This is a genomic window from Streptomyces sp. NPDC001599 (assembly GCF_042893535.1).
Classification (GTDB): Bacteria; Actinomycetota; Actinomycetes; order Streptomycetales; family Streptomycetaceae; genus Streptomyces.
This window is the reverse complement of record NZ_JBIAVA010000003.1, coordinates 1-56665: the sequence shown is the minus strand read 5'-3', so window position 1 is coordinate 56665 and position 56665 is coordinate 1. Positions and strand designations below refer to the sequence as shown.

Genomic DNA, 56665 nt, shown 5'->3' with positions numbered 1-56665 from the left:
AGAACCTGATCCACCTGGAGACAGGTGACCACTTCCCCCAGTCCCCCGCCGAGCAGCTGCGCCGGGCAATCCTGGCCGTATTCGAGTCCTGGAACGGCGAACGCGCCCGGCTGTACCGGCGCCGCGAGCACATCGCCGACGACCTGGGTACCGCCGTCAACGTCCAGCGCATGGTCTTCGGCAACCTCGGGGCCGACTCCGGCAGTGGCGTCGCCTTCACCCGCGACCCGGCCACCGGTCGCTCCGGCCTGTACGGCGACTACCTGCCCGACGCGCAGGGCGAGGACGTCGTCGCCGGCATCCGCAACACCGTGCCGCTGGCCGAGCTGAAGCGCCTGGACGCCAGGTCCTACGACGGGCTGCGCACGCACATGCGCACCCTGGAACGCCACTACCGAGATCTGTGCGACATCGAGTTCACCATCGAACGCGGCACCCTGTGGATGCTCCAGACCCGGGTCGGCAAGCGCACCGCCGAGGCCGCCTTCGTTCTCGCCGCCGAGCTGGCCGACGAAGGACTCATCACCCCGGACGAGGCGCTGGCCCGGGTGAGCGGCGAGGGCCTGGCCCGGCTGATGTTCCCACGCTTCGACGCCTCCGCGACCGGTACCGCACTCGCCCACGGCGTCCCTGCCTCTCCCGGCGCGGCGGCCGGGACCGTGGTCTTCGACTCCGCCCAGGCGGTGCGCCGCGCCGCGGATGGCGAGAAGGTGGTCCTGGTCCGTCAGGAGACCACCCCGGACGACCTGCCCGGCATGATCGCCGCTCAGGCGGTCCTCACCAGCCGGGGTGGCAAGACCAGCCACGCGGCCGTGGTCGCCCGCGGCATGGGCAAGGTCTGCGTGTGCGGCGCCGAGGAGCTCACCGTGGACACCGAGGCCCGGCGCTTCACCGCCGCGGACGGCACCGTGGTCGAGGAGGGCACCGTCGTCTCGGTGGACGGCTCCGCCGGAGCGGTGTACGCCGGTTCGGTGCCGTTGGTGGACTCGGCGGTGATCCGGTATCTGGAGGACGGCCGGGGCGGCGGTGGCTCGCAGGGCGTGGACGTGGTCGACGCGGTGGCCCGGGCGCTGGCCCGCGCCGACACCGTGCGGCGGCTGGAGGTGCGGGCCAACGCCGACACCCCGGAGGACGCCGTCCGGGCCCGCCGGTTCGGAGCGCAGGGCATCGGCCTGTGCCGCACCGAGCACATGTTCCTCGGTGACCGCCGCAAGCTGGTCGAGCAGATGATCCTGGCCGGCACGGACGCCGAGCGCGACCGGGCCCTGGCGGACCTCCTGCCGCTGCAGCGGCGGGACTTCGTCGGCATCCTGGAGGCCATGGACGGTCTGCCGGTCACCATCCGGCTGCTGGACCCGCCCCTGCACGAATTTCTGCCCGACCACACCGAACTGGCGGTGCGGATCGCCACCGCTCAGGCCCGTGGCGAGGAGCCGGATGCGCACGACGTCGCACTGCTCGGCGCGGTGAACCGCATGCACGAGGAGAACCCGATGCTCGGGCTGCGCGGCGTACGCCTGGGCCTGGTCGTGCCCGGCCTGGTCGCCATGCAGGTCCGGGCGATCGGTGAGGCCGTGACCGAGCGCCTGTCGGCCGGTGGCGCACCCCAGGCGGAGATCATGGTCCCGCTCGTCGGTGACGTCCGTGAACTACGCCTCGTGTGCGCGGAGGTCCAGCGGGTGCTGGCCGAGATCTCACGGGCGGCCGGAGTCGTCCTCGACTGCCCGGTCGGCACCATGATCGAGTTGCCCAGGGCCGCCCTGACGGCGGGCCGGATCGCCGAGGAAGCCGAGTTCTTCTCCTTCGGCACCAATGACCTGACCCAGACGACCTGGGGCTTCTCCCGCGACGACGTCGAGGCGGAATTCTTCTCCGCCTACCTGGACAAGGGCGTCTTCTCCACCTCCCCCTTCGAGGCGCTCGACCGCGAGGGGGTCGGCCGACTGGTGAACATCGCGGTCGCCGAGGGCCGCGCCACCCGCCCGGACCTCAAGATCGGGGTGTGCGGTGAGCACGGCGGCGACCCCGACTCGGTGCACTTCTTCCACACCGCCGGACTGGACTACGTCTCCTGCTCGCCGTTCCGGGTGCCGGTGGCGCGGCTGGAGGCGGGGCGGGCGGCGCTGGAGGAGACCGAGGGGAGCGACAGCAGGTGAACCGCGGGCGGGGCCGCTCGGCCCTCGTGCCAGGGACCGGCCGCTCCGCCCTCCAGGGCCGGTCGCCCCTGGGACGGGAGCGACCGGCGCAGCAGGCTTGAGGCGACGCAGAACGATCACAGGGAGTGGAACACATGACCGCCAAGGACATCGATGCCCGTGAGACCGCCGCCGTGCTGGTCCGCGCCGACGGCGAGGTGGACGAGGAGTCTCTCGCCTACCTCCACGAGAAGGTCGCCGCCGCTCTGGACCGGCCCGGCCTGCCGCCCGTGAACGGTGAGGTGCGCGTACGGCGGGCATCGGCCCACCACGTCGAACTGCCCTGGTCCGCCCGCACCGACATCCGGGTCGGCAGCGACTTCGTCGTCGTCCACGCGCGCGAGGCGAGCGCCCGCGAACTCGCCGACCGGCTCCACGACCGGCTGCGCTCCGCCGCCGAACGCGTCACCCACCGAAGCGACACCACCCGCCGGACGGCCGCCCCGCCCCCGTGGCGCGGCGGCCCGCAGAAGTAGGCGCCACACGGCGCCCGCCCGACCTGGCGGGGAGCCGGAGCCGAACCGGGCTCCGGCTCTCCCCGCCCGCGCTCGTGAAGGAGATCCGCCGTGACCGCTCACATCGTCGGCGAGGTAATGACCACGGACGTCGTCCACGCCCGCCGGACGACACCGTTCAAAGAGGTCGTCCGGTTGCTCGACCACCACCGGATCAGCGGACTGCCGGTGGTCGACGCCGACGACAAGGTCCTCGGCGTCCTGTCCGGCAGCGACCTCGTACGCAACCAGGCGCACCGGGACGGCCCCGCTCCGCCGCCGTCCGTGACGGCGGGCGATGTGATGTCGAGCCCCGCCATCACCGTGCACCCCGAGCAGACCGTGCCGGACGCCGCCCGGCTCATGGAGCGCCGCGGCGTCGAGCGACTGCCCGTGGTCGACGAGGCCGACCGCCTCATCGGCATCGCCACCCGCCGTGACCTGCTACGGGTCTTCCTGCGCGCGGACGACGACATCCGCCGCCAGGTGACCGAGGAGATCGTCGTGACCGCGATGGGGCTGCCGTCCGACGCGGTCCGCGTCGCTGTCCGCGACGGCGTCGTCACCCTCGACGGCCGGGTGGAAGCGCGTAGCCAGGTGCCGGAACTCGTGCACGCCGTCTGGCGGCTCGACGGCGTGGTCGGCGTGGTGAACGGCCTGGGCTTCCGCATCGACGACCGCGAGTCGCCCACCCCGTCCCACCGGACCGGGAGTCCGTGACCTCAGCGGCCGGCGCCGACGTGCGGCGGGCCGGGCGGGCCGGCCGTGCCGGGGCCGACGGTCCCTGCCCCGCCGGGCCGGACGGACGCGAGAGGGGCCCTTCGGCGCCTGCCACGGCACCGGGACCCGTCGGAGAGTGGAGCCAGGGAGGGGCGCCGGTCCCCCGCGGTGTCCCTCCCGTCCCGAGCCGCCGCATGAACACGGCGGTCCCTGACAACGGAGGCACACCACCATGACCCGACAGGACGTGCGGACCAAGGACCGCGTCGGGATCGACGCCCCGTCCGACACCGCGGTCGCCGTAGACCGTCTGGTCACGGCCGGCCTCAAGGCTCTCGCCGACTACGAGGCCCTCTCCCAGGAACAGGTCGACCACATCGTCAAGAAGGCGTCGGTCGCCGCCCTGGACCAGCACACCGCCCTGGCCCGCCTGGCGGTCGAGGAGACGGGGCGCGGGGTCTTCGAGGACAAGGCCGCCAAGAACATGTTCGCGTGCGAGCACGTCACACACAGCATGGGTCACACGAAGACCGTCGGGGTCATCGGCCGGGACGACATCGAGGACATGGTGGAGATCGCCGAACCGGTGGGCGTGGTGGCCGCGGTCACCCCCGTCACCAACCCGACCTCGACCACGGTCTTCAAGGCGCTGATGGCGCTGAAGACCCGCAACCCGGTGATCTTCGCGTTCCACCCGTCCGCCCAGCGGTGCAGCTCCGAAGCGGCCCGCGTCGTGCGGGACGCGGCCATTGCCGCCGGAGCGCCGGAGCACTGCATGCAGTGGATCGAGGCCCCGTCCGTCGAGGCCACCCGCACGCTCATGCATCACCCGGGCGTCTCGCTGATCCTCGCCACCGGCGGCAACGCCATGGTCAAGGCCGCCTACTCGGCCGGCAAGCCGGCCCTCGGGGTCGGTGCCGGCAACGTCCCGGCCTACGTCCACCGCAGCGCCAAGCTGCGCCGGGCAGTCAACGACCTCGTGCTGTCCAAGTCGTTCGACAACGGCATGATCTGCGCCTCCGAGCAGGCCGTCATCCTGGACACGGAGATCTACGACGCCGCGATCACCGAGTTCCGCTCCCTGCACGCCCATCTGGCCACCCCTCAGGAGAAGGCGAAGCTGGAGTCGTTCCTCTTTCCCGCCACCGGCGGTTCGGGCGCCGGCTGCGAACCCAAGGTCAACGCGGCCGCCGTCGGGCAGAGCCCGGCGTGGATCGCCGAGCGGGCCGGATTCTCGGTGCCGGCAGACACCTCGGTCATCCTGGTCGAGGCCGAACGGGTCGGCCCGGACGAGCCGCTGACCCGGGAGAAGCTCTGCCCGGTCCTCGCCGTACTGCGCGCCGAGGACGAGCGCCGCGGGTTCGACCTCGCCGCCGACATGGTCGCCTTCCACGGCCAGGGCCACAGCGCCGTCATCCACACCGAGGAGCCTGCCGTGGCGGAGGCGTACGGCATGCGGATGAAGACGGTACGGATCATCGTCAACTCGCCGTCCTCGCAGGGCGCGATCGGCGGCATCTACAACGGTCTGCTGCCCTCGCTCACGCTGGGGTGCGGTTCCTGGGGCAGCACGTCGGTGTCCAACAACGTCTCCGCCGCCCAGCTGCTCAACGTCAAGCGGGTCTCCACCCGCCGCAACAACCTCCAGTGGTTCAAAGTCCCACCGAAGATCTACTTCGAACCGCAGGCCATCCGCTACCTGACCTCCATGCCGGACGTCCACCGCGTCACCATCGTCACCGACGCCACCATGACCCGCCTCGGATTCGTCGACCGGATCAGCCGCGTCCTGCAACGGCGTCGGGAGCCGGTCACCCTCCAGATCATCGGCAACGTCCAGCCCGAACCCAGCATCGACTCCGTCCAGCACGGCGCCGACCTCATGCGGGACTTCCGCCCCGACACGATCATCGCGCTCGGCGGTGGCTCCCCCATGGACGCCGCCAAGGTCATGTGGCTGCTGTACGAGCAGCCCGGCATCGACTTCGCGGACATGCGGCAGAAGTTCTCCGACATCCGCAAGCGCGCCTTCCGCTTCCCCACCCTCGGCAAGCAGGCCCGCCCCCTGGTCTGCGTGCCCACCACCTCCGGCACCGGCGCCGAGGTCACCCCGTTCGCCGTCATCTCCGACCCCGCGACCGGCAAGAAGTACCCGCTCGCCGACTACGCCCTCACCCCCAGCGTCGCGATCATCGGCCCCCTCCTCACGACCGCGTTGCCCCCGGCGCTCGCCGCCGACAGCGGCTTCGACGCCCTCACCCACGCCATCGAGGCGTACGTGTCCGTCTACGCCAACGACTTCACCGACGGCCTCGCCCTGCACGCCATCCGCCTGGTCTTCGGAAACATCGAGGCGGCCGTGAACAACCGTGCCAACGCCGCGGAGGCCCGGGAGAAGATGCACAACGCCGGCACCATCGCGGGCATGGCCTTCGGCAACGCCTTCCTGGGCATCGTCCATGCCATGTCGCACACCCTCGGCGCCACGTTCCACATCGCGCACGGGCGCACCAACGCGGTCCTGCTGCCGCGTGTCATCCGCTACAACGGCACCGTCCCGACGAAGCTGACCGGCTGGCCCAAGTACGAGAACTACCGTGCCCCCGAACGCTTCCAGGACATCGCCCGCGCCCTCGGACTGGCCGCGGCCACTCCTACCGAGGGCGTGGAGTCACTCGCCGCGGCCGTCGAGCGGCTCCGTGACGCCGTCGGCATAGAGCCGACGTTCCAGGCCCTCGGCGTCGACGAGCGCGCCTTCCTCGACGCCCTGCCCCAGCAGGCCCTCAACGCCTACGAGGACCAGTGCGCGCCGGCCAACCCGCGCATGCCGATGCTCGACGACATGCAGGAGCTGATGCGCACGGCGTACCACGGCTGAACAGACCGTGCCGGAGGCCGCCGCGCGGGAGCCTGACAGCTTCCGCGCGGCGGCTTCGCCATGCCCGGCGGGACTGACGTCCCGAGGGGTCGCACGGGCCCCTGCGCATGGGCCATCGGACCCTACTGCCCGGCGAGCACCTGGTCTTGGCTGTCCCTATGACGCACGAGCACGCCCGCACCGGCCCGATCCGCTCCGAGTACACCGTCGGCCACACGACCGTCCTGGAACTGCGTGGAGACCTCGACATCGCCGTGACACCGATCGTCACGGCCCGGCTGGACGCCCTCACCGCATGCCCACACCCCGATCTGGTCGTGGACCTCCGTCCTGTGCCCTTCCTGGACTGCGCCGCGCTGGGAGTGCTGTGCAGGGCACGCGCGCGGATCCGTGAGCGGCACGGCAGGCTGCGTCTCGTCTCCGGCAGCGACCGCTTACGCGACATCGTGCGCCGCACCGGACTGGCGGGCGCCTTCGATGTCTACAGATCGCTGACGGACGCCCTGAGTTTCCAGCCCCGCGACCGACCCGCCGTGCCAGCCTTCGCCGACCGCCCAAGTGGGCGCTTCAGCCGGTCTCGCTGACGGGCGGGCAGTTCTCCGCGGGCGCCCCGCTCGCCCAGGGAGCGGACGCAGCAGGGCCCGGACAGCGGATCCGACGTCCGCGGTCCGGGCCCCTCGGGTTCCCGTCAGCCGTCCCACGTCCAGTCGGCCACCTCGGGCAGATCGACACCGTGCTCGCGGATGTACGCGTGGTGGCGCAGCCGGGCGTCCTCCATCCCCTGACGCACGGCCGCCGCGCGCACCGCGAGGCCGGGGACACGGTCGATGACGTCCATGACCAGCCGGTAGCGGTCCAGGTCGTTGCGGACCACCATGTCGAACGGTGTGGTGGTCGTGCCCATTTCCTTGTAGCCGCGCACGTGCAGGTGCTGGTGGCCTGTGCGGCGGTAGGCCAGTCGGTGGATCAGCCAGGGGTAGCCGTGGTAGGCGAAGACGACCGGCTTGTCGGGGGTGAACAGGCCGTTGTACTCGAAGTCGCTCATTCCGTGGGGATGTTCCTCGCTCGGCAGCAGTCGGGCGATGTCGACGACGTTCACGACCCGGACGGCCAGCTCCGGCAAGTGGTGCCTCAGCAGCTGTGCGGCGGCCAGTACCTCCTGCGTGGGTACGTCGCCCGCGCAGGCGAGCACCACGTCGGGTTCCCGGCTGCCGTCCTCGGTGCCGGCCCAGTCCCAGACGCCGGCGCCGCGCGCACAGTGCACCCGGGCCTCCTCCATGGTCAGCCAGTCGAAGCAGGGCTGTTTGCCGGCGACGATCACGTTGACGTAGTCACGGCTGCGCAGGACGTGGTCGGCGACGGAGAGCAGGGTGTTGGCGTCCGGCGGCAGATAGACCCGTACGGCTTCGGGGCTCTTGTTGAGGATGTGGTCGACGAAGCCGGGGTCCTGGTGGGAGAAGCCGTTGTGGTCCTGGCGCCACACATGGGAGGTGAGCAGGTAGTTGAGGGAGGCGATGGGCGCGCGCCAGGGCAGGCGGCGGGTCACGCGCAGCCACTTGATGTGCTGGTTGACCATCGAGTCGACGATGTGGACGAACGCTTCGTAGCAGGAGAACAGCCCATGCCGGCCGGTGAGAAGGTATCCCTCCAGCCAGCCCTGGCAGGTGTGCTCGGAGAGAATCTCCATCACCCGGCCGTGGCGGTCCAGGTGCTCGTCCACCTCAAGGGTACAGGCCTGCCATGCCTTGCCGCTGGCACCGTAGACGGCCTGGAGGCGGTTGGAAGCGGTCTCGTCGGGACCGACGACACGGAAGTCACGTCGGTCGGCAGTCTCGCGCATGACGTACTCCAGCAGGTCGCCGAGGACGCGAGTGGGTTCGTGCAGGGTCGCGCCCGGCTTGTCCACCGGGACGGCGAACCTCCCCAGAGGTGGCAGCGGGAGTTCGCGCACCAGCAGGCCGCCGTTGGCGTGCGGGCTCGATCCCAGCCTGCGTGCGCCGTCGGGGACGCACGTCAGGACATCCGGGCGAGGTGCCCCGTGCTCGTCGAACAGCTCTTGCAGCCGGTAGGAGAGCAGCCATTCCTCGAGCTGCCGCAGGTGGTCGGGATTGTCCCGGACGGCTGACAGGGGGACCTGGTGAGCTCGCCAGGTCCCTTCCACGGGAAGGCCGTCGACCTCGGCGGGGCCGGTCCAGCCCTTGGGGGTACGCAGAACGATCATCGGCCAGCGGGGCCGCTCCGTCTCCCCTTCCTCGCGGGCGGCGCGCTGAACAGCGGCGATACGGTCCGCGGCGGTGTCCATGGCCTGGGCCATCGCGCGGTGGACCGCGGCCGGCTCGTCTCCGGTGACGTGGATGGGCTCGTGTCCGTATCCCTTGAGGAGTTCGTCGAGTTCGGACTCCGGAAGCCGGGACAGCACGGTGGGATTGGCGATCTTGTAGCCGTTGAGGTGCAGGATCGGCAGGACGGCGCCGTCCTGCACGGGGTCCAGGAACTTGTTGGAGTGCCAGGAGGCGGCCAGCGGCCCCGTCTCCGCCTCACCGTCACCGATGACACAGGTGACCAGCAGGCCGGGGTTGTCGAAGGCGGCGCCGTAGGCGTGAGAGAGGGCGTAGCCGAGTTCCCCGCCCTCGTGGATGGAGCCGGGCGTCTCCGGGGCCACGTGGCTGGGGACGCCTCCGGGGAACGAGAACTGCCGGAACAGCCGGGCCATCCCGGCTGCGTCCCGGGTGATGTCCGGGTAGGTCTCCGTGTACGACCCTTCCAGCCAGGAATTGGCCACCACGGCGGGGCCGCCGTGACCGGGCCCCCAGATGCAGAGGGCTTCCAGCCCCCGGGAGCGGATGAGTCGGTTGAGGTGTGTGTACACGAGGTTGAGGCCGGGTGAAGTGCCCCAGTGACCGAGCAGCCGCGGCTTGACGTGCTCAGCGCGCAGCGGTTCGGTGAGCAGAGGATTGGACATCAGGTAGATCTGGCCGACGGACAGATAGTTCGCTGCACGCCAATGGGCGTCCAGCCTCCTTAATTCCTCGTCCGAGAGCGGACTGGACACCTGTTGCGAATGGGCGTACATCTTGGGTTCCCTTGCGATCGATGGTCGGCTCGACGGAGAGCCCTGCGAGGTCTTTCGTCTCACCCTGCCCCGTTCACCGGGTACCCGACAGGGCCGACCGGACCTTTCCGTACACACCGCTTGCGGCCGCCCGGTGTTCGATCGAGTAGAGGGGAAGGCTCACGCGAACGCCCTCTGATGGAGCCGCAGTCCCTGGAGAGCCCGGACGTGTGGCGCGTGTCCGAGGTGCAGGACCACCTGCGGGAGCTGCCCGGCGGCGAGAGCCCCACTCCGCCACCCACATCAACGCCGTCATCACCGACCCCGCGAAGGCCGCCAGACGCAGCGCCACCCCCGCCGTCAACGCCGGCCCGATCCGCAGCAGACCCAGCATGAGCAGCCAGTCCGCCCGCACGCGGCGTGTCACACGCACCGCGTACAGGCGGGCTGAGGAACGGACAGGGAAAGCTTCCCTCGTTGCCTTCGCAGTCCTGGACAGTCCTTCTCGGTCAGTCGTGTGAGATCACCGCCACCGGAGCGACGGCGTGATGCAGCAGCGCCTGGGTCACCGGACCGATATGAGCGCCTACGGCCGCCCGACGGTTCCGCCTGCCCACCACCACGAGTGCGGCGTCGTAGGAGGCGTCGACCAGGTGGCGCCCGGCACCACCGATCGTGGCCTGCGCGTGAACCTCCACGGCGGGGTACCTGTCCTGCCACGGTCGCAGGACGTCGGACAGTTCGCTCCGTACCTGCTTGACCATGCCGTCGTTCAGATCGGGCATGAGCGCACCGCCGTAGTAGTAGGGCGGCAGCGTCCAGCCGTGAATGATCCGTATGCGTGCGGCGCGCCGTGAAGCCGCGTCGAACGCGTAGGCGATCACCGCGTCATTGGGCTTGTGCAGATCCAGGCCCAGGACGACGTCACGGTGGCCGGAGACGGCGGAGACCTCGCGTGCCGAGGTCTCCGCCGTCGCCTCCTCCTCGCTGTGCTCGGCAGCCCGGACGAGGACGACGGGCCGCTCGCACGAGGCCAGGACGGCATGGGAGACGGAACCGAGCAGGTATCCCGCCGCCTTGCTCAGTCCGCGGGAGCCCAGTACCAGCAGTTCGGCCTCCTCGGCGGCCTTCAGCAGAGCCGGGACGGGCAGACCGGCGATCTCGTCCGTGTCGATCCGCAGCCCGGGGCGGGTCTCGCCGACGCGGGAGCGCGCCTGGGCCAGCAGGTGCTGTGCCGATGCCCGCTGGAGGTCGCTGGGCGGCACCGGTACGCCGAGTCCGGTCGCCGGTGCGAAGGCGGGGGCTTGCCACTCCCACGCGGTCACGAGCCTCAGAGGCAGGTCCCTGAGCTGTGCCTCGTGCGCGGCCCAGTCCGCGGCAGCCAGACTCGCCGGCGAACCGTCCAGTCCGACGGTGATGGTGCGGGTCATGGAAATCCTCCTTCAGTCTGCTTCGAGTCTGGGTCCCGTCAGGCGGCGACAGCAGAGGCCACTGGCCCCCGGCCAGGAGCCAACCGTCCCGGAACCCGACTCTCCGGTGCACCGTCTGCTGCTTGTCATCCGATGGGGAGTTCGGGTCGTACGAACGTCCCCGATGTTCCGTGGACGATGGCGTAGGCGGCATCGAGGGATCCGACAGCGGCCAGGCCACCGGTCCGTTCCACGGACCGGGCAGCGGCCTCGGTCGTTGGGCTTCATCGAATCCTCGGGGAAGGCCCTGTCCCGAAGTTGGGGGGCCACGTAGAGCACGGGCTGCTGGCGAGGCGTGCCGAAGTCGGCGTACACGTTCGGGACGTCGGTGAGGATGAGCAGGGAAACGGCGGTGAAGTCCTTGTCGACGACGGCTTCGACTCCGGTCAGCGCCCCGGTGTCGTGATCGGCCCTGACGGGGACGCCTCCGCCGCCGGCGCAGACGACCAGCCTTCGCCGCTCGGCATGGCGTGGACGGTGTCCGTCTCCACGACGGCCTCCGACGCTGGGGACGGGACGACGCGGCGCCATCCCGTGGTGTCCTCGGCGATGTACCAGCCGCGCTTGCGGGCGAGGACGTGCGCCACCTCCCGCGAATAGACCCGGCGACGAACTTGGTGGGCCGCTCGGAGGCGATCCGTGCTGGGCACCAAGGTGTCCAAGAGCGCAGGGAGTCGGCCAGGCCCTGATAGACGGCGGAGGCCTTCCCGGTCGACCATGGTCAGGACGGTGTCCAGCGCACGTACATCCGTGTGGCTGGAAGCCGGACCGCCGTCTTCTCCGCATAGATCTGCGTCAAGCGCTCGATCGCATCGTCCTGCGTGGTAAAGCCGCCCTCCTCGACCTGCTCCCCCGACCATTGCGGGAACGGATCGTGAACGGGTGCGGGCACCGCGTCGGCCCGGCACGGCCGCGGTCCTTGCAGAACGACCCCTACAGCGAGCGAGCTGACGAACCACGTCACGCACCTTCCAGACGGCGGCCAGGCGTCCGGGCCCAGAGCCCCGCTGCGGCGGCCCCCGGGTCAGCACGGCAGGACACTCCCGCACCCGATACTGACCACTTGCTGACCTGAGCGACCGCATAACGCCTCTGACCAGCGTGAATGTCCAGATACTAGATCTTGGACTTGAACATGGTACGGAACATCGGGGCACTCCCAGAGGTAGGCTCCCTGCCTGCGTTCTCACAGGTCAAGGGCTATCCGGACACCCTACAACGACTCGCATGTCCGGCCGGCTGTCTCCAGGCTCTTCGGGACTCACGCGGAGGGGTACATCGCAGGCAGGCCGCGACGCGGTCGAGTCTCACGTTCCGGGTCCGGCGGCCCGCCGCCCGGAGAAGCCGCGGGCCGCTTCTCCGGGGTGCGGGCGCCGCTCAGGGCGTCGGCTCCAAGGTGCGGCCGGGAAATTCCTCTCGGGTCAGAGAGAGCAACGGGCGGGCCTTCACCGCGGTCTCCTCGAACTCGTCGGCCGCGTCGGACAGGGCGATGACGGCGCCGCCGACTCCGTAGCGGACCCGGTCGGGGGAGGCCACGAGAGTGCGGATGACGATGCTCAGGTCGGCCGCGCCGGAGAGGGAGAAGTAGCCGAGGGCGCCGGAGTAGAGGCCGCGCGGGCCCTGTTCGAGGTCGTCGATGAGCTCCATGGTGCGCAGTTTCGGGGCGCCGGTCATGGAGCCGCCGGGGAAGGCGGCGCGCACGCAGTCGACCGCGCTCGCGTCCTCGCGCAGCCGGGCCCTGACGGTGCTGACCAGTTGGTGGACGGTGCTGTAGCTCTCGATCTGGAAGATCTCGTCGGCGGTGACCGTGCCGGTGCGGGCGGTGCGGGCGAGATCGTTGCGGACGAGGTCCACGATCATGAGGTTCTCCGCACGGTCCTTCTCGCTGCCGCGCAGGTCGGCGACGAGCGATCGGTCCTCGGCCTCGCTGGTGCCGCGCGGCCGGGTGCCCTTGATCGGCCGGGATTCGGCCACACCGTCCGCCGAGATCCTCAGGAAGCGCTCGGGAGACGTGCTGAGCACGGACAGGTCGGGGCCGAAGGAGAGGAGCGCGGCGAAGGGGGCGGGACTGGTGCGGCGCAGTCGCCGGTAGGCCTGCCAGGGGTCGAGCGGTCCGGATGCCGTGATCATGTTGGTGAGGCAGACCTCGTACGTCTCGCCGGCCGCGATCTCCTCGTGGCAGCGGTCGATCAGGGCGAGGTACGCCTCCCGGTCGTGGCGCAGGGTGACATCGGTGAGGGGTGGGGCGTGGTCCGGGGCGGGCGGCAGCAACGGAGGTTCGGCGGCGAGTCGTTGGAGGTGGGCGGCCGTGGTGTCGAGCCATCGGGCGGCCGCCGACTCGTCGTCGTCCTCCGCGAGGGCCAGCAGGTGTGTGGTGCCCATGAGGTGGTCGATGACGATCGCCCGGTCGGCGAAGATCATGGCGGCGTCGGGCTCCTCGGAGCGGTGGGCCCTGCGGCCGCCGCACTCCGCTTTGAGTTCGTAGCCGAGGGCGCCGACCCAGCCGAGGGCGAAGTCGCCGGGGAGCTGCGGGAGTTGCGTGTTCAGGCTCCGCAGGTCGGCGTCGAGCCAGTCGAGGAAGGCGGCCCTCTCGGTGTGGCTCCCCGTGGCGGAGGTGACGGTGACGGTGCCGTTCCAGACATCGGCGGTGGCGACGCGTGCCAGGGGGCCCGAGGCGTCACCCATCATCGTGAACCGGCCGGTGGCGCCGTCCCGGCGGCTGCTGTCGAGCCAGAAGGCGTACGGGCTGGTCCGGAAGAGGCGGTCGTAGACGGCCTCGGCATCCCATTTGGTCTTCAACTGTTTGCTCAGCAACCTCAGTTGCCGCTTGGCGGTGGCCGTTCGGTCCGGGTTCCGGGGCGCCGCGGCAGGGGCCGGGCCGGTGGTCGGGCGTAAGGGAAGGCTGCGGCGGGCGCGGTGCTCGCGGGCCAGGCGGGCGAAGTTGGCGAGGAGGTCGTGGCCGTGGTCGGTGCATATGGACTCCGGGTGGAACTGCACACCCCACAGCGGGCGGTGCCGGTGGCGCAGGCCCATCAGGATGCCGTCGGGGGTCTGTGCCGTGGCCTCCAGCTCGTCGGGAAGGTCGGTCACCGCCAGCGAGTGGTAGCGCACCGCGGCGAAGGGGGCGGTGAGTCCGGCGAACAGGTCGGTGCCGTCGTGCAGGACGGGCGAGAGCCGGCCGTGGTGCGGGGCGGGGGCCCGGCCGACACGGGCGCCGTGCCAGAGCGCGATGGCCTGGTGGCCGAGGCAGACACCGAGCACCGGCAAGCCGCCCCGCTCGACGGCGTCCCGGCAGATGCCGACGTCGCTGCCGCGCGCGGGGGTGCCGGGACCGGGCGAGAGGATCACGCTGTCGTAGGCGTCGAGCAGGCTCGGGTGCCAGGTCGGGTCGTCGTTGCGGATCACCGTGGGTTCGGTGCCCGTGACCTGGGCGACGTAGTGGGCGAGGTTGAAAGTGAACGAGTCGTAGTTGTCGACGATGAGCGTGCGCACGTCTGCTGCTCCACAGGGTTCGGCACGGTGGTCGGGGGCGGCCGTACAAGGGCTCGGTGTCAGATGAGTTCCAGGAGCGTGTACTCGACCCTGTCCGGGCCCTCCTGAACGGTCGACGCGTCGACGACCGCCAGCTCCCGGCCGTCCTCGGCGAGACACCGGCGCAGGTACGCCAGGTTGCCGCGGCTGGAGAAGTGCAGGAGCACCCGGCCGCCTTCGGTCAGCCGGTGGGGCGCTTCGCGCAGGTAGCGAAGGTGCGCCGCGTACCCGGGGTCCACGTAGGCCTGTTCGTGGACGTCCCGGTAGCGGTACGCGGGCGGCGCCATGACGAAGTTGGAGTGCCAGTACACGGTGTCGAAGCGCTCGGCGGCGGGCAGCGCGGTGAACAGGTCGCTGTGGACGGCCCGCACCCGGCCGGAGACACCGTGCCGTACGGCGTTCAGAGCGGTGTTGCGGACCGCGTTGCGGTTGATGTCGGTGGCGACGACGCGGTCGCAGCCGGTCAGTGCCGCGGCGACGCCGATGACGCCGGTGCCGCAGCCGACTTCGAGGAACGCTCCCTGCGTCACCGGCCGTCCACCGGGGGCGAGACCGAGGAGTTCCATGGCGACGCCGGTCGACGGGGAGAACGGAGGGGCGAACACGTCGTCCAGCAGATCCCATTCACGGCCGTGCAGGGTGAACACGTCCGGCCGGTCGGTGCGTCGCCGCGCGGTCCTGCTGCGCGCCAGTGAACGCTCGTAACTGCAGACGCCCTCCAATGGGCACCTCCCCTGGTTCGTGGGGCCCGCGCCGTCCGGCCCCCGCCGCGTCATGTCGCCTGCCATCCTGCTGAGGGTAATGACTTAGCAAAAGGTGGTCTCGTGACACTGTCCCCGGGCCCTTACAGTGCTCACGTCACCACCCGCTGTGTCCGCTCCCTCCCCCACAGAGAAGAAGGCAGATGTCACAGGCCTCGCCCCAGCGACTTCCCACCGTGCTCGACGTCCTGACGACATTGGCGGAACAAGGAACGGCACACCGTCTGGACGGCCTGCTCACCGACGCGCGGGAGCGGGGCGCTTCCCCGCGGCAGTTGCACGAGCTGGAGCAGGCCACGGCGCTGGCGGCGGCGCTGATCGACCGGGGCACCGAGTCGCAGGACCGCGAGGCGACGCTGGTCTCGCTCGTCGACGCCTCACGGGACCTGGCCGAGGCGATGGCGGACAGCGTGCAGGGCACGCTGCGCACCGCGACGCAGCGGGCCCGCCGCCTGCTCCGGGCCGATCTGGCCTATCTCGCGCTGCACGAAGCGGTCGAGGGGCCGCTGACCGTGGTGGCCTCCGAGGGGGACGCGACGGCGCTCAACATCGGCCTGCGCATCACCAGCTCGTCCGGGCTCGGCCGGGCGGCGCTCGACAAGGGGGCACCGTTCTCGACGTCCGACTATCTGGCGGACCGGTCCATCGAGCACACCGACGAGATCGACCAGGTGGTGCGCGCGGAGGGGATCCGTGCCGTGGTCGCCGTCCCGTTCCGGGGGCCGGGCGGAGTGTCGGGCGCCCTGTACGGCGCCCATCGGCAGGTGCGCCGCTTCACTCCGCTGGAGATCGATTCGCTGTCCACGCTGGCCTCGCTCGCGGCGGCGACGATCGGTACGGCGCGGCGTGTCGAGTCGCTCGGCGCGCGGCGGGACGAACTCGAAAGGGACTGCGCCCAGGCCTGGGGCATCGTCGGCACGCACCGGCGGATGGAAGCGGCCTACGACCATCTGCTGACCCTGGTGCACGACGGCAGCCCACTGGACGCCATCGTCGAGGTGGCCGCCACCGCGCTCGAAGGTGCGCTCGCGGTGCGCGACCTGGGCGGCGAGCAGCTCGCCGCCCACGGCGAGCTGCCCCCGTACACGGAGGAGACGCTCACCCAGCGGGGCTTCGACGCGCTGGCGGCGGGCGAGCCGGTGCCGCTGGACGACGGCGCGTGGATCGCGCCGGTCACCGGCGGCGGCGACCCCCTGGGGACGGTGCTGTTCCTGCCGGACACCCCCCACACCGGGCAGCGCGGGCCCCGCCCGTTACGGGTGGCGGTGCGGGCGATCGCGCTGTCGCTGCTGCGGGAGCGCAGCACCGCGCTTGCCGAGGGCCGCACACGCGACGACCTGTTCGAGGCGCTGCTCGCGCCGGAGTCCTCGGCGCTGCCGTGGTGGCAACTGGAGGAGCAGGCGACCCGGCTCGGCATCACCCCCGAGACCCCTTACGTCGTGGTCATCGCCCGCCCCGAGGGCGGCTCACTGCAACGGGCGGCCGTCTGGGCGACGTCGTACGCGCACCGCAAGCGCGGCCTGAAGAGCGTGCGGGAGAAGAGTCTCGCACTGCTCCTGCCCGGCGACGACGCGGCGGCCGCCGCGCGGGCCGCGCACAAGGAGCTGTCACCGCTGCTGGGCGTGCCGGTGACTCTGGGCGCCGCGGGGCCGCAGACCGGACTGCCGGACGTGGCAAGGCTCTTCGCCGACGCCCAGCGCTGCCTGACGGCGCTGACCGAGCTGGGCGGCGTCGGGAGCGTGGCCACCCCGCAGGAACTCGGCTTCCTGGGCGTGCTGTTGGCGGACGTACTCAGCGTCCCCTCCTATGTGGAAGGGATCCTCGGCCCGGTGCTGGCCCACGACGAGCAGCGCTTCACGGAGTTCGCCCGCACCCTGGAGGTCTACTTCGCCTCCGGGTCGAGCCCCAGGCGGGCCGCCCGCGTCCTGCACATACACCCGAACACCGTCGCGCGCCGGCTCGACCGGATCACCGAACTGCTCGGCGACGGCTGGCAGTCGCCGGAACGCACGCTGGAGATCCAGCTGGCGCTCCGCCTGCACCGGACCCGGGGCACTCTGCTGGGCCGGGCGTCGCGACCGTCCGGGCGTCAGGGCCTGTGAGCGCGGCCCGGTCTCAGGCGGACAGCGAAAGCTCGTAGCCGAGGTCGGTGGCGGGTGCGGGCTCCGGCGTCGACCAGGCGTGCGCGACGGAGGCCAGCGTCATGTGCCGGTGCCAGCCCGGGAAGGAGCGGCCCTCGAAGTCGCGCAGGCCGACGCGGTCGCCGAGGCTCTCCCCGTCGTGCGCGACCCGCGCGGCGAGTTTCGTCATCCCGAGCAGGGCGCCCGCGCTCGCTCCGGGCACCCTGGCCAGCCACAGTGCGCCCGGCGGGCGGCGGATGTCGTCCCACTCGCCGAGCAGCACGAGCGGCCGGTGGCCGCAGGCCGACCGCCCCGCCCGTACCGGGATCGCGGCCACCAGGGAGGTACGCCGACCCGGCCGGCCGGCCGGGTCGGGCCAGTGCGCCGGGCGGCCCAGGCCGCGCACCGCCTGCAGGAGCCTGCCCGCGGGCAACGGTCCCGCCCCGGCGCCCGGCAGCGCGGGGTCGGCGGCGGTCAGCGGGGTCCGGTCGGTGATCCGGGCCAGGAAGGGCACGTCGGCGCGGACGAGCGTCGCGGTGACGGCTTCGGGCCGCGCGGCGACGTGGTCGAGGACCACCGGCCGCCGGGTGCCCGTCCGCGCGGGCAGGCCGACGGCCAGGGCGACCGCGCACTCGTCGAGGTCCTCGAAGACGGCCGCGGGCGGGATGTCCGCGCGGGCCCGGCGCCGCGCGTCGTCCAGCCAGCTCGCCGGCAGGTGGAGGCGCCAGTCGACGGGAGCGGTGCGGCCCTCGGCGGCGTACCAGAGGCCGAGGGCGAGCTGGCCGTGGATGGAGTGGCCGAGGCCGGGGACGTAGAGGCGGTCCACGCCCACGGAGTGGGTGCCGGCCTTGGGGATCGGCAGGGCCCGCACGGCCCACACATGGTGCGGGACGCGGTCGGTGAGCGTGTCGGCGAGGGCCTCGCGCACCGGGCGCCAGCCCCACGTGGAGCTGGTGATGAAGTGGTGCAGGCTCTGTTCGGTGGCGCCGTCCCCGGCGCCCTGCAAGGAGGCGGACATGTTCCGCACCGACTTGCGTCCTTCGGTGGCGAGCAGTCCGCGCAGGTACAGCTCCGCCTTGGTGCGCTGGTCACGGCGGCGCAGGGAAGCGAAGAGCCTGGTGGACGGTCCGGGGCCGACGGATTCGATCACGACGCTCCTACTCACGGTGAGATCGGGGCGCGGCCGGAGGGCCGCCCTCCTCCACCGTCGGCGCAAGGGCCGCCGAGCGGGAGGGACGCCGACCACCTACTTCGGGTCCCGGCACGTGGTCCCGGCCACCGCGGGCGGCGGTGACCTGCGACGACGTGCTCCGTGCCGCGCGACCTGACACAGTCCGCACGATCCCCGCGGCGTCCTGCCGATGGGCTCTTACGGTGAGGGGATGGATCCCGTTCCACCCCGGCCGCCGTCCAAGGAGCTCACCATGGGCGAGTTGTCGGCCCGCAGTGGCGTGCCGCCGTCGGCGCTGCGCTTCTACGAGTCCGAGGGGCTGATCCACAGCCGTCGTACGAGCGGCAACCAGCGCCGGTACCGCAGGGACACCCTGCGCCGGGTCGCCGTCATCCGGACCGCGCAGGCCGTCGGGCTCTCGCTGACCGCGATCGGGGAGGCGTTCGCGGCGCTGCCCGAGCGGCGCACGCCCACCCGCGCGGACTGGGCTCGGCTCGCCGCGTCGTGGCAGCCCGAACTCGACTCCCGGATCCGTCAACTTCAGGCGCTGCGGCAGAGGTTGACGGAGTGCATCGGGTGCGGCTGCCTCTCTCTCGAACACTGCGCGCTGTCCAACCCGCACGACGTGCTCAGCCGGCAGGGCCCGGGGGCCCGGCGGCTGCCGTGACGGGCCTCAGCCCGCTGCCGCGCGCACCTCGTCGGTGAGGCGGGCCAGGTCCACGGAGTACTCCGTGGCTGCTCGCGCGGACGCCGGGGTGCGTACGGCCGTCACGAACGCGGTGACGGCGGCCGCGCACTGGTCGGCGGCGGGCAGGTCGACGCGGCGCGCGGTCGCGTCCCGCTCCAGCGTCACCTCCGGACGGTGGTCGGCGGGCGGGGTGAACGCCCGGTCCACCCGGACCGTGCCGTGTGCCCCGCGCAGTGTGTAGCGCGACGCGTAGGCGTGGTCCATGCCGAAGGAGAGGTGGGCGCGCACGCCGTCGGCCGGGCGGTGCAGGACCACCGAGCCTTCGACGTCCACGCCGGCCGGGCCGTGCCGCAGGGTGGCCGCGGCCACCTCCAGACCGGTCCCCAGAAAGTACTGGGCCGTCCGGAGGGGGTAGACGCCCACGTCGAGGAGGGCGCCGCCGCCCAGGTCCGGGCGGTGGCGGATGTCCTGCGCGGGGCGTGGGGGGATGGCGAACTCGGCGGACATCCGGCGCAGCGGACCGATGTCGTCCCTGACCAGTTCCCGTACCCGGGCGTGCTGGGGATGGTGGACGAACAGGAAGTTCTCCACCAGCGCCAGCCCTTTCTCCTCGGCCCGGCGCACCGCGGCGCGGGTGAGCTCGCCGCTGGTGGTCAGGGGCTTCTCGGCGAGCACGTGCCGTCCGGTGTCCAGGGCGCGCCCCACCCAGGGGGCGTGCAGCGCGTTCGGCAGCGGGACGTACACGGCGTCCAGTTCCACGGTGGCGAGCAGTCGCTCGTACCCGTCCACCGGGACGCCGCCGAAGCGTGCGGCCGTCGCGCGCGCCGTCTCCGGGCGGCGGCTGGCGACGGCCGCCACCTCGATGTCCGGGTGCTGCGCCAGGGCCGGCAGCATCCGGCGGAGGGCGAACTCGGCGCAGCCCAGTACGCCCAGGCGGACCGGCGCCCGCCCGCTCGGCCCCGTCATGCGACGAAGCCCAGGCAGGTGAGCAGGTTGCGGGCTTCCACATTGAGCAGACCGCCGTACTGGTTGACCTCGGCGAGCCGGCCGCAGGCCGTCCAGTGGAAGCCGTCGACCTCCGTGACGGTCGGGTCGTCGGTGACGTCGACCGCGAGGTAGCGGTTGCGGGCGTGGTGGAAACGGCCGCCCTCCTCGGAGTGGACCACGTCGAACAGCACCCGGTCGCGGGGCGCGTCGAGGACGGTGTCGAGGTAGCGGGGGCGGCGTACGCCCGGCTGGTGCGCGTGGTTCGCGGGGTTGCACTGCACGGTGGGCGCGATCTCCAGGCAGTCCGGTGTGCCGGCCTCGGCCCTGGCTTGGACGAGGACGTGGGCGACACCGTCGACGTGACGGACGAGGAAGGCGATGACACCCTCGCCGCGCGGTGCCAGCATCGGCTGGGACCAGCCGGTCACCTCCCGGTTGCCGGCCCGCACGTCGACGCCGACGATCCGGAAGTACCGGTCGTGGTCGTGGCGCAGTTCGCCGTCGGTCAGCCGCCAGCCCTCGGTCTTGGCGAGGGGCAGGGACCGGCGTTCGGTGCGGTCCGCGGTCTTGTGGTGGGTCAGCCAGTTGAGCAGCTCCGGCAGGGGGCGCGGAGCCGGTCCGCGGAAGCGTCCGGCGCCGGGCAGCAGCGCGGGCGGCAGATGCGACAGGACGGTGCGGGTGTCCATGTTGACCAGGTCGTGGACGGTGAGGAGCCGGCCGATCTGGTCGATGCTGAGCCAGCAGAAGTCCTCGAGCACCGGGATGTCCTCGTCGATCTGCACGATGATGTTCCGGTTGCGTTTGGCGAGGAACCAGGAGCCCTGTTCGCTCTGCAGCGCGTCGGCGAGCGGCCGGCCGCGGCCGCGGGTGATGAACAGCTCCAGGTAGGGCACGGCCCGTCCCCGGTGCACGCGGGTGTAGTTGCTGCGGGTGGCCTGCACGGTGGGGGACAACTGGAGGGTGTTGATGTTGCCCGGTTCCATCTTGGCCTGGAGCAGGCAGTGCGGAACGCCGTGGAACTCCTTGACGAGGATGCCGAGGACCCCGTGTTCCGGCTGGTCGATGACCGGTTGCTGCCAGTGGCTCACCTCGCGCTGGGAGCCGGTGACCTCCAGCCCGTGCACGGTGAAGAAGCCGCCGCTGTCGTGACGCAGATCGCCGGTGACCGGGTCGAGGGACCACCCGTCGAGCCGGTCCAGCGGGGCGGGGGTCACCCGGTACTCGCCCTTCTCGTGCCGTTCCGCGAGCCACCGGTGGAATTCCGCCAGGTCCGTGAACACCGCAGCACACTCCTTGGATGCCGGTCGTGAACCGGTCGCGGTGAGGCCGCCGCGACCGTCCCCGCCAGGCTCGCCCACCGTCCTAGAGACCTGCTGGGGAGGATCTGAGCCGCTCGCGCGGACCTGACGAAGTGCCGGAGCAGCGCTGGACCTCAACCCAACTTGACCTTTTACGTTCATCGCTGTCCACGTCACGTAGGGGAAGGAAAGCCGATGAGCACAGCCGACACGAAGTCATCTCCCCCGGGGTCGAGTCCCGTCATGACGCTCGTCGTCGTGCTGCTGGGTGTACTCGTCGTCCCCATGTCCATCTCCGGGGCCGCGGTGGCGCTCCCCGACATCGGCAAGGACCTGGACACCTCCGGTGCCCCCCTCATGTGGGTGGTGAACGTCTACAACCTGCTGTTCGCGGCGGTCACGCTGGTCGCGGGCTCCCTGTCCGACCTGTTCGGGCGCCGCCGGGTCTTCGTCATCGGTGGCGGCCTGTTCGCCCTGGGGTCCCTGGTCAGCGCGCTGGCGCCGCACATCCTGCTGCTCGACCTGTCCCGCGCGGTCGCGGGTGTCGGCGCGGCCGGCGTACTGGCCAGCTCGGGCGCCATCCTCGCCACCACGTTCGACGGGGCGGCCCGCACCCGGGCGTTCGCCGCGATGGGCACGGTCGTCGGCATCGGCATCGCGTTCGGCCCGACGCTCTCGGGCTGGCTGGTGGGCAGCCTCGGCTGGCGCGCCGGCTTCCTCTTCTACGTGGTGGTCCTGGTCTTCGTGCTGCTCGGCTCGGTCCGGATCGCGGAGTCGCGGGCCGGTGAGCGGCCGCGGGTCGACGTCCCCGGTGTCGTCACGTTCGTCCTGGGGCTCGCCCTCGTGATGATCGGGCTGGTGCAGGGGCCGGAGAGCGGCTGGGGCAACCCGCTGATCGTGGTGGCCCTGCTGCTCGGCGTCGCCCTGCTCGTCGCCTTCGCCCTGGTGGAGCGGCGCAGCGACCACCCGGTCCTCGATCTGACGCTGGTCAGGAACCGCCGGTACACGGCCTGGTGCGTGAGCACCCTGATCACCTCGATCGGCTTCGTCGGCACGCTGACGTTCCTGCCGACCTACTTCCAGGGCGCGAGCGACGCCTCGGCGACCAGCGCCGGCGTGACCATGCTGCTGATGACCGTGCCCGTGCTGATCGCCCCGCAGGTCGGCGGCTGGCTCCTCACCCGGGGCTTCCCGCCGCGCGTCCTGATGACGCTCGCGCTGCTGCTGATCGCGGCGGGCAGCGCGTGGCTGACCGTCCTGAAGCCCGGGATCGGCGCGGGCACCCTGTTCGGGCCGCTGGTCGTGATCGGCATCGGCATGGGCATCTCCTTCGGGATCACCGACGGCCAGGCCATGAGTCAGGTCGAACCCGAGCGGGCCGGCATGGCCGCGGGATTCCTCAACACCATCCGCGGTGGTGCCGAGGCGCTGGTCCTCGCCGTCTTCGGCTCGCTCCTGGTCAGCCTGATCCAGAGCCGGGTCGGCTCGGCCCGCCTGGCCAAGGAGATCTCGTCCGGAAACCTTCCGGACGGGCCCGAGCACGCCGTTCTGGCCGACCACTTCACCAGCGCCTGGCACACCGCCCTGTGGTGGGTGGCCGGGGTCTGCGCCCTGGGCGCGGTCCTGGTGTTCGCCATGCTCGCGGGTTCCTCCGCGCCGCGGGCAAAGGGCTCCGCCCCGCAGCCCGAGCAGAGCCCCGAGGCCGAGAACCAGCACGTCTGAGACCGGCGGGCGGGCCCGGTGCAATCCCCCGACACCGGGCCCGCCCGTCTCCCCTTGCCCCGTCACCAGCCAGCTCGGAGGCCACGCATGTACGTGATAGCCAACCGGATCACCGTCACCGGATCGACGGAGGACTACGAGGACATCTACCGCCGCGGCGGCGAGTTCATGGAGCGCCAGCCCGGTCTGATCCGCCATGAGTTGGTGCGTTCGCTGCGCTCGCCCGACGTCTACTTCAGCCTCGCCTCCTGGACCGACCGCGAGTCGTTCGAGCGGTGCGCGGCGCAGCCCGTCTTCCAGGAGATCTTCGGCGCCACCAAGGGCATGGTCGACATCGACCACCACCGCTGCGCGGTGATCAGCATCGGCGAGGCGTCGTCCACCGCGCGGTGACGCTCGGCGCACACCCCCTCAGCGGGCACACCGCAGGCCCTCCCGGACCTCCCGGACCTCCCGGACCTCCCGACACCTCTTGGAGACCCAGAACCTCATGGTCAAGACAGGCATCTCGTACTCGTCCCTGGCCGCGCGGGACGGCTCGCTCCCCGCGCCGCAGGACGTGGCCCGGCGCGCCGAACAGGCCGGGCTCGACTCGCTGTGGGCCAGCGACCATCTCGCCACGGGCGCGCCGTTCCTGGAGAGCACCGTGGCCCTAGCGGCAGCGGCGGGGGCGACCGATCGACTTGAAGTCGGCTTCGGCGTACTGCAGTTGGCGCTGCGCAGGCTGTCGTGGACGGCCAAGCAGCTCGGCACCCTGCACGCGCTCGCACCCGGGCGGCTGCACCTCGGTGTCGGGCTCGGCGGCGTCCCGGCGCAGGAGTGGCAGGCCGCGGGTGTGCCGGTGGCGGAGCGGGCCCGGCGCACCGACGAGGCGCTTCGGGCCCTGCCCTCGCTGCTCGCGGGGCGCCCGACCGATCTGCCGGACCTGCCCGGGGCGAAGGTGACGCTGGCCCCGGCAGTGCCCACCCCGCCGGTGTGGATCGGCGGCGGTTCGCCCGCCGCGCTGCGCCGCGCCGCGGCACTCGGTGACGGCTGGCTGCCGGCCGCCGTCACCCCGAAGACGGTCGCCGAGGGCCTGGACGTCCTGCGGGAGTTGCGCGCGGCGGCGGGGCGGCCGGTGCCCCGCGTCGCGGTCACCGTGTTCGCATCGCTCGACGGTCATCTCGGCGGGCTCGGGCAGCAGGACCTCGTCGATGTCCTGCACGGGCAGTTCGGGTTTCCCCGCGAACTGGCCGACGCGGTCGCGGTGTCGGGACCGCCGCTGCGGATCGCCGAGCGCATCGACGCGTACGGGCAGGCCGGGGCCGAGCACGTGGTGGTCTGCCCGGTCGGCGGCGTCTGGGAGCAACAGGTGGAGCTGCTCGCCGCCGCGCGGGATCAAACGGGCGGAGCCCGGCCGGGCACCTGACACAATATTCCGGGCTTCATTGCGCCCCGAACGATCCTGCCAGAGGGTGGGGAACTCGCAAGGCAGGATCCGGACTGCCTGAATCGTTCAGGGGAAGCAATGGAATTCCGTGTCTTGGGGCCGATATCCGCCGTGGACGATGGGGTCGAATACCTTCCGACGGCACCGAAGCAACGGCATCTTCTGGCCCTTCTTCTGCTCCATGCGAATCTCCCGGTCTCCACCGAGTTGTGCAGTCAGGAATTATGGGAGAACAGTCCCCCGCCCAGTGCGCTGCCCACACTTCAGACGTACATCCTGCAGATACGACGGTCCCTCGCGCAGGCGCCGTCGGTCGGCTCCTTGAAGCGTGCCCGGCAGCGGCTGGCCACGGGGTCGCGCAGCTACCGCGTCGTCACCGAGCCGGACGCCCTCGATCTCGCCCGCTTCACCCGCCTGTTGCAGGAGGGCCGGGTGGCCCAGCGCAACGGCGACGACCGGGCGGTGTCCCGGATCTTCCGCGGCGCGCTGTCCCTGTGGCGGGGTGAGGCCCTGGCCGACGTCACGCCGGGGCCTCATCTGCGCGAGCGGGTGGACAGCCTGACCGAGACCCGGCTCGGCATGATGGAGCAGTGCTTCGAGGCCGAACTCCGGCTCGGCCTGCATCATCAGCTCCTGAGCGAGCTGGGCGCGCTGTCCGCCCGGCATCCGCTCAACGAGAACCTCACCGCCCAGTACATGCTGGCCCTGTACCGCTCCAGCCGGCAGGTGGAGGCACTGGAGGCCTTCCACCGGTTGCGCCGGGTCCTGGACGAGGAGCTCGGCATCGAACCGTGCCTGCGTGTACGCCTGTTGCACGAGGGGATCCTGACCGGCGACCCGCGCCTGGACACCGACCTGGTCGACGGTCTGCAACCGGGCCGTGAGCGCGTCACCGCCCTGCGCCCGGCCCGCCAGTCCCGGTGAGCGGCCGGTCGCACGGTGGGGCGGTACCGGCCCGGCCGGTACCGCCCCACCGTCGTGCCCGTCGCGCCCCGCTCAGCGGGCCGCCCCGGCCAGCGCTTCGACCACCTGCGCCGGAGCGGGCATCGCGGCGATCTCCCGGGCCAGCGCCTGCGACCGCTCCCGGTACGCCGAGTCACCGAGGATCTTCTCGCAGGCGGCCACCACGGCGTCCTGCGAGTCCTCCCCGTCGGGGACCATCAGCGCGGCGCCGAAGTCGACCAGGCGCCGCGAAGGCGGCACGAGCTTGGGCATGTTGGGGATCAGCAGCTGCGGCACCCCGGCGTTCATGGCGGACAGGGCGGTGCCGCCGCCCGCGTGGTGCACCACCAGGTCGCAGGTCGGCGCGACCACGTCGAGCGGCATCCAGCCCGCCCGTACGTGGGGCAGCCCCTCGGCCAGCTCACCCGCCACCTCGTCGGGCACGGCGACGAGCAGCTCCGTGCCCAGCGCGCCGACCTTGCGGGCCAGTTCGCGTACGTAGTCGAAGTACTGGGTGCGGCTGACGCGGCTGCCCGCGGTCACCAGGACCCTGCGCCGTGAGCCCGGCGTGTACATCCACGGCTCGAGAGTGCGCTGCCCGTTGCCCGGGACGTAGCGCATGGGCTGCGCCGCGGGGGCGTCGCCGGGACGCAGGCTCGGCGGGCAGATGTCGATGTACAGGTCGTGGGCGGGGAGCCGGTCCAGGCCGAGGCCGGCGAGTTCGGGGCCGAGCACGCTCTCGGCGGCGCCGTCCACCTCGGCCGGCTCCCCGGTGTCCCAGGCCTGGCGCACCCAGGGGACGCCGAGCTGCCGGGCGGCCAGTGGCGCGGCGAAGCAGAGCATGCCGCCGACCACGAGGTCGGCCCGCCAGGCGCGGCCGAGCTCGACGAGGGCGGGGAGGCTGTCGGCGGCCATGCGGCCGAATCCGCGGCCGATGAACGCGATGTGCTCCAGCGGGTCCTCGGGCCATTCGAGGGCCCTGCCCTGCCGGTCCGTCGTCATGAAGTCGCGGATGGAACGGCCGGTGACCGGGACCCCGGGCAGTCCCGCCCCGGCGACGACCGGCATCATCTCCTCGGTCGACGCCATGAAGGCCTGGTGCCCCGCGTTCCGTGCGGCCGTGGCGAGCGGTGCCAGGCCGAAAATGGTTGCCGGGCTTCCCCCGGCCAGAAAGAGAATGCGCATGGCGTCACCGTAGGAATGCAACCTAGGGAATACCCAGGGAACCTCTGGAGAGCCGGCGACGGCTTCTTCTGGCGGGGCGCTAAGTCTTCTCCAGGTGCCCGCAAGGCCCTTGCGGCATTGTTGACTTCACCGCTGCCCCACCTATTGAGTGAGAGGTCGCAATGAAAGCACTCGTTCTGTCGGGCGGAATGGGAACCCGGCTCCGTCCCCTTACCCACTCGATGGCCAAGCAGTTGGTCCCGGTGGCCAACAAGCCCGTTCTCGTCCACTGCCTGGAGAACATCCGCGACATCGGAGTGACCGAGGTCGGCGTCGTCGTCGGGGATCACGCCGAGGAGATAGCCGGCGAGATCGGGGACGGCTCGGACCTCGGTCTGCGGATCACCTACCTCCGTCAGGAGGCTCCCCTCGGGCTCGGCCACTGTGTGGTGATCGCCCGGGAGTTCCTCGGCGACGAGGACTTCGTCATGTACCTCGGGGACAACGTGCTCGCCGAGGGCATCACCGAGGCGGCCGACGCCTTCGCCACCCGCCGCCCGGCCGCGCAGGTCGTCGTCACCAAGGTCCTCGACCCGCGCCAGTACGGCGTCGCCGAGGTCGGCGAGGACCAGGTGGTGCGGGCGCTGGTGGAGAAGCCCCGCCGTCCGCGCAGCGATCTCGCCGTCATCGGCGTGTACTTCTTCACCGCGCGCATCCATGACGCGGTGCGTGCCGTTCCTCCCAGCGCCCGGGGCGAGTTGGAGATCACGGATGCCATCCAGCATCTCGTCGACCAGGGCCGCACCGTCACCGCCGTCGAGCACTCCGGGTACTGGCAGGACACCGGCAGGGCGGACGGTCTCCTGGAGTGCAACCGTGTGCTGCTCGACCGCGTGGAGACCGCGGTGCGCGGCCAGGTGGACCAGGACAGCGTCCTGGACGGGCCCGTCGTGGTGGAGCACGGCGCCACGGTGGTGCGCTCGCGCCTCACCGGGCCGCTGGTGGTCGGCTCCGGCGCGGTCGTGCAGGACAGCCGGATCGGCCCGCACACCTCGCTCGGCGCCAACTGCACGGTGAACGGCTCCGACGTCGAGGACTCCATCCTGCTGCGGGGCGCGGTCCTCGACGGGGTCGGGCCGGTGCGTGGCTCGCTGCTCGGCCGCGACTCACAGGTCACCTCGCCGCCCGGCACCCGCGCCCACCAGTTCGTCGTCGGCGACGACTGCCGGGCGGTGGTGGCGTGACCCACCGTGTCCTGGTCACCGGCGGTGCCGGATTCATCGGCTCGCACTTCGTCCGCAGCATGCTGGACGGACGGTACGCGGGCTTCGAGGACGCCGAGATCACCGTCCTCGACCTCCTCACCTACGCGGGCAACCCCGCGAATCTGCCGCTCGACCATCCGCGGCTGACCCTGGTGAAAGGGGACATCTGCGACGAGGAGCTGGTGGCGGGGCTGCTGCCCGGCCACCGGGACGTCGTGCACTTCGCCGCGGAGTCGCACGTCGACCGCTCGCTGCTCGGCCCGCGCGCCTTCGTGCGGACCAACGTGCTCGGCACCCAGACGCTGCTCGACGCCGCGCTGCGGGCCGGCGTGGAGACGTTCGTGCACATCTCGACCGACGAGGTCTACGGGTCGATCGAGACGGGCAGCTGGGACGAGGCGGAGCCGCTGCTGCCCAACTCGCCCTACGCCGCCTCCAAGGCCTCCGCCGACCTGCTGGCCCGCTCCTACTGGCGCACGCACGGCCTGGACGTGCGCATCACCCGCTGTTCCAACAACTACGGTCCGCGCCAGCACCCGGAGAAGCTGATCCCGCTCTTCACCACGAACCTGCTCAGCGGACTGGACGTGCCCCTGTACGGCACGGGCCGGCAGAGCCGGGAGTGGCTGCACGTCGACGACCACTGCCGGGCCGTGCACCTGGTGCTCGCCACCGGCCGGGCCGGCGAGATCTACAACGTGGGCGGCGGCGACGAGCTGACGAACCGTGAGATCACCGGGCTGCTGCTGTCGTTGTGCGGTGCCGACGCCTCCCGGATCCGTCCGGTGGCGGACCGCAAGGGCCACGACCTGCGCTACGCCACGGACGACACGAAGATCCGCACGGAGCTCGGATACCGGCCGCTGACGTCCTTCGCGGCCGGGCTGCGGGAGACCGTCGCCTGGTACCGGGCCCACTCCGAGTGGTGGCGTCCGCTGAAGGGCTGAGCGCGTACACCGACGACGAGCGGGCCGCCCCGGGAATCCGGAGCGGCCCGCTCGTCCGTGACGCCTCGCGGACGTGTCATCCGCAGCCGGGAGCGGCGAAGTTCCGCTCGCCGTGCAGCCACTGCACGGCGTCGTACATCTCGTCGGCCGACAGCGACCCCAGCATCGCGTCGCGTTCCCGCGCGGCCCGCCCCTCGGGGTGGTAGAGGCGCTCCCCCATCTCGCGGGCCACCAGCTGGGCCCGCGCCGTGCGTTCCCGGCGTGCGGCGGCGTACTTCTCCAGGAGCTGAGGCACGTCCTCGCAGGCTGCCCCGCCGAGGAGTTCGCCGAGCACCACGGCGTCCTCCAGCGCCTGGCAGGCGCCCTGGGCGGCGTACTGGAGCATCGGATGGGCGGCGTCGCCGAGCAGGGCGACGCGGGCGTCCGTCCAGGTGGTGACCGGATCCCGGTCGCACAGTACCCAGGTGCGCCAGTCCCGGCCGAGTTCCAGCAGGCCGCGCGCGCACGGGCCGAGGGCGGGGAATTCGCCCAGGACCCGCTCCTCGGGCACCGGCACGCCGGCCACCGCCTCCCGTGCCCCGTCGTCGCGAGTGATCGCCATGTTGAGGAACTCGCCCGCGGCGATGGGGTAATGGACGAAGTGCCACTTCGGCCCCGCCCACAGGGCCACGACGTTGCGGCGCAGCTGCGGCGGCACCGCTTCCATGGGCACGACGGAGCGGTAGATGGTGTGCCCCGACACCCGCGGTTCGCCGTCGTCGAGCAGCTGGGCGCGCACGGCGGAGCGGATGCCGTCCGCTCCGATCAGGGCGCGGCCGGTGACGCGTTCCCCGTCGTCCAGGACGGCTGTGACGCTCCCGGCCTCCTGCTCGTAGCGGACCAGACCGCTGTTCACGCGCAGGTCGACACCGGCCTCGCGGCAGGCGTCGAGCAGCGGACGGTGCAGGTCGACGCGGTGCACGACGGCGTACGGGTTCCGGAACCGCCGGATGTAGGCGCCGGTCAGCGGCATCGAGGCGACCGCGGTGTCCGAGGTGCCGTTCATGAAGCGCAGGGCGTCGACGCGCACCGCGCGGGCCCGCACGGCCGTACCGACGCCGAGCCGGTCCAGGGCGTGGAAGGCGTTGGGCCCGAGTTGGATGCCGGCGCCCAGCTCGCCGTACACGTCGCGGCGTTCGAGCACGGTGACCTTGCGTCCCGGGCGGACGGCGGCGAGGGCGGCGGCGAGTCCTCCGATGCCGCCGCCGACCACGATGAGGTCCTTCACGCGACCCGGCCCCTCTCCTCGTGGGCGAGCCCGACCTCGGTGAGGGACGCGTTGGTGTGACGTCCCTCGGTGACCGCCTCCACGTCGAAGACGTGCACCTCGGCCGGCGGGCAGCCGATGATCTCGGCGGCGCGCGCGGGCAGTTCCTGCTCAGCGGCCCGCGCGGACTCCCACAGGAACAGCGCGCCCCAGCGCGCCGTCGGCGCGTCCGACAGCCACACCTTCAAACGCAGCCCCTCCACCTCCGAGAAGCGGGCGACGGCCTCGTCCCGCAGGAACGGGCGCAGGGACGCCGCGTCGTGATGCGAGGACGCGAGGTCCCACCAGGCGACGACGACCTTCACGAGCGGAACACCTCCTTGATCAGCGCGCCCACGATGCGTGGGCCGTCGCGCGTGAGCAGTGACTCGGGGTGGAACTGCAACGAGGCGAAGCCGGGGCCGCGCAGCGCGTGCACGGCGCCGTCGGCCGGGTCCCGGCAGACCTCGACGGCTCCGACGCCGTCGACCTGGGTCTTGTCGTCGTCGCTGTAGGCGGCGAAGGTGTTGTAGAAGCCGACCAGGGCACTCTCGCCGAACAGGTCGACGCGGCGCTGTTCACCCTGGCTCGGGCGCGCCTTGCGGCGCACGTCGAGGCCCAGGAGGGTGCACAGCACCTGGTGGCTGAGGCAGACACCGAGGAACGGCAGCCTGCGGTCGAGGAGTTCGTGGACGGCCGCGCGCAGGTGCGCGATCTTGGGGTGCGCGGTGTCCGTGGGGTCACCCGGGCCGGGCCCCATGACGACGAGGTCGTGCCCGCCGAGCGTGTACGGCTCGTCGTAGCGGCGCACGATCACGGCCATGCCGAGGGCCTTCAGCTGGAGGGCCAGCATCGCGGTGAAGGTGTCCTCCGCGTCGACCACCAGGGCGGTGCGCCCGGCGAGGTCCCCGGGGGCGCCGTCGTCGCCGGATGCCAGCCAGAAGTCGGACACGGCCGTGTTCCTGCGGGCGAGTTCGGCGCGTACGTCGGGATGGTCGGCGAGGGTGCCGCCCGGCGCGGTCAGCGCGTCGAGCAGTCCCGCCGCCTTCGCCCGGGTCTCGGCGACCTCGGCGGCCGGATCGGAGTGCCGTACGAGGGTGGCGCCGACGCCGATCTCGATACGGCCGTCGGCGCCGAGGCGCGCGGCACGGATGAGGATCGCGGAGTCGAGCGCGGTGCCGCCCGTGGCGTCCCGGCCGATGAGTGCCGCCACCCCCGCGTAGTAGCCGCGGCCGTCGGGCTCGTGGCGGGCGATGACGCGGGCCGCGTTCTCCAGCGGGCTGCCGGTGACGGTCGGAGCGAAGAGTGTCTCGCGCAGGATCTCGGGGGCGGGGCGGGTGCACCTGCCCTCGATGAAGTACTCGGTGTGGGCCAGGCGCGCCATCTCCTTCAGGTGCGGTCCGGTGACCCGGCCGCCCGCCTCGCAGATCCGGCTCATCATCTTGAGTTCCTCGTCGACGACCATGTACAGCTCGTCGGTCTCCTTGGTGTCCCGCAGGAACTCCATGACCTCGTCGAGATCCGGTCCGGTCGGCGGGTAGCGGTAGGTGCCGCTGATGGGGTTCATCACGGCGTGGCCCGCGTCGACGCTGATGTGCCGCTCCGGCGAGGCGCCGACCAGGGTGTGCTCCCCGGTGTGCACGAGGAAGGTCCAGTAGGCGCCGGTCTCCTTGCCCAGCAGGCGGCGGAAGAAGCGGAGGGCGGTGTGTGCGTCGGGGTGGTCGACCCGGGCGACGAAGGACCGTTTGACGACGAAGTTCGCGCCCTGCCCGGTGCCGATCTCCTCGTCGACGATCCGCCGGACCGTGTCCGCGTAGGTGGCGTCGTCGGGTTCGAAGCGGCCGTCGACGAGGGTCGCGGCGGTGTGCGGGACCCGGCCGAGGACGTCGGCGAGCGCGACGCGGGCCTGCTCGCGCACGACCAGGGCGGTGAGCGGGGTGCCGTCGTCGGGTGCCGCGTAGCCGCGTTCGGCGAGCTGGCGGTACGGGACGAGGGCGAGGACGTCGTGGTGGGCGGCGCCGGTGCCCGGTGCGGCCCGCGGCGTGAGTTCCGTCAGGTCGGCCAGCTCGGTCAGGCGCACCACGTGGCCGGCCAGCACCTCCACCACGCCGGGTCCGGTGGCTTCGGGGCGGTGCAGCAGGGCGTACGCGTGTTCGCGCCCGGCCAGGATCCGCGCCAGCAGGTCGTCGGTCATCGGGGTGCCTCCGCCCGTTCGGGCTCCCGTTCCGCGGAGCGCAGTTCGGCGGCGAGCTGTCCGGCGGTGCGCACGACGGCACAGCGCCGGGCCGCGTACCGCAGGGCCATGTGGTGCTCCGCCGCACCGAAGTCGGCGACGGCGTCCGCGGCGAGGAAGGGCTGGACGTCGTGGGAGAACGCCTCGCAGGCCGTCATCAGCACGCCCACGTGTGCGTAGACACCGCAGATCACCAGTTGGTCGCGGCGGTTCAGCCTCATCCAATCCAGCAGGCCGGAGTTGACGAAGGCGCTGTAGCGCCACTTGGTGAAGGTGCGGTCGCCCGGCGCGGGCGCCAGGGCGTCGACCACCTGCCGGTCGGTCTCGGACGGGGTCATGCCCGGGCCCCAGAAGTCCGCGAGCAGGCCCCGCTGTTCCGGGGTCATGCCGCCGGGCTGGGCGGTGTACGCGACGGGCATCCCGGCCTGTGCCGCCGTGCGCCGCAGGAGGGCGGCGTGGGCGACGAGCGGAGTGCCGACCGAGCCGGGAAAGGGGCGCAGGAAGTAGCGCTGCATGTCGTGGACGAGGAGTACCGCTCGGCGCGGATCCGGTGTCCAGGTCGCGGTGTTGGCGGGCAGGTCCGCGGGGCCGGGCAGCCGGTAGGACTCGATGGCGGGTATGCCGGGGGCGGTGGGCGCGTTCACGCGGACACCCCCAGGGTGGCGCCGCCGTCGACGGTGAGTGACTGCAGGGTGATGTGCCGGGCGCGGTCGGACAGCAGGTAGACCACGGCGTCGGCGACGTCGGTGGGGTGGGCTATCCGGCCGAGCGGGATGCCCACCCGGTACTCGGCCGGGGTGCCGTCGAGGGTGCCCGCGCGTCCCGAGGCGTCGTGCCACAGGGAGGCGAGCATCGGGGTCTCGGTGGAGCCGGGCGCCACGACGTTGCACCGGATGCCGTGCCGGGCCACTTCGAGGCCGAGACACTTGGTGAACATGGTCGCGGCGGCCTTGGAGGCGGCGTAGGCCGCCATGCCGGTGCGCGCGGTGCCGGCCGCGTTGGACGCGACCGTGACGATCGCCCCGGTCCTGCGGGCGTCGAGCATGCGGCGCACGACGGCCCGGGAGACGAGGAAGACGCCGGTCGTGTTGACCGCGAAGGTCGCCGCCCAGTCCTCCTGGGTCAGCGTGTGGGCACGGCCGGGTGTGAGCACTCCGGCCGCGTTCACCAGGCTCGCCACCGCGCCGACGCTGTTCTCGACGCTGTCGAGCAGTGCCTCCACGTCCGCTTCCCGGGTGACGTCGGCGGTGAAGGCGTGCACGTCGAGGCCGTCGGCGCGTGCCTTGGCCGCGAGCACGTCGGCTCTGGCGCCGGGCCGGTCGACGGCGGCGACCGTCACACCGCTCTCGCCGAGCACGCGGACGATCGCGCTGCCGATGCCGCCGGCCGCTCCGGTGACCAGGGCCGTGGCCCGGGGCAGATCCGTGTTGGGGTTCAACTCGCCTCCCATGTCGGGGTCGGGGGGGGTCAGCCGCGCCAGGCCGCGGCCACCGTCATGGCCTGTGCCGGGTTGAGCCGCGGGTCGCAGAAGCTGGTGTACTTGCCGGCGTCCCGCTGCTCGGGCGCCTCGCGGGAGAGGCACTCGGCGACGTCGTCGGGGGTGGTCTCCAGGTGCAGTCCCGCGGGTGTGCCGCCGGCCTCGCCGACCACCTCGTAGAAGGACTCGACCTCGTGCACGACCGTCTCCACGAACCGGGTCTTCAGTCCGTCGGGGCCGGCGACGGTGTTGCCGTGCATGGGGTCGCACAGCCACAGGACGGGGTGCCCGGCCCGGCGCACGGCGCGGACGAGGCGGGGCAGTCTGGTGCTGACCGCCGCGGCGCCCATGCGGGCGATGAGGGTGAGCCGGCCGGGGTCGTGGTGCGGGTCGAGCCGGTCGCACAGGTCGAGGAGTTCCTCCGGAGTGATGCCGGGACCGACCTTGCAGGCCACGGGGTTGACGATCGCGGCGTGCAGCGCGACGTGTGCGCCGTCCGGCTGGCGGGTGCGCTCGCCGATCCAGGGCCAGTGGGTGGAGGCGAGGTAGGGCGCGCCGCTGTCGTCCGGGCGCAGTTGCGGGAGTTCGTAGTCGAGGACGAGAGCCTCGTGGCTGGTCCACACCGTGGCGTCCACGCCGTCTCCGGGGGTGGGCCGGTGCCAGCCGAGGTGACGCAGCACGCTGTCCGCTGCGTCGTAGCAGGTCAGCAGTCGGCCGGGGTCGGGGCGGCGGAGGTCGGGGTCGGGTTCGGGGCTGTTGACGAGGTGGCCCCGGTAGACGGGCAGGGTACGTCCCACGACCGTCTCGGTCGGCCGGGAGCGGGGCTTGGCGAACTGGCCGGCCATGCGGCCGACGCGCAGGACGGGCCGGTGGGACAGCGACTTGAGGGTGCCGGCCAGCACGTCGAGGAGGGCCGCCTTGCGGGCGACGTCGCCGCGGCCGGACTCCTCGGGGTCCTCCGCGCAGTCCCCGGCCTGCACCACCTGCACGGCTCCCGAGGCGGCCCGCGCCAGCAGGACCCGCAGCCGGTGGACGTCCGGGGCTCGCACCAGGGCGGGGCGGGCAGCGAGTTCGTCCCGTACGCCGGGCAGCGTTTCGTCGTCCTTCCAGTCGGGCTGCTGGGCCGCGGGCAGTCGACTCAGAAGATCGAGATAGTGGTCCACTGAAACCTCCTCCTGGACGGGTCCGTGAATTCTCCGGCGCCCCAAATGACCACGGAAAGAAATATCCACTGACTCCGTCAAGTCCTCCCAGGAGGCGTCGGGTTGGAGCATCCCCGCATGTCATGGGCGGTGGAATGTCCTGCGGAAATCCACCCGTCGGACCGGAACGGGGTCTGTGGCTCTCCTATAGGAGGGCTCCAGAAGCGCATCAAGAATTCCCGAGGAAATCCCTTTTTCCGAGGCGGGGTGCCGGACGGGCCCGTGCGGCCGCGAGGCAGAGCAGCGCGATCAGCGCACTGATCGTCATCCCCAGGAACAGGGGCAGTGCGGTGTGTTCCCCGCCGAGGCCCATGAGCGGGGCGGCGAGGGCACCGAGCAGGCTCTGCGCGGTGCCGAGCACGGCGGATCCGGTGCCGGTCGCCCCGGGCACCGCGCCGACGGCCAGCGTCGTGCCGTTGGCGAAGACGAGGCCGAGTCCGAGGAAGGCGAGGCCGAGCAGGGCGAACGCGGCGGTCCGCCCGAGGCGGCCGGTGGCGGTGAGGGCGAGCGCGACGGCCGCGGCGGCGGTCAGCGCGACGAGTCCGGCCACCAGCAGCCCCCAGGGCGTGAACCGACCCGCCAGTCGGGCACCGAGCGCACTGGACAGGGTCGCGGTCAGGGCGCCCGCGGCGAAGGCCGCCGAGGCCTGACCGACGCTCAGGCCGAGGACGTTCTGGAACAGGAACGGCGACCCCGCGATGTAGCAGAACAGCGCGGCGCTGCCGAACGCGAAGGCGCCCGTGGAGCCCAGATAGCGGCGGTTGCCCAGCACCGAGCGGACCGACCGGACGACGGCGCCGAGGCCGACCGGGGTGCGCAGCCCGAGCGGCAGGGTCTCGGGTACGACCAGGTACGCGGCCGCGAAGGAGGCCAGGGACGCCGCCGTGAGCACCCAGAACACCGACCGCCACCCGGCCGCCGCGGCCACGGCTCCGCCCGCCAGCGGGGCGACGACGGGTGCCACGCCGCCCAGGGCCATGAGGATGCCGAACAGCCGTGCCGCGCGTACGCCTTGCGCGATGTCGGCGACCACGGCGCGCCCGACGACCAGCCCGGCGGCCCCGGCCGCACCGCTCAGCAGCCGCCACACGATCAGCCACTCCAGGGAGGGGGTGACTGCGCACAGCGCCGTGGTGAGGGTGCAGATCCCGGTGCCGACGAGGATCGGGAGACGTCGTCCGTACCGGTCGGACAGCGGCCCGAAGACGAGCTGGCCCAGGGCGAGTCCGGCCATGAAGGCAGTGAGGGTCAGCTGTACGCCGGAGGCGTCCGTGCCCAGGTCACGCGCCATCCGCGGGAACGCGGGCAGGTACATGTCGGTGGCCAGCGGCATCACGAAGGACAGCAGCGCCAGGACGGCGACCAGCAGTGCGGCCGGGGGCCGGGGCCGCCAGGCGGTAAGGCTGTGGGGCGTGGACACGGGCGTCGGGGACGACCGGGGTGTCGGGGGTGTCGGGGGTGTCGATGGGCTCGGCGGCATACGGGCCTCCGTTGACGGGGGAGCCCCGTACGCCACCGGCACTGGGCTCCGGACGGGTGGGAGGTCCGCGTGGAGCCTGGTGGCGCGGGGAGCCGGTGCCCGGACGCGGTGGCGTGCGTACGGCGCGAGGCTCGACCCCGTGAACGTCTCCAGGCGTCTGCCCGGTGGGCGAGCGACCGGGGCACGCGGCACGGAGTCGGGCGGGCGGCACGAGCCGGCCAGGGGCACCCTGCCGCCGCTCCGTGCGCACGGCCGGGGTGTGCGGGCCGGGCGCCGGGGTGCACATGGGTGACCGCCGGCAGGACCTCAGGGCACGGCGGTCGTCGGACCTCCCTGCGCCAGGTCGAGGACTTCCTGCGCCCAGGCGAGATCGTGGGCGTCGGGGCGGGGCGGGCCGCCCGCGTTCGGGTCTCCGGTCCAGCTCATCCGCACGCCAGGGTGGTGGGCGGACCGGCTGCGGCGCTGCTGCACCGGCTGTCGGCGCAGAAGGCGTGGCGCAGGGCGGCGTGCGGCGGGCCCCGGGTTCGACCCTGTGCCGGGGCGTGGGTGCGCAGTGGCACAGTTCGTGTGCGGGGCCGGTGCGGGCTCGGTCACGGGTGTGTCGGCCGTGTTCGTCACAATTCGACGCGCACGCCGTACCGGGTGACCCAGGCATCGAACTCGATGAGCCGCTCCAGGACCGCGCGGGCGCTCCACGGCCCGCCCATCGCGTAGGCGCCGACGGGCCGGTCGAGCAGCCGCCGCACGGCGTCGGGCGTCACCAGGCGCAGCACCGGGGAGTCCCGGGTGAGCAGGTCCTCGACCATGCCGCGCACCGCGATCTCGTAGGTCTCGTCCTGTGTGGAGGGGTAGGGGTTCTTCTTGCGGTCCAGGACGGAGTCGGGGAGGATCCCGCGCATCGCCGAGCGCAGCAGGCTCTTCTCCCGGCCGTCGTGGTTCTTCATCGCCCAGGGGGTGTTGAAGACGTACTCGACGAGCCGGTGGTCGGTGAACGGGACGCGCACCTCCAGGCTGACGGCCATGCTCATCCGGTCCTTGCGGTCGAGCAGGAAGTTCTCCCAGCGGGTGATGTTGAGGTAGCCCACCTCCCGCATCCTGGCCTCGAGCCCGGTCTCCCCCGCCAGCCGCGGCACTTCGGCGAGGGCCTCCACGTACCGGTGTTTGACGTACGCGTCGAGGCCGAGCCGGTCCCACAGGCCCACGTCGCGCAGCGCGCCGATGCCGCCGGCCTTCTCGAAGGGATGGTGCCAGGGGAAGGTGTCGCCCTCGACGGCCTCCGGGTCGTGGAACCACGTGTAGCCGCCGAAGAGTTCGTCGGCGGCCTCCCCGGACAGGGCGACGGTCATCCGCTCCCTCAGCGCACGGCACAGCAGGTACAGCGAGTACTCCATGTCGCCGGTGGACACCGGCAGGTCCTGGGCCCGCAGCACGTCGGCCCGTACCCGCGGGTCGAGCACGTCCTCGCTGTCGAGTTCCACGACGACGTGCTCGGCGCCGACGTGCCGGGCCACCTCGATCGCGAACGGTGTGTCGGGGTCCTCCCACTGCACGTTCGACTCGAAGCGCTCGTCGTGTCCCGTGAAGTCGACGGAGAAGGCGCGCAGGGGCGTGGGATCGCCCTGCGCGGCGAGCGCCCGGGCGGCGAGTGCGGTCACGGCGCTGGAGTCGAGGCCGCCGGAGAGCAGGGTGCCCACGGTGACGTCGGCGACGAGCTGCCGCTCGACGATGTCCTCCAGGAGTTCGCGCACGTGCCGGATCGTCGTGGGCAGGTCGTCGGTGTGCGGGCGCGCGGTCAGCCGCCAGTACTCGCGCTCGGTGAGGCCGCCGGCGTCGAACCGCACGACCGTCGCCGGACGCACTTCGCGCATGCCCCGGAAGACGGCGTGCCCCGGCGTCTTGACGATGCTGAAGATCTCCCGCAGCCCGTCGGCGTCCACGACCGCCTCGGCCTCCGGGTGGCACAGGATCGCCTTGGGCTCGGACCCGAACAGGATGCCGTCGTCCGTCTCGTAGTAGTAGAGCGGTTTGACGCCCATCCGGTCGCGGACCAGGAGCAGTTGCTCGGTGCGCGGGTCCCACAGCGCGAACGCGTACATGCCGTTGAGCCGGGCGGCGAAGTCCTCACCCCACTCCAGGTAGGCGTGCAACAGCACCTCGGTGTCGCTCACCGTACGGAACCGGTGACCGAGCCGCTCCAACTCGGCGCGCAGCTCGCGGAAGTTGTAGATCTCGCCGGTGTAGGCGACGACCGGAGCGTCGGGTACGTCCGGGACCGCGCTCATCGGCTGTGCACCGCCCTCCAGGTCGATGATGCTGAGCCGTTGGTGGCCGAGGAGCGCGTGTTCGGACGCCCACACCCCGTGCGCGTCGGGGCCCCGGCACTCCAAGGTGCGCGTCATCTCCGACGCAATGTCGGTGTGCCACGTCAGATCGCGCCTGAGACTCACCCATCCCGCGAGACCGCACATCGTCGATCGGTTCCTTTCCTTAGGGTCCACGGGCAGCATGTGCGCGCGACGGGACACGGGACCACCGGTCCGTCCCTACCTCGTCAGGTCCCGGTCGCCGGAGCCACGCGCATGGTGCCTGACCTGACGAAGTGGTGCTCGCGCGGGCGTCCGGCGGCCGCCGGCTGCCTAGGGTTGTCCTTCTGACGACGAGGGAGAGGCCACGCGATGAACGCCCGCGACACCACTGGCCGGCACCTCAAGCGGCTGCGTGCCGAGGGGGTCTCCGTCTGGCTGCGCGGCTGCCCGGAGCCCGGCGAGGACGGGGCGTTGGCACGGCTCGCTGCGGACTGGGACCTGAGCGGGGTGACCTGGACCGTCGAGGACGTTCTGGCGGCGGGCGGCGGGACACGGTTCGCGGCACTGCGCGAGCGGGGCCACGATCGCGCTCGGGCCCGCCGCGGGCTGTCCGCGCTGCCCGCCCGGGCGGCCTGCGACGCGCTGCTGCCGCGCTACGAGGCGAGCCGCGGCCGGGTGGGCCTGGTGTCGGCGGACCTTCCTCCCACCGACGCCCCGGAGCAGGAGGGGCTGGCCACGTGGTGGGCGGTGGACCGTCCGAACCTGCTGGTGAAGGTGCCCGGCACGCCCGACCGTCTGGACGCGGTCGCCGCCCTGGTCGCCGCCGGAGTCGGCGTCGACGTCACCCCGGTCTTCAGCGCCGCGCACCACGAGCGGGTCCTCGCGGCGCTGTCCACGGGACTCGAGCGGGCGTGGGAGGCGAACCGTCCGCTGTCGGCCATCAGTACGGCGGTGACGGTGCCGGTCGCCCCGATCGACCGGCTGGTGGACCGGCGGCTGCGGGAGCGGGGGCTGGCCGCCAGGCGCTATCCCATCGGCGAGTCGGCACGGGCGCACGCGCGTCTCGTGTACCACCTCCACGAACAGGTCACGAGCGCCCCTCGCTGGCAGCGGCTCGCCTCCCACGGGGCGCAGTTCCCGCATCTGGTCTGGACGGAGATCGCCCCGGCCGGCCACCCCGCCCACTACGCGGACGGTCTCGTCGGCTGGGGCGTGGTGCACGCGTTCGGCCGCGCCGAACTCGCCTCGATCGGCACCGGCGCCGCCCTCGTCGGCGACGCCCTGTCGGGCCGCCACATCACCGCGCGTCAGGATCTCGAAGCCCTGTACGCGTTCGGCCTCTCCTACGAGGAGTTGGCCGCGGAACTGGAACAGGCGTGGCTGGCGGCCGACGCGCGGCGCTGGCAGCAGGTGTGGGAGGGCACACCGGGGCACCGGTCCGCCTCCTGCCCGGCTTCGTGACGCGGTCGCCCGCACCGAGGTCGCGCCGGACCACGACGACCGGCACGACGACCGGCACGGGGGCCGGGTGGGTGACAGGTCACGACCCGCTGCTGCTGCTCCCCTCCGGCTTCCGGAAACCGGCGGCGGCCGGGGCGCCGGCGAACGGCCGCATCAGGGAGTCGACGGTGTGTGCGACGCCCGACACGAAGACCTGTCCGACGTTGGCGGCGTCCTTGACGTCGGTCAGCGGATCACCGTCGACGACGGCGAGGTCGGCGTACCTGCCGGGTGCGATCCGGCCGAGGTCTTCGTTCAGCGTCTCGCCCGCCAGACTGGTCGCGGTCGTCAGAGCTTCGTACGGCGTGAACCCGTAGGTGACCATGGCACGCAGGTTCATGTGCAGGCTGACTGCCGCGCCTGGAGGTTCGCGCGCCGTGCGGTCTGGTCGGTCCGGCAAGGTAAACGGGGGGGCAACATGAGGGCAGGGCCGATCACGGTCTTCAGGTGTCGCAACGGGTCACGGATCTCGCGCAGTTGGTGGTCAGCGAGCTGGTTGCGGGCCCGATAGTGGTGACCCTGCGCATCACGGGGGAGTCGGTGGAGGTCTCGATGTGGGACTCCGACCCGGTGCTGCCGGTTGCCCGCGCCGCGGATGCCTACCGAGTGGGACAACACGGCATCGAGATCATCATGGCTGTCGCTCGGAGTTTCATGGCGAGCTCGATCGCCGCCCTCGGGCTCGCTCCGCCCGTGCCGATCACGAGAACCGCGGTGGACAGACGGTGTTCGGTGATTGCCATGTTCGTTCCGATCACTTGGGTCGTCTCCCAGTACGACCGGCCGATCGGGCCGTGTGCGACACCGTGACGGGCGAGGGGGCCGCCGTGTGCGGACACGGCGTGCGCGCCGCCGGGGCGCCGACGTAGGCCTCACGCCGCACCCGGGCCGACTGGGCCGTGTTGATGGCGAGTCGGGTGGTCACGGTGGCCAGGAAGGCGGCCGGCTCGAGGATGTCTGTGCGGTCTGCCTTCTGCCACCTCAGCCACGCCTCCTGCAGCACGTCCTCGGCCTCGACGGTGCTGCCGAGCACGCGGTAGGCGATGCCGAAGAGCTTCGGACGGGCCTCGACGAACTGTCGCGTCGCCTCCTCGACCGAGCCGAGGTTGTGGCCTGCGTGCATGGCGCCCCCTTGGACCCGGCTACGGGCCATGTCACGCCCGGCCCGTTGGTGTCGCCGCGCGGAGCGGGGGCGATTACGGGGGCCGCCGAAGGCGCCGATCGGGATCGGCCGGAACCGCGTCGCCCTTCGTCCCGGACCACTCGGGGCCCGTGAGAAATCCACTGTCACAGATCGCCGTGCCGGCCGGTCCTTTTCTCAGCGAAGCGCTACCACGCCCCACTGCGGGTGAGAGAGGTGGACCATGATGCCGACCCGCCGCCGGGACCCGTCGGCTCCGTCGCCGTGCACCGGCTCCGCCGAGAGAGATCCGAGAGGCTCAGGGCCGGCAGGCCTGGCGGCCCTCCCCCGGCCCGTGGCCGTGGTGGTGGGCGCGGGTGGCGTACTCGGAGCGACTCACGTGGGAGTGGGGCACGCCCTGGAGCAGCGCGGGTTCCGGCCGGACATGATCATCGGCACCTCGGTGGGCGCGTGGAACGGAGCCATCGCGGCGGCGCACCCCGACCGGGCAGCGCCGTGGCTGGAGCACGTGTGGACCCGGCTGCGCCGCCGTGACGTGTACCAGCCGGGCTTTCCGGCCTCGCGTGCCGGTATCTTCACGGACCGGGGCCTGCGCCGACTGATCGCCCGGGCCGGGCTCCCGGCGCGGATCGAGGAGCCGGCGGTGCCGTTCACCGCTGTGGCCATGGACCTGGTCGCCGGCGCTCCGGCGCTGCTCGACCGCGGTGACCGCACGACCGCACTCCTCGCGAGCGCGGCCATCCCGGGCCTCCTGCACCCGGTCGGCCGCGAGGGCCGCACCCTCGTGGACGGCGGGGTGCTCGCCTACGTCCCGGTGCGGGCCGCCCTGCGGGCCGGAGCGGCCGGCGTGGTGGCGGTGCCGACCGGCCCGGAGAGCTCACCGCCGCCGGCGACCGCGCCGCCCCGACGGGCCGGTGCCGTCGCGTCACGGGCCGGTCTGCCGCTCGTGCACCGTCAGTTCGAACGGGACCTGGCGGAGGTGACCCGCCGGCTGCCGACCGTCGTCCTGCCCACCGGGACAGACGTCCGGCCCGCGCCCTGGGACTTCCGCCACAGCAGGCGGCTCGTCGAAGCGGCCTCCGCGACGGCCGGCCGCTTCCTCGACGACCTTCGCGTCAGCGGACCGGTCCTGTACCGGGCCGAGGACGATCCGGCCGCTGCGGCGGCGGCCGGACACGACGCCGCCGCGTCGGCGACGACGCGGCGGGCACCGCGCCTCACCCCTGCGAGGGCCGGCCTGTGAGTACCATCGCGTTCCTCAACATCGGCATGCACGGACACATCAACCCGACGCTGCCGGTCGCGGCCGAGCTGGTCCGTCGCGGCCACACCGTCACCTACCACACCTCCCCCGCCTTTCGGGAGGAGATCGCGGCCACCGGCGCGACCGTGCGCCTTTATCCGGGAGGGGACCAGCCCCTTCCCGACCCCCCGGCGCCCGTCACGCTGATGGAGGCGCTCGCCCGCACCGCTCTGGATCTGTTGCCCGCCGTCCTCGCCGACCTGCGCGACGACCGCCCCGACCTGATCGTCCACGACAGCGCCTGCCTGTGGGGCGCGGTCGCCGCCCGTGCGCTCGGCGTCCCGGCGGTCTCGTCGTTCACCACGTTCGCCTACAACCGTCATGTGCCCAGCCCCACCCGCGCCTCGCGGGAGCTGCTGGCCGGGGCCGCGGCCCGCCCGCGGAACCTGGCGGGCTACGTGGGGGCCCGGCTGGCGCTGCGCCGCCACTTCGCCGCGACGGGCGTTCCGCTGCTCGACCTGGCGGACATCCGGCAGCCGCTGAACCTGGTGTACACCTCCCGCGCGTTCCAGCCCGCCGTGGAGGAGTTCGACCGGTCCTACCGGTTCGTGGGCCCGAGCATCGGTGCCCGGCCGGACGACCCGTCGTTCCCCTCGGACCGGCTCCGGGACCCGGTGCTCTACGCCTCGCTGGGCACAGTCTTCAACGCCGAGCCGCTACTGCTGCGTACGTTCGCCGCGGCGCTCTCCCCGTTGGCGGGGACCGTGGTGGTCTCCACCGGGAAGACCGACCCCGCCGCCCTGGGCGAGCTGCCGGGCAACGTGCTCGTGCGGCGTTCCGTGCCGCAGCTTCAGGTGTTGGACCGCGCGGCGCTGTTCATCACCCACGGCGGCATGAACAGCGTCAACGAGGCCTTGTTCGCGGGCGTCCCGCTCCTGGTCGTACCGCAGGGCGCCGACCAGCCCATGGTCGCCCGGCGCGTCGTGGACCTGGGGGCCGGCTTGTCGATCCGTACGGAGAACGTCACCGAGGACTCCGTGCGCGCCGTCGCGCGGCGCCTCCTCGAGGACTCCCGTTACCGGGCCGCCACGTCCGGGCTGCGGGCCACCCAGCGTGAGGCGGGCGGCTACCGGCGCGCCGCCGACGAGCTCGAGGGGTACCTGCGCCCGGCCACTGCCGCGCAACCGGCTCCTGGCGATCCGCAGGGAGGCTGACGATGACACCCTCCGTCGTCGCCCTGCTGATGCTGGCCGGGCTGTCCGAGGCGCTCGGACGGGTCACGCCTGTCGCGGTACGCCGGCCAGGGGTGCCCCGCAGCCGGATGGTCCGGCTGGTCCTGGCCGGCGCGGTCGTCGAGGGCGCCGTGTTCGCGCTCTGGCCGCTGACGGCCTGGACCTTGGCCGAGCTCCTGCTGGGGTCGCCGCCCCCCGGTGACGGGTTGGAGTGGACGCCCGGCCTCGTCACGCCCCTCGTGCTCTCGGCCGTACTGGCGTTCCCGTTGCTCGGTTCCTTGCTCCACCTCCTGCTCTTCGTGGGGGTGGGAGCCGGCCTGACCGGTCCGCTGTCCGCGGCGACCGGTCTCGGCTGGTGGACCGCGGCCGGCTGCGTGTCCGTGGCCGGTGTGGTGCTCGGCGTCGCGGTCGAGGGTGTTCGGCGGCTGGTCGTGCGGATGAGCGCCACCGACACGGCGGAGGCCCCATGAACGACTTCCTGCTCTGGGCCGTCGCCCTCGGACCGGCTCTGCTGGCCGAGGGCCTGCTGGCACGCTACGAGGTGCTGGCCTACGGCGCCGGATGGCGTGCGCCGGTCACCGAGCTGCCGGACGGGGTGCCGTACGCGCGGGGCGCCGACCCGGACCGGCCTCCGGACGCCTATCTCGTCTATCTGGACGGGATCGGCAAGCGTCGCGTCCGGGACAGCCGGGACGGCGGCCAGTTGGTCAGGGCCGTGCTGGCCAGTGCGCCGGAACTGCGGGTGTTGGGCCAGGTGCAGCCCTACTCCCCGCTGGCCGACCCGCTCGCCGACCGGCCGGTGTGGTCGTGGTTGCGCCGCCGCGTGGGGCTGGTGCTCTTCCTGCACAACGTGATGCAGATCTTCGTGGCCGCCGACCGCCGCTACCGGCCGCTGTACAACCGGGCCGTCGGTTCGCAGATCGCCACCCAGCTGCGACTGGCCGGCTACCGGCCCGGCAGCGGCGTCCCTGTCGTCCTGCTGAGCTACAGCGGCGGTGCGCAGGTGGCCACCGGCGCCGTCGACGAACTGAGCAAGCGGCTCGGCTGCCCCCTGCTGCTCATCATGTTCGGCGGCTTCCACAACGGTGCCAACGACCTCACGCGCGCCGACCACGTGCATCGGCTCACCGGTTCCGGTGACCGGATCGAGCGGGTGGGTACCTGGATGTTTCCGCAGCGCTGGCCGCTGTTCCGCGGCAGCGGTTGGAACCGGGCCACCCGCGAGGGGAAGGTCACGGTGCACCGGTTCGACCCGGCCACCCACGTGGGACCGCTCAGTTACATCAGCCGGAGCGCTCTGCTGCCCGACGGCCGCACCCATCTGGCCCGCACCGCCGACACGGTGGTGGCGCTCATCCGCGACCACTGCCGGAACCATGCTGGAGGGCCGCGGCCCTGACGGTCCAAGCCCTCGGTGCGGTACTCACCGAGGGCTCACCGGCATGGCACGGGCCGTGAGGCGGCGCCCGGACACGGCCGCAGAACGAGGCCACGCCAACGGCGTGGAACACACCATTGGCGTGTCGGGCGGCCTACAGGCGGCGGGCGCCGGGTGGGTGCGCGGAGGCGGGCTCGCGCGGGTTGTCGGCTCCGCGGAACCGGCTCTGGCGGAGCGGGTCTTCGACGATCCAGGCCCCGTCGATGGGCCGGTCCGCCGTACTACGGCACCTCTTGCGCTGGGCGGCCTGCCTCCCGACCCCGCCTGCGCCACCCGGGCCGCCGCGATGGCGCAGGCGGTATGACAGGACCCTTTCCCGGCACGACGGTTGCGGGAGTGGGCGCTCCTGCACGCCGTCGAGGCACGGCGGTCCTGGTTGCCAGACGACCTCCTGGGCGCTCCGACTCGCTCCGGCTCAGGGCCGCGTCCCACATCAACCCGGAGGTGGCCCGACTGCTCGAGGGGCGCGGTCGTCCCGGGCGGATACTCGGATACGTCAAACCGCCCGGGCCGAATGCGCCGTCCGGGCGCCCACGGCGACCTCCGCCACTGCAGTGGCGACGTCCTTCGCGGAGACCGGCCGGATCGGCGTGGCCGGAAGCCGGATGCCCTGGTCGTCGGCGATCCAGGTCAGGGCCAGGCCCGCGGAAGGAAGGAGTCTCACGGGCCGTCGATGAAGGTGACCGTCTCCTCCAAGGCGGCCCGGCCCGTGCGGGCGGGATTCGCCGCAGGGTCCTCGTAGCCGATCGACATGCCGCAGAAGAGCACCAGCTCCTGCGGCGGCGCCACGGTCTCCGCGACCGTGCGGTGGAACTTCGCCCACGCCATCTGTGTGCAGCTGTGCAGGCCTTCCTCGCGCAGTAGCAGCATCACATTTTGCAGGAACATGCCAATGTCGGACCATTGGGGACGCCCCAGGTCGCGGTCGATGTAGCAGAACAGCGCGGTGGGCGCCCCGAAGCACTCCCAGTTGCCCGACGCGGCCCGCTGGCGCGCTTCCGTATCCTTGCGCGCGATACCGAGGGCACCGTAGCGCTGCTCACCGAAGGCGGACCGCCGCTCGCCGTACGGCGACTTCAGCTGCTGCGGGTACTGCTCGTACTCCGGCTCGTCAAAGGGGTCGCCGGCGGCCAGGCGAGCCCCGGTGCGCTTCTTCAGCGTCTCCAGTGGACCGCCGCTGAGCACGAAGGCGCGCCAGGGCTGGAGGTTCGATCCGGAGGGCGCCCAGGCGGCGGCGGCCAGCACGCGCTTGAGCACTTCTCGGGGGACGGGCCGGTCGGAGAAGCGGCGGACCGATCGCCGACTCTTGACCGCCTCGTAGACATCCATGAAGTCACATCTCCCTAGTCGTTCATGATCATGGTTGCAACTGCGACAGTATCATTCGCGACCATCTCGTGTATAACTAGATGCCAAGTCCGCCCAGCGCCCGGCCGCTGGGCGCCATACCGCTGTCTGGAGATCCCCCATGGCCACGCTTCTGCACATCGACTCGTCCGTGTTCCCGGCCGAGGCGTCCGCGTCCCGGTCCGTCACGGCCGTGTTCCGTCGAACCTGGGAGGAACAGCACCCGGAGGGCACGGTGATCTACCGCGACCTCGCCGCCGCCCCGGTCCCGCACATCACCGCGGACGCCTGGTCCGCCGGTTACGCCGACCCGTCCCAGCGCACCGCGCGCCAGTCCGCCGCGTTCGCCGCACGCCTGGAGCTCATCGAGGAGTTGGAGCGGGCGGACGCCATCCTGATCGGGGCCCCGATGTACAACTACACCGTCCCGTCCACTCTCAAGGCGTGGCTCGACAGCGTGCTCCTGCTCGGACGCACGGCCGGCGAGTCGCCCTCCGTGCAGGGCACCCCCACAGTGGTGGTCGCCAGCCGCGGCGGCTCCTACGCGCCGGGTACTCCGCGCGAGAACTTCGAGTTCGTGCAGAACTACCTGGAGGCCGTCCTCCGAAGCACCCTCGAGCTGGATCTGGAGTTCATCGTCCCGGAACTCACCATGGCCCCGCGCAATCCGGCCATGTCCGAACTGACCCCGCTCTTCGAGGCGTCGCGGGAGCGCGCCCACGCTGACGCGGTCACCAAGGCGAAGGAACTCACCGAGCGCCTCACCGCGGACGTCGGCAAGTGACGCCCGGCTGACCCACCCGCCGACCGGAAAGGCTCTCCGGGCGCGCCCTAGGTGTATTGACCACAAGCGTTGTTGACAGAAGGTGCGAGTCGCCGTGGTATGCGCTGCATGTGTTTGGGCCCGTAGGGACCGGCAGCGCGCAATGCGTCCATGTCGAGGCTGCGAGTGGTGAATGGGGTCGTCGAGTTCTGCCTCGGGCAGGGCGCCGGGCCGGCGGAAGATGGTGATCTGTTCGCGCACGATCTCATGGGCACCGCTCCTGCCCGTGATCGGGGGGATCGTGTTACGCGCAGGCGCTGTACGGCCGTCGGGTGAACCGCGAGGTCGCGGCGCACCCGACGGCGGGCTGTCGTGCGGGCGTCGTCGTGCTCCGCCCGCACGGGGTTTGTGCGAGGTCAGCGAGCGGCGACGTTGTCCGTGACCGCGGTCTCGGGGGCTGCCTCGGCGTCGGGTTGGCGGGTTGCGGTGTTCTTCGGGCCGCGCAGAGCGACGTAGACGAGCAGGGCGGCCATGACGGCGGCGCCGACCCACATGGACTGCTGCCAGCCATCGACGAAGGACTGCTGCGCGGCGTGGATCAGATCCTGGGCGTGGCCCCCGGTGGTGGGCGCGACCTCGATGGCGTTGGCGATGCCTTCGCGTGCGGTGTCCGCGGCCCCGTCGGGGATGCCGTCGAGCTTGCCGTCGATAGCGCTGCGGTAGCCGCTGGCCAACAGGGCGCCGAGCATTGCGATACCGAGAGCGGTGCCGAACTCGCGGGTGACGTCGTTGAGCGCAGAGGCCACGCCCTGCTTGGCTCGGGGCAGGGAGCCGGTGATGGCCTCGGTGGAGGGCGTCATCGACAGACCCATACCGATACCCATGACGATCATGCCGGCCAGGATGGACAGGTAGCCGCCGTCCACGGACACGAACATCGCCATCAGCGCCAGGCCGAGCGCGGACAGGGCGACGCCTACCGTCATGGTGGAGCGGGCGCCGATCCTGGCGGCCACCTTGGGGGCCAGGCCCGAGCCCATCATCATCATGACGGCCATCGGCATCAGCGCCACGGTCGACAGCAGCCCCGACATGCCGAGCACAGCCTGGAAGAACGGGAAGAGGACCACCGCGATACCGGCCTGAACACCAAAGACGACCAGCAGGGTGATCGAGCCGCCGGCCAGGCCACGCTCACGGAACAGGCGTACGTCCAACAGCGAAGCGTCGCGGCGGTGCAGCTCCCAGGCCACGAAGGCGACGGCGGCGGCGACGCCGACGGCCAGGCTGATCAGCGTGATGGGGGCGGTCCAGCCGCGCTCGGGGCCTTCCTGCAGGACGAAGATGAGACCGGTCACGGCGATGACGGAGAGCAGCGCGCCGATGGTGTCGAAGGAATGGGGGGAGTGCTCGCGGGAGTTGGGCACCGACTTCAGTGTCATCACCAGTGCCACGGCCCCCAGGACCACGGGCAGCACGAACAGCCAGCGCCAGTCGGCGACGTCGACCAGCAGGGCGGAGAGGAACATGCCGAGGATGCCGCCGCCTCCGGCGACACCGGTCCACACGCCGATCGCCTTGCCGCGTTCCTCCTCGGGGAAGGTGGAGGTGATGACGGCCAGGGTGATCGGCATGATCATAGCGGCGCTGACGCCGGCGGCCACCCGGGCGGCGATCATTATCCCGGCCGTCGGGGCGAGTCCCGCGAGGACACTGGCGGCGCCGAAGATGACCAATCCCGCAATCAACATGGGCTTGCGTCCCAGACGATCACCGATGGCGCCGAGCGGCAGCAGCAGCGCGGCCAGGGCGAGGGTGTAGCTGTTGATCATCCACAGGACGGCGCTCTGCGAGGCGTCGAACTCGACGGCCAGGTGGGTCTGGGCGACGCTCAGCCCCGACACCGAGGCGATGACAGCCATCAAAGCGATCGAGACGGTGATCAGGATCGCGCGCAGTTGACGCGCATCCGGCACTGTGCCGACCGGCGATTCCGGCGTCTGTGGAGGCTGATGGGTACTCATGGTTTCCTTCCAAAAGGGCATGCTGAATCAGCGCCGGGGCAGGGCCGGGCGCCGCATCGATCAGATGGGGGACTTGCTCACCGCGCGGATCACCGGACGGCGGGCGCGCGATGGTTCAGCAGCGGACGTACGGGTCAGCCGGTGGCCTTCTGCGCGGAGGCGAGGGCGGCGTCGGTGTCCGCCGCGGCCAGCATCGCGTTGATGTGCGAGCCGGCCAGCGCCCCGGCCGCGGCGGCGGCGCCGACCTGGGCGGCCAGGTCGGTGGCGTTGCCCGCCACCCACACACCCGGGATCTCGGTGGTGCCGGCCATGGCGGAAGCGAAGCGGCGGCCCATGCTGTCGGGAAGATCCTCCATGGGCAGCTTCAGCCCGTCCAGGCCCTCGGTGCGCGCCTCCATCCTTGTGGTGACGGCCAGGACCCGCCGCTCGACGAGGGTGCCGTCGGCCAGGCGGACGCCCACAAGGGTGCCGTCGGTGTCGTTCACGACTTCCCTCACGTCGGTCTCGACGACGCGGATGCCCCGGGCGGCGAAGCGAGCGCGGGTCTCGGAGTCCAGGTCGGTGCCGCGGGCGAAGTAGATCAGATCGTCCGTGAGCTGGCGGAAAAGCCAGGCGTGGTGAACGGACAGAGGGCCGGTGGCGAGGATGCCGATGGGCTCGTCGCGTACCTCCCAGCCGTGGCAGTAGGGACAGTGCACCACGCTGCGGCCCCAGTGTTCGGCCAGGCCGGGCACCTCGGGCAGCACATCGCGCAGGCCGGTGGCCACCAGCACGCGGCGCGCCGTCAGGGTGCGGCCGTCGGCCAGGGTGACGGTGAACCGCAAGTCACCGTCGGCCGAGGGGGCGGCGGCTTCGGCCTCGGTCACCTCCCCGAAGACGATGCGGCCGCCGTACTGGCGTACCTGCTCGCGTCCGCGCTGGAGGAGATCGGGCGGCGGGGTGCCGTCCAGGACGATGAAGCCGTGCATGGCTGCGGCGGGGGCGTTGCGCGGGGTGCCGCTGTCGATCACGATGACCGAGCGGCGTGAGCGGGCCAGCATCAGCGCGCCGTTCAGGCCCGCGGCGCCGCCGCCGATCACCACCACGTCCACGGTGTCGGTGGACAGTGCGTCGCTGTCGTAGTGGGAAGTGTGCGCAGACATGTCGCGCCCTTTCGTCGTACCTGGCCCCTCGGTGCCGGACCACTCGTGTCCGACGTTAGGCCCACATTGCATCAAGGGCATACGATGCTGCCTATGACGCAAGAAGATGGGCAGCTGGACAGCCTCGTACGCAAAAGGATCCGCGCACTGCGCGTCGCACAGGGATGGTCCCTGGAGGAACTGGCCACCCGGGCCAACCTCAGCCAGTCCTCACTGAGCCGCATCGAGAACGGGCAGCGCCGCCTCGCCCTGGACCAGCTCGTCACCCTCGCCCGCGCCCTGGACACCACCTTGGACCAGCTCGTGGAGAACGCCGCGGACGACGTCGTCATCAGCCCGACGATCGACGGCGCCCACGGCATGATGCGCTGGCCCATAAAGGGCGACCCCGGCATGAGCGTGATGCGCCAGCGGATGACCGACCCGCCGCCCGACAACCCGGCCCGCATGCGCGCCCACCCGGGCCGCGAATGGCTCGTCGTGCTGTCCGGCACCGCGATCCTCATGCTCGGCCACCGGCGCTTTCGCATCGAGACCAACCAGGCCGCCGAGTTCCCCACCATGATGCCGCACGCCATCGGCGCCGAGGGTGGCCCCTGCGAGATCCTGGGCATCTTCGACCGCGACGCCCGCCGCGGCCATCAGAAAGACGCCGGCACCGACGACTCCGAAGCCGACTGCACAGGCACCCAGGGCCCCTGCGCGTAGCGGGCCATGACCGGCCGGGAGGCCCCGGCAAAGCGCGATCTTGCGTGCAGGGCAGTACACCAAGCCGTCTCTTTGCTTTATGCGCAACGAGACGTGCGACAGGCGCATGGTCAGCTTACGGTCGAGTCATGCCCCACAGTCATCAGCACACCCCTCACCACGGCAACAGCGGTCACCACCCCGGCCAGGGCAATGGCGGCCACCATGCGCACAGCGATGGCGGCCAGGCGGAGATCCTCGATCTGGACGCCGAGGTGCTCGCCGAGCACACAGCATCCATCACTGCCTCGCTGCCGCTGACGAGCGAGCCGCGCCACATCGTGGACCTGGGCTGCGGCACCGGCGCGGGCACCTTCACGCTCCTCGAACGCTTCCCCGACGCGCACGTCACAGCCGTCGACACCTCGGCCGGCCATCTGCAGCTCCTGCGCGAGAGGGCATGCGCCCGTGGCGTCCAGGAGCGCGTACGGACCGTGCGGGCCGACCTCGACCACGACGACTGGCCCGAGCTCGGCCGGCCGGATCTGGTGTGGGCCTCGGCCTCGATGCACCACATGGCGAACCCCGAACGCGCCTTGCGCAACGTCCGCGAGCTGCTCGCCCCCGGCGGCCTGTTCGCCGTCGTCGAACTCGCCGGCGTCCCCCGTTTCCTGCCCGCCGGCGCCCCGGAGAGCCGGCCCGGCCTCGAAGAACGCGCCCATGCCGCGACCAACAACTTCCACGTCGAGCACGTTCCGCACCGCGGCGCCGACTGGGGCCCGATGCTGACAGCCGCCGACTTCACCGTCGAGGACGAACGCACCTTCGCTGTCAACATCGAAGGTGCGCGCAGCGAAGCGATCGGCCGCTACGCCTACGGCATTCTGCAGCGCGTCCGCAGCGTCGCCGCCCCCGCCCTCAGCCCCGAGGACCTCGCCGCACTCGACGAGCTCCTGGACACCAACAGCCCGAACAGCCTGCTGCGCCGCGAGGACCTCGCCATGCGCACCGAGCGCACCGTATGGGCCGCCCGCCGCACCTGACTCCCGCCTCCCCCGGGTCGGTGATCTTGGCGTTGGCGACGACCTTGACCTTGCCGTTGCTCAGCTCAACGAAGCGCATGGCACTGCGCAGGCGCCTTGGGGGCATGACCTTCCTTTCCCCTGACCGGCGCGGTCTTCGAGGCGGTCGGCCTTCTGCGCTGGTTTGAAGTGGTGGCGATGCCGGCGAGGAGAAGGCCGACACCGGTTGCGAACTCGCGGTCGTCGTGGTGGGCCAGACGGAAATCGACTCAGCTCCGTTTGCCTTGACCAGCTGCCAAGCCCACGGACGCCGTCGGCGCAAAGAGCGGTGCCAGCACCCAGCCCACACATCACCCAGAGGTCTTCTTGTCCCACCCCAACGCCCGGCTGACCGTCCACGGCAGACGGCTCCTTGTCGACCGGGTTCGAGCCGGCAGACCCGTCGCCCACGTGGCTGACGAGATGGGCATCTCTCGCACCACGGCCCACAAGTGGGTGCGCAGGTGGAGAGCCGAAGGCGACGCCGGTCTGTACGACCGCCCCAGCCGGCCACGGACCACCCCGCACCGTGCCCCCGCTGACGTCGAGGAACAGGTTTGCACGCTGCGGCGAGAGCGAAAGCTCGGCCCCGCCAGGATCGGCCCGATCCTGGGAATACCCACCTCGACGGTCCACCGCGTCCTGACCCGCCATGGCCTGAATCGACTCAGCTGGATGGACCGACCCACCGGTCAGATCATCCGCCGCTACGAACGCTCACGCCCCGGCGAACTCGTTCACGTCGACATCAAAAGGCTCGGCAACATCCCCGACGGAGGCGGCCACCGGATCATGCCCCGCCAGCAGGCCACCGGAAATCGGCAGGCCACAACCGTCGCCCGCAAGGGCGGCAGTCCCGTGATCGGCTACAGCTTCGTCCACTCCGCCATCGACGATTACTCCCGGCTCGCCTACAGCGAGGTCCTGGCCAACGAACGCAAGGAGACCGCCTCCGCGTTCTGGCGGCGCGCGAACGCCTTCTTCGCGGCTCACGGCATCACTGTCGAGCGAGTCCTCACCGACAACGGCTCCTGCTACAGATCCAAGCTGTTCGGTCAGACACTGAGCGCTGCCGACATCATCCATAAACGCACCCGCCCGTACCGCCCGCAGACGAACGGCAAGGTGGAGCGGCTGAATCGCACCCTGCTCGAAGAATGGGCATACGTACGCCCCTATGCCAGCAACGCCGAACGGACCGAGGCCCTGGTGGACTTCCTGCACACCTACAACTATCACCGGTGCCACACCGCACTCGCCGGGCAGCCGCCCATCAGCCGTGTCAACAACCCTGCGGGTCAATACACCTAGGCCGTTTCGTTCGGATCACCGCACCCGTGCGTGTGTGAGGGCGCTGGTCGAGTGTGCGGTGCCTCCGGCGGCCTCTGTAGCCTGGCGGCGCTGTACGTTGGGGGGAGCTGACCGTGGAGAACATCCTGTCCGTGGCCGTCGGGGCCGCTATTGGCCTCATAGGCGCGGTGTTCGGTTCGTGGTTCACCGCGCACCGACAGGACCGCATGTGGCTCCGCGAGCAGAAGCTCAAAGCCGGGATCGGCTTCAACACGGCCGTAGTTCAGCTGCTGGACTACCTGAAGCAAACACAGCTGAGTGACGACGGTCCCGGAGCCAACGAGCTGGCGAACCAGATGCAGGAAGCACGCTCGGCCCTCTACCTGCTCTGTGCCGGCGACACCGTCGATCTCGCCGATGCTCTCGCGCGTAGGGTCTGGAGCACCCGGCCCACCGACGGCAGTGACGACCGCCGGGCCGAGTTCCGAGAGACGTTGGACCTCCTGCGCCGCTTCACCCGGCAACTCCGGCAAGAAATCGCCAGATCGTAGTCCCCATTGGATCAGGGGGCGGACCAGATGAAGATGCCCGCGATGTGGAGTCCGGTCAGGCAGATGGTGGCGGTGTACTCGTATCGAGTGGCGATGCCCCGCCACTGCTGCGTCACGATGGAAGGCCGGTGGCCTGCCGAGTCGGGTTCCACGACGGGGTCGGTGACCTTGCTGGTCGGCCGGGACAGGGATCACCGCTCGGATGCCGCGCCTGCGCAGGTGCTCGCTGATCGCGCGGGAGAAGTATGCCGTGTCAGCCAGGAAAGGGTCCCGTCTGGTCGGGGGCGTCCTCGGCGTCGGGGAACGCGCAAGCGGGCCATGACGTCAAGGAAGGCGGGTGCGTCGCCGGCCTGTCCGGCAGTCATTGCCGTACTTCTCCGGCAGGTGAACCCACTGCGTTCCGGTCTGGGACTTGAAGGCGATGGCGTCGATCACCTTGCGGTGATCCCTCCACCGGCCGCCCCGTTTCGGCCTCCGGTCCGGGAGCAACGGCTCGATGCGCGCCCGCTGCGCGGCAGTCAACGGCACACCCGGACCAACGACCGCTGATCCGAACGAAACTGCCTAGACCTCACGGCTGCCCGGATGCGCGAGGCGGGTCAGCAGACGCATCAGCTGCTCGGAGCCGCCAGGTCCCAGGTCGGCGACCAGCCCCTCGGCCAGCGGCTCCGCCGCGACATGGGCCGCGTCGAAGAGCTCCAGCCCCTCCGGGGTAATCTCCACGGCCCGTGCCCGGCGATCCCCGGGGACGGGCTTGCGCACGGCGAGGTTTCTGCGCTCCAGATCGTCTACGACCCGCATGATCCCCGCCTTGTCCGTCCCGGTCTCCGCCGCCAGGTCGCGCTGCACCGTGGGACCGCGGTCAACGAGCACGATCAACACCGCGAAGTGCCGCAACTCGATCCCGAGAGGCCGCAGCGCCTCCGCCATAACCCCCGCCGCGCGCCAGTGCGCCCGGCGCAGCAGCAGCCCCAGGGCGAACGGCGAAGCGTCTCCGGGGCGGTCGCTCGCGCGCGACGCAGCGTCTCGGGAGGAAGCGTAAGCGGCCATGACAGCATCGTACCGCCGCCGGGTCGCCCGATACCGTTTCACTTGAAACGGGCGGACGCAGCGGTGGAACAGCCCTGAGCCCCTTGTCGGCTGAGCCGAAGACCGCGCTATGGAGCCCGTGGACCCCGCATCACGGCAGGTCGCTCGGTCAGTGCTCACAAAAGCGCTCAGACACGCGTGCGCTCCGGAGGGGTACCGGTTTCCTTTGCTGGCAGAGGCTCCGCCCCTGGCCCCGTGCCCGCGGATGAGAGCGTGGATGTCGCCATTCGCATCGCCCCCTTACGGACTACCGGCCGGCGCGATCGCGCGAGGAGGCTTGCTGGATCATCAAGATTCAGTGTCTCCCCTCAGCTGTGCAGGCGCCCTCGCCGATGCGCGGCTGCGGAACACCCGACGTGCCTCGTCGCTGCGCGGGCTGCTGAGAGGAGTCAGCCGAGGATCTCCGTGATGCCTTCGCGGTACGAGGTGACGGTGAAGTCGGGGAACCGCGTCGCGAACTTCGAGGAGTCGAAGATGTTGTCACCGCGGTAGCGCGGCAGCAGTTCCTGGACCTCTCCGAGCGGCCCGACGAAGCGACCGCCGATCCGGAAGGCGGCCAGGGGCAGCACGGTGTGGCCGATCCGGCGACCGGTGACCTGTCCGGCCACGTCGATCAGCTCGGCGTAGGTGAGGCGGTGCGGGTCGACGGGCAGGTGCCAGGTCTGGCCGTAGGCGTCCGCGGTGTTGCCGATCAGGGCCATGGCCCGGCTGGCGTCGGGCGTCCAGATGAGGGACCGGACGGTCTTCGCGCTGACGGGGACGAGTGGCCGCTTGCCCGCCTTGATCCGGTCGAAGACGAGGGAGTTGGTCAGGCTCTTGGTCTTTCCCGGACCGTAGAACTCCGGCGCCCGGCAGATGACGGCGTCGATCGAACCCGCGCTCATCGTGTCCAGCAGCATCGCCGCGATCTGCGCGCGTACGCGGCCCTTGCGGCCGTTCGGCTCGAACGTGGTCGACTCGGTCTGCGGGGTGGTCGTGCCCGGGTACATGTACGTGTTGTCGAAGAACACGAGCTTGGTTCCGTACTTCACGCAGGCGTCGATGACGTTGCGCATCATGGCGGGGAACTGCCGCTCCCACAGCTGCGAGTCCATGGGCAGGCCCACAGTGAGGTAGGCGATCTCGCTGCCCTCGACGGCCCGGGCGGTGGCCTCGGAGTCCGTCAGGTTCGGCCTGGAGGACCTGATCGGTGTCGTGGATCTTCACGGGGTTGCGGCCGACCAGCCGGATGTCGTGCGTGAAGGTGGGGTCTGCCGCACGATCGGGTGACATCTGAACTGGCTTGCCCTGTGGGGCGGGTGGGAAGGATGTCGCTGTGCCCAAGCCTTATCCGGAAGAGTT

48 protein-coding genes and 4 pseudogenes (1 of these 52 cut by a window edge) are annotated in these 56665 nt (G+C 71.7%); 24 read left to right on the top strand and 28 right to left on the bottom strand.

What is annotated here, in order from left to right; all coding sequences use genetic code 11:
* The 5 genes from ppdK to ACFYZ3_RS09015 form a co-directional block, all read left to right on the top strand.
* A protein-coding gene (ppdK, locus tag ACFYZ3_RS09035) for a pyruvate, phosphate dikinase (RefSeq protein WP_388514936.1) crosses the window boundary here: on the top strand, nt 1-2156 show its 3' portion. 547 nt of this gene lie to the left of the window's left edge; the window shows 2156 of its 2703 coding nt (coding positions 548-2703); its start codon lies beyond the left edge, outside the window; the stop codon is at nt 2154-2156.
* 134 nt (nt 2157-2290) lie between these two features.
* On the top strand, nt 2291-2671 hold the full coding sequence (locus ACFYZ3_RS09030) for a hypothetical protein (RefSeq protein WP_388514935.1): 381 nt from the start codon (nt 2291-2293) through the stop codon (nt 2669-2671).
* A gap of 117 nt (nt 2672-2788) precedes the next feature.
* On the top strand, nt 2789-3409 hold the full coding sequence (locus ACFYZ3_RS09025; protein ID WP_388515964.1) for a CBS domain-containing protein: 621 nt from the start codon (nt 2789-2791) through the stop codon (nt 3407-3409).
* Between the two features lie 232 nt (nt 3410-3641).
* Nucleotides 3642-6287 (top strand): bifunctional acetaldehyde-CoA/alcohol dehydrogenase, encoded by a 2646-nt coding sequence (gene adhE / locus ACFYZ3_RS09020; protein ID WP_388514934.1) that lies wholly within the window; start codon nt 3642-3644, stop codon nt 6285-6287.
* A 158-nt stretch (nt 6288-6445) separates the two neighbouring features.
* Entirely contained in the window at nt 6446-6871 is a 426-nt protein-coding gene (locus ACFYZ3_RS09015) for an STAS domain-containing protein (protein ID WP_388514933.1), read from the top strand.
* 104 nt (nt 6872-6975) lie between these two features.
* Here the strand turns inward: ACFYZ3_RS09015 and ACFYZ3_RS09010 are convergent, their stop codons facing one another.
* The 6 genes and pseudogenes from ACFYZ3_RS09010 to ACFYZ3_RS08985 all read right to left on the bottom strand — a co-directional run bounded on the left by ACFYZ3_RS09010 (nt 6976) and on the right by ACFYZ3_RS08985 (nt 15127).
* A complete protein-coding gene (locus tag ACFYZ3_RS09010) occupies nt 6976-9360 on the bottom strand; it encodes a phosphoketolase (protein ID WP_388514932.1) in 2385 nt (794 codons plus the stop codon).
* A 488-nt stretch (nt 9361-9848) separates the two neighbouring features.
* Nucleotides 9849-10769: a universal stress protein gene (locus ACFYZ3_RS09005; protein ID WP_388514930.1), complete on the bottom strand. Its 921-nt coding sequence runs from the start codon at nt 10767-10769 to the stop codon at nt 9849-9851.
* Nucleotides 10770-10894: 125 nt separating this feature from the next.
* A pseudogene (locus ACFYZ3_RS09000) lies at nt 10895-11442 on the bottom strand (carbamate kinase); the annotation flags it as partial.
* 87 nt (nt 11443-11529) lie between these two features.
* Nucleotides 11530-11772, bottom strand: a complete 243-nt coding sequence (locus ACFYZ3_RS08995; RefSeq protein WP_388514928.1) for a hypothetical protein — start codon at nt 11770-11772, stop codon at nt 11530-11532.
* A gap of 413 nt (nt 11773-12185) precedes the next feature.
* Nucleotides 12186-14300, bottom strand: coding sequence for an aminodeoxychorismate synthase component I (pabB, locus tag ACFYZ3_RS08990; RefSeq protein ID WP_388514927.1), 2115 nt, complete (start codon nt 14298-14300; stop codon nt 12186-12188).
* 59 nt (nt 14301-14359) lie between these two features.
* Nucleotides 14360-15127: a methyltransferase domain-containing protein gene (locus ACFYZ3_RS08985; protein ID WP_388514926.1), complete on the bottom strand. Its 768-nt coding sequence runs from the start codon at nt 15125-15127 to the stop codon at nt 14360-14362.
* 116 nt (nt 15128-15243) lie between these two features.
* On the opposite strand from ACFYZ3_RS08985, the gene ACFYZ3_RS08980 reads away from it, so the two are divergent.
* Entirely contained in the window at nt 15244-17202 is a 1959-nt protein-coding gene (locus ACFYZ3_RS08980) for a helix-turn-helix domain-containing protein (protein ID WP_388514924.1), read from the top strand.
* 13 nt (nt 17203-17215) lie between these two features.
* Here the strand turns inward: ACFYZ3_RS08980 and ACFYZ3_RS08975 are convergent, their stop codons facing one another.
* Nucleotides 17216-18370, bottom strand: a complete 1155-nt coding sequence (locus ACFYZ3_RS08975) for an IS701 family transposase (protein WP_388514922.1) — start codon at nt 18368-18370, stop codon at nt 17216-17218.
* A 232-nt stretch (nt 18371-18602) separates the two neighbouring features.
* On the opposite strand from ACFYZ3_RS08975, the gene soxR reads away from it, so the two are divergent.
* Nucleotides 18603-19058, top strand: a complete 456-nt coding sequence (soxR, locus tag ACFYZ3_RS08970) for a redox-sensitive transcriptional activator SoxR (RefSeq protein ID WP_388514921.1) — start codon at nt 18603-18605, stop codon at nt 19056-19058.
* A gap of 6 nt (nt 19059-19064) precedes the next feature.
* Here soxR and ACFYZ3_RS08965 read toward each other — a convergent pair whose 3' ends face one another.
* Together ACFYZ3_RS08965 and ACFYZ3_RS08960 are read right to left on the bottom strand one after the other, a co-directional pair.
* Nucleotides 19065-20045 carry a Gfo/Idh/MocA family protein gene (locus ACFYZ3_RS08965; RefSeq protein WP_388514919.1) on the bottom strand — a complete coding sequence of 327 codons (981 nt, stop codon included), beginning with the start codon at nt 20043-20045 and terminating at the stop codon, nt 19065-19067.
* Nucleotides 20042-21346: an NDP-hexose 2,3-dehydratase family protein gene (locus ACFYZ3_RS08960; protein WP_388514918.1), complete on the bottom strand. Its 1305-nt coding sequence runs from the start codon at nt 21344-21346 to the stop codon at nt 20042-20044. Before ACFYZ3_RS08960 ends, ACFYZ3_RS08965 begins: the two co-directional genes overlap by 4 nt.
* 261 nt (nt 21347-21607) lie before the next feature.
* On the opposite strand from ACFYZ3_RS08960, the gene ACFYZ3_RS08955 reads away from it, so the two are divergent.
* The 4 genes from ACFYZ3_RS08955 to ACFYZ3_RS08940 all read left to right on the top strand — a co-directional run bounded on the left by ACFYZ3_RS08955 (nt 21608) and on the right by ACFYZ3_RS08940 (nt 25439).
* Nucleotides 21608-23086, top strand: a complete 1479-nt coding sequence (locus ACFYZ3_RS08955) for an MFS transporter (RefSeq protein WP_388514916.1) — start codon at nt 21608-21610, stop codon at nt 23084-23086.
* A gap of 87 nt (nt 23087-23173) precedes the next feature.
* Nucleotides 23174-23479, top strand: coding sequence for an antibiotic biosynthesis monooxygenase (locus ACFYZ3_RS08950; RefSeq protein WP_361015085.1), 306 nt, complete (start codon nt 23174-23176; stop codon nt 23477-23479).
* A 97-nt stretch (nt 23480-23576) separates the two neighbouring features.
* The gene (locus ACFYZ3_RS08945) at nt 23577-24494 is read left to right on the top strand and encodes an LLM class flavin-dependent oxidoreductase (protein ID WP_388514915.1); all 918 of its coding nucleotides are present in this window, start codon (nt 23577-23579) and stop codon (nt 24492-24494) included.
* Between the two features lie 342 nt (nt 24495-24836).
* A complete protein-coding gene (locus tag ACFYZ3_RS08940) occupies nt 24837-25439 on the top strand; it encodes an AfsR/SARP family transcriptional regulator (protein WP_388514913.1) in 603 nt (200 codons plus the stop codon).
* Nucleotides 25440-25511: 72 nt separating this feature from the next.
* Here the strand turns inward: ACFYZ3_RS08940 and ACFYZ3_RS08935 are convergent, their stop codons facing one another.
* On the bottom strand, nt 25512-26642 hold the full coding sequence (locus ACFYZ3_RS08935; protein WP_388514911.1) for a nucleotide disphospho-sugar-binding domain-containing protein: 1131 nt from the start codon (nt 26640-26642) through the stop codon (nt 25512-25514).
* A gap of 161 nt (nt 26643-26803) precedes the next feature.
* Here ACFYZ3_RS08935 and ACFYZ3_RS08930 point away from each other — a divergent pair, with 161 nt between their 5' ends.
* Nucleotides 26804-27865, top strand: a complete 1062-nt coding sequence (locus ACFYZ3_RS08930; protein ID WP_388514910.1) for a glucose-1-phosphate thymidylyltransferase — start codon at nt 26804-26806, stop codon at nt 27863-27865.
* Entirely contained in the window at nt 27862-28833 is a 972-nt protein-coding gene (rfbB, locus tag ACFYZ3_RS08925; RefSeq protein WP_388514908.1) for a dTDP-glucose 4,6-dehydratase, read from the top strand. Before ACFYZ3_RS08930 ends, rfbB begins: the two co-directional genes overlap by 4 nt.
* A 76-nt stretch (nt 28834-28909) precedes the next feature.
* Here the strand turns inward: rfbB and ACFYZ3_RS08920 are convergent, their stop codons facing one another.
* The 8 genes from ACFYZ3_RS08920 to asnB form a co-directional block, all read right to left on the bottom strand.
* Nucleotides 28910-30100, bottom strand: coding sequence for an FAD-dependent monooxygenase (locus ACFYZ3_RS08920; RefSeq protein ID WP_388514907.1), 1191 nt, complete (start codon nt 30098-30100; stop codon nt 28910-28912).
* Nucleotides 30097-30444 (bottom strand): hypothetical protein, encoded by a 348-nt coding sequence (locus tag ACFYZ3_RS08915; protein ID WP_388514906.1) that lies wholly within the window; start codon nt 30442-30444, stop codon nt 30097-30099. The genes ACFYZ3_RS08920 and ACFYZ3_RS08915 overlap by 4 nt, the downstream gene beginning before the upstream one ends.
* Nucleotides 30441-32312 (bottom strand): anthranilate synthase family protein, encoded by a 1872-nt coding sequence (locus ACFYZ3_RS08910; protein WP_388514905.1) that lies wholly within the window; start codon nt 32310-32312, stop codon nt 30441-30443. The genes ACFYZ3_RS08915 and ACFYZ3_RS08910 overlap by 4 nt, the downstream gene beginning before the upstream one ends.
* Nucleotides 32309-32995, bottom strand: a complete 687-nt coding sequence (locus tag ACFYZ3_RS08905; protein WP_388514903.1) for an isochorismatase family protein — start codon at nt 32993-32995, stop codon at nt 32309-32311. Before ACFYZ3_RS08905 ends, ACFYZ3_RS08910 begins: the two co-directional genes overlap by 4 nt.
* On the bottom strand, nt 32992-33771 hold the full coding sequence (locus ACFYZ3_RS08900; protein ID WP_388515962.1) for a 2,3-dihydro-2,3-dihydroxybenzoate dehydrogenase: 780 nt from the start codon (nt 33769-33771) through the stop codon (nt 32992-32994). The genes ACFYZ3_RS08905 and ACFYZ3_RS08900 overlap by 4 nt, the downstream gene beginning before the upstream one ends.
* Before the next feature lie 47 nt (nt 33772-33818).
* Nucleotides 33819-34991 (bottom strand): 3-deoxy-7-phosphoheptulonate synthase, encoded by a 1173-nt coding sequence (locus ACFYZ3_RS08895; protein WP_388514902.1) that lies wholly within the window; start codon nt 34989-34991, stop codon nt 33819-33821.
* Between the two features lie 208 nt (nt 34992-35199).
* A complete protein-coding gene (locus ACFYZ3_RS08890; protein ID WP_388514901.1) occupies nt 35200-36450 on the bottom strand; it encodes a multidrug effflux MFS transporter in 1251 nt (416 codons plus the stop codon).
* Between the two features lie 674 nt (nt 36451-37124).
* Complete coding sequence (gene asnB / locus ACFYZ3_RS08885) at nt 37125-38978, bottom strand: asparagine synthase (glutamine-hydrolyzing) (protein WP_388514900.1); 1854 nt, start codon at nt 38976-38978, stop codon at nt 37125-37127.
* A gap of 207 nt (nt 38979-39185) precedes the next feature.
* Between asnB and ACFYZ3_RS08880 the strand changes: the two genes are divergently transcribed.
* Nucleotides 39186-40277, top strand: a complete 1092-nt coding sequence (locus tag ACFYZ3_RS08880; protein ID WP_388514899.1) for a transaldolase family protein — start codon at nt 39186-39188, stop codon at nt 40275-40277.
* Between the two features lie 79 nt (nt 40278-40356).
* Here the strand turns inward: ACFYZ3_RS08880 and ACFYZ3_RS08875 are convergent, their stop codons facing one another.
* Nucleotides 40357-40656, bottom strand: coding sequence for an amidohydrolase family protein (locus ACFYZ3_RS08875; protein WP_388514897.1), 300 nt, complete (start codon nt 40654-40656; stop codon nt 40357-40359).
* A 107-nt stretch (nt 40657-40763) separates the two neighbouring features.
* Here ACFYZ3_RS08875 and ACFYZ3_RS08870 point away from each other — a divergent pair, with 107 nt between their 5' ends.
* Nucleotides 40764-41126, top strand: a complete 363-nt coding sequence (locus ACFYZ3_RS08870; protein WP_388514895.1) for a hypothetical protein — start codon at nt 40764-40766, stop codon at nt 41124-41126.
* Nucleotides 41127-41175: 49 nt separating this feature from the next.
* On the opposite strand, the pseudogene ACFYZ3_RS08865 reads toward ACFYZ3_RS08870, so the two are convergent.
* A pseudogene (locus ACFYZ3_RS08865) lies at nt 41176-41439 on the bottom strand (sigma factor); the annotation flags it as partial.
* A gap of 352 nt (nt 41440-41791) precedes the next feature.
* Here ACFYZ3_RS08865 and ACFYZ3_RS08860 point away from each other — a divergent pair.
* Genes ACFYZ3_RS08860 through ACFYZ3_RS08845 form a run of 4 tightly spaced genes read left to right on the top strand, consistent with a single transcriptional unit; the run spans nt 41792 to nt 45331 of the window.
* On the top strand, nt 41792-42700 hold the full coding sequence (locus tag ACFYZ3_RS08860; protein WP_388514894.1) for a patatin-like phospholipase family protein: 909 nt from the start codon (nt 41792-41794) through the stop codon (nt 42698-42700).
* Nucleotides 42697-43914, top strand: a complete 1218-nt coding sequence (locus ACFYZ3_RS08855; protein ID WP_388514893.1) for a macrolide family glycosyltransferase — start codon at nt 42697-42699, stop codon at nt 43912-43914. The genes ACFYZ3_RS08860 and ACFYZ3_RS08855 overlap by 4 nt, the downstream gene beginning before the upstream one ends.
* A 2-nt stretch (nt 43915-43916) precedes the next feature.
* Nucleotides 43917-44402 carry a hypothetical protein gene (locus tag ACFYZ3_RS08850; RefSeq protein WP_388514892.1) on the top strand — a complete coding sequence of 162 codons (486 nt, stop codon included), beginning with the start codon at nt 43917-43919 and terminating at the stop codon, nt 44400-44402.
* Complete coding sequence (locus ACFYZ3_RS08845; protein ID WP_388514891.1) at nt 44399-45331, top strand: hypothetical protein; 933 nt, start codon at nt 44399-44401, stop codon at nt 45329-45331. The genes ACFYZ3_RS08850 and ACFYZ3_RS08845 overlap by 4 nt, the downstream gene beginning before the upstream one ends.
* 535 nt (nt 45332-45866) lie before the next feature.
* Here ACFYZ3_RS08845 and ACFYZ3_RS08840 read toward each other — a convergent pair.
* Both ACFYZ3_RS08840 and ACFYZ3_RS08835 read right to left on the bottom strand, forming a co-directional pair.
* Nucleotides 45867-46034: a hypothetical protein gene (locus tag ACFYZ3_RS08840; protein ID WP_388514889.1), complete on the bottom strand. Its 168-nt coding sequence runs from the start codon at nt 46032-46034 to the stop codon at nt 45867-45869.
* Complete coding sequence (locus ACFYZ3_RS08835; RefSeq protein ID WP_388514888.1) at nt 46031-46699, bottom strand: nitroreductase; 669 nt, start codon at nt 46697-46699, stop codon at nt 46031-46033. Before ACFYZ3_RS08835 ends, ACFYZ3_RS08840 begins: the two co-directional genes overlap by 4 nt.
* Nucleotides 46700-46838: 139 nt before the next feature.
* On the opposite strand from ACFYZ3_RS08835, the gene ACFYZ3_RS08830 reads away from it, so the two are divergent.
* A complete protein-coding gene (locus ACFYZ3_RS08830) occupies nt 46839-47501 on the top strand; it encodes an FMN-dependent NADH-azoreductase (RefSeq protein ID WP_388514886.1) in 663 nt (220 codons plus the stop codon).
* 395 nt (nt 47502-47896) lie between these two features.
* On the opposite strand, the gene ACFYZ3_RS08825 is transcribed toward ACFYZ3_RS08830, so the two are convergent.
* A complete protein-coding gene (locus tag ACFYZ3_RS08825; RefSeq protein WP_388515961.1) occupies nt 47897-49504 on the bottom strand; it encodes an MFS transporter in 1608 nt (535 codons plus the stop codon).
* A 134-nt stretch (nt 49505-49638) separates the two neighbouring features.
* On the bottom strand, nt 49639-50646 hold the full coding sequence (locus tag ACFYZ3_RS08820; RefSeq protein ID WP_388514885.1) for an NAD(P)/FAD-dependent oxidoreductase: 1008 nt from the start codon (nt 50644-50646) through the stop codon (nt 49639-49641).
* 93 nt (nt 50647-50739) lie between these two features.
* On the opposite strand from ACFYZ3_RS08820, the gene ACFYZ3_RS08815 reads away from it, so the two are divergent.
* The 4 genes from ACFYZ3_RS08815 to ACFYZ3_RS08800 all read left to right on the top strand — a co-directional run bounded on the left by ACFYZ3_RS08815 (nt 50740) and on the right by ACFYZ3_RS08800 (nt 54235).
* The gene (locus tag ACFYZ3_RS08815) at nt 50740-51354 is read left to right on the top strand and encodes a helix-turn-helix domain-containing protein (protein WP_388514884.1); all 615 of its coding nucleotides are present in this window, start codon (nt 50740-50742) and stop codon (nt 51352-51354) included.
* A gap of 128 nt (nt 51355-51482) precedes the next feature.
* A complete protein-coding gene (locus ACFYZ3_RS08810) occupies nt 51483-52376 on the top strand; it encodes a methyltransferase (RefSeq protein ID WP_388514882.1) in 894 nt (297 codons plus the stop codon).
* Between the two features lie 345 nt (nt 52377-52721).
* Entirely contained in the window at nt 52722-53705 is a 984-nt protein-coding gene (locus tag ACFYZ3_RS08805; RefSeq protein ID WP_388514881.1) for an IS481 family transposase, read from the top strand.
* Nucleotides 53706-53818: 113 nt separating this feature from the next.
* On the top strand, nt 53819-54235 hold the full coding sequence (locus ACFYZ3_RS08800) for a hypothetical protein (protein WP_388514879.1): 417 nt from the start codon (nt 53819-53821) through the stop codon (nt 54233-54235).
* A gap of 11 nt (nt 54236-54246) precedes the next feature.
* On the opposite strand, the pseudogene ACFYZ3_RS08795 reads toward ACFYZ3_RS08800, so the two are convergent.
* From ACFYZ3_RS08795 to ACFYZ3_RS08780, 4 genes and pseudogenes are all read right to left on the bottom strand, one after another.
* Nucleotides 54247-54600, bottom strand: a pseudogene (locus ACFYZ3_RS08795) (transposase); the annotation flags it as partial.
* Nucleotides 54560-54763, bottom strand: coding sequence for a transposase (locus ACFYZ3_RS08790; protein ID WP_388514877.1), 204 nt, complete (start codon nt 54761-54763; stop codon nt 54560-54562). The gene ACFYZ3_RS08790 and the pseudogene ACFYZ3_RS08795, both read right to left, overlap by 41 nt.
* A 36-nt stretch (nt 54764-54799) precedes the next feature.
* The gene (locus tag ACFYZ3_RS08785) at nt 54800-55285 is read right to left on the bottom strand and encodes a MarR family winged helix-turn-helix transcriptional regulator (protein WP_388514875.1); all 486 of its coding nucleotides are present in this window, start codon (nt 55283-55285) and stop codon (nt 54800-54802) included.
* A gap of 428 nt (nt 55286-55713) precedes the next feature.
* A pseudogene (locus ACFYZ3_RS08780) lies at nt 55714-56566 on the bottom strand (NAD-dependent epimerase/dehydratase family protein); the annotation flags it as partial.
* Between the last annotated feature and the right edge of the window lie 99 nt (nt 56567-56665).

Excerpts from the sequence above, each read along its gene's own strand:
- ACFYZ3_RS09030 (WP_388514935.1), top strand. The coding sequence starts at position 2,291 with ATGACCGCCAAGGACATCGATGCCCGTGAGACCGCCGCCGTGCTGGTC.
- ACFYZ3_RS09025 (WP_388515964.1), top strand. The coding sequence starts at position 2,789 with ATGACCACGGACGTCGTCCACGCCCGCCGGACGACACCGTTCAAAGAG.
- adhE (WP_388514934.1), top strand. The coding sequence starts at position 3,642 with ATGACCCGACAGGACGTGCGGACCAAGGACCGCGTCGGGATCGACGCC.
- ACFYZ3_RS09015 (WP_388514933.1), top strand. The coding sequence starts at position 6,446 with ATGACGCACGAGCACGCCCGCACCGGCCCGATCCGCTCCGAGTACACC.
- ACFYZ3_RS09010 (WP_388514932.1), bottom strand. The coding sequence starts at position 9,360 with ATGTACGCCCATTCGCAACAGGTGTCCAGTCCGCTCTCGGACGAGGAA.
- ACFYZ3_RS09005 (WP_388514930.1), bottom strand. The coding sequence starts at position 10,769 with ATGACCCGCACCATCACCGTCGGACTGGACGGTTCGCCGGCGAGTCTG.
- ACFYZ3_RS08985 (WP_388514926.1), bottom strand. The coding sequence starts at position 15,127 with ATGGCAGGCGACATGACGCGGCGGGGGCCGGACGGCGCGGGCCCCACG.
- ACFYZ3_RS08980 (WP_388514924.1), top strand. The coding sequence starts at position 15,244 with ATGTCACAGGCCTCGCCCCAGCGACTTCCCACCGTGCTCGACGTCCTG.
- soxR (WP_388514921.1), top strand. The coding sequence starts at position 18,603 with ATGGATCCCGTTCCACCCCGGCCGCCGTCCAAGGAGCTCACCATGGGC.
- ACFYZ3_RS08965 (WP_388514919.1), bottom strand. The coding sequence starts at position 20,045 with ATGACGGGGCCGAGCGGGCGGGCGCCGGTCCGCCTGGGCGTACTGGGC.
- ACFYZ3_RS08955 (WP_388514916.1), top strand. The coding sequence starts at position 21,608 with ATGACGCTCGTCGTCGTGCTGCTGGGTGTACTCGTCGTCCCCATGTCC.
- ACFYZ3_RS08950 (WP_361015085.1), top strand. The coding sequence starts at position 23,174 with ATGTACGTGATAGCCAACCGGATCACCGTCACCGGATCGACGGAGGAC.
- ACFYZ3_RS08945 (WP_388514915.1), top strand. The coding sequence starts at position 23,577 with ATGGTCAAGACAGGCATCTCGTACTCGTCCCTGGCCGCGCGGGACGGC.
- ACFYZ3_RS08935 (WP_388514911.1), bottom strand. The coding sequence starts at position 26,642 with ATGCGCATTCTCTTTCTGGCCGGGGGAAGCCCGGCAACCATTTTCGGC.
- ACFYZ3_RS08930 (WP_388514910.1), top strand. The coding sequence starts at position 26,804 with ATGAAAGCACTCGTTCTGTCGGGCGGAATGGGAACCCGGCTCCGTCCC.
- ACFYZ3_RS08910 (WP_388514905.1), bottom strand. The coding sequence starts at position 32,312 with ATGACCGACGACCTGCTGGCGCGGATCCTGGCCGGGCGCGAACACGCG.
- asnB (WP_388514900.1), bottom strand. The coding sequence starts at position 38,978 with ATGTGCGGTCTCGCGGGATGGGTGAGTCTCAGGCGCGATCTGACGTGG.
- ACFYZ3_RS08880 (WP_388514899.1), top strand. The coding sequence starts at position 39,186 with ATGAACGCCCGCGACACCACTGGCCGGCACCTCAAGCGGCTGCGTGCC.
- ACFYZ3_RS08875 (WP_388514897.1), bottom strand. The coding sequence starts at position 40,656 with ATGAACCTGCGTGCCATGGTCACCTACGGGTTCACGCCGTACGAAGCT.
- ACFYZ3_RS08850 (WP_388514892.1), top strand. The coding sequence starts at position 43,917 with ATGACACCCTCCGTCGTCGCCCTGCTGATGCTGGCCGGGCTGTCCGAG.
- ACFYZ3_RS08845 (WP_388514891.1), top strand. The coding sequence starts at position 44,399 with ATGAACGACTTCCTGCTCTGGGCCGTCGCCCTCGGACCGGCTCTGCTG.
- ACFYZ3_RS08835 (WP_388514888.1), bottom strand. The coding sequence starts at position 46,699 with ATGGATGTCTACGAGGCGGTCAAGAGTCGGCGATCGGTCCGCCGCTTC.
- ACFYZ3_RS08830 (WP_388514886.1), top strand. The coding sequence starts at position 46,839 with ATGGCCACGCTTCTGCACATCGACTCGTCCGTGTTCCCGGCCGAGGCG.
- ACFYZ3_RS08825 (WP_388515961.1), bottom strand. The coding sequence starts at position 49,504 with ATGAGTACCCATCAGCCTCCACAGACGCCGGAATCGCCGGTCGGCACA.
- ACFYZ3_RS08820 (WP_388514885.1), bottom strand. The coding sequence starts at position 50,646 with ATGTCTGCGCACACTTCCCACTACGACAGCGACGCACTGTCCACCGAC.
- ACFYZ3_RS08815 (WP_388514884.1), top strand. The coding sequence starts at position 50,740 with ATGACGCAAGAAGATGGGCAGCTGGACAGCCTCGTACGCAAAAGGATC.
- ACFYZ3_RS08810 (WP_388514882.1), top strand. The coding sequence starts at position 51,483 with ATGCCCCACAGTCATCAGCACACCCCTCACCACGGCAACAGCGGTCAC.
- ACFYZ3_RS08785 (WP_388514875.1), bottom strand. The coding sequence starts at position 55,285 with ATGGCCGCTTACGCTTCCTCCCGAGACGCTGCGTCGCGCGCGAGCGAC.